The 57,671-nt window shown below is 34.2% G+C and carries 54 protein-coding genes, 1 riboswitch and 1 other annotated feature (2 of these 56 only partly in view); of the genes, 37 read left to right on the forward strand and 17 right to left on the reverse strand.

Annotated features, from left to right (window positions below; translation table 11 throughout):
- Nucleotides 1-121: the 5' portion of a hypothetical protein gene (locus tag RTP99_RS02290; protein WP_001022869.1), read on the reverse strand. 62 nt of this gene lie to the left of the window's left edge; only the first 121 of its 183 coding nucleotides appear in the window; its start codon is at nt 119-121; its stop codon lies beyond the left edge, outside the window.
- 224 nt (nt 122-345) lie between these two features.
- Between RTP99_RS02290 and RTP99_RS02295 the strand changes: the two genes are divergently transcribed.
- Entirely contained in the window at nt 346-1,110 is a 765-nt protein-coding gene (locus tag RTP99_RS02295) for a DUF2087 domain-containing protein (protein WP_001280298.1), read from the forward strand.
- A 99-nt stretch (nt 1,111-1,209) separates the two neighbouring features.
- On the forward strand, nt 1,210-2,619 hold the full coding sequence (locus RTP99_RS02300) for an MATE family efflux transporter (protein ID WP_000804155.1): 1,410 nt from the start codon (nt 1,210-1,212) through the stop codon (nt 2,617-2,619).
- A 56-nt stretch (nt 2,620-2,675) separates the two neighbouring features.
- On the opposite strand, the gene RTP99_RS02305 is transcribed toward RTP99_RS02300, so the two are convergent.
- Nucleotides 2,676-3,374, reverse strand: coding sequence for a peptidase E (locus RTP99_RS02305; protein ID WP_000762133.1), 699 nt, complete (start codon nt 3,372-3,374; stop codon nt 2,676-2,678).
- Nucleotides 3,375-3,870: 496 nt separating this feature from the next.
- Between RTP99_RS02305 and RTP99_RS02310 the strand changes: the two genes are divergently transcribed.
- The 5 genes from RTP99_RS02310 (at nt 3,871) to RTP99_RS02330 (ending at nt 6,902) form a co-directional block, all read left to right on the forward strand.
- Complete coding sequence (locus tag RTP99_RS02310; RefSeq protein ID WP_011040201.1) at nt 3,871-4,269, forward strand: DUF3942 family protein; 399 nt, start codon at nt 3,871-3,873, stop codon at nt 4,267-4,269.
- Nucleotides 4,270-4,362: 93 nt separating this feature from the next.
- The gene (locus tag RTP99_RS02315; RefSeq protein ID WP_000495064.1) at nt 4,363-4,776 is read left to right on the forward strand and encodes a BlaI/MecI/CopY family transcriptional regulator; all 414 of its coding nucleotides are present in this window, start codon (nt 4,363-4,365) and stop codon (nt 4,774-4,776) included.
- Nucleotides 4,777-4,780: 4 nt separating this feature from the next.
- Complete coding sequence (locus tag RTP99_RS02320; RefSeq protein ID WP_000871914.1) at nt 4,781-5,593, forward strand: M56 family metallopeptidase; 813 nt, start codon at nt 4,781-4,783, stop codon at nt 5,591-5,593.
- 55 nt (nt 5,594-5,648) lie between these two features.
- The gene (locus RTP99_RS02325) at nt 5,649-6,203 is read left to right on the forward strand and encodes a TlpA family protein disulfide reductase (protein WP_000734018.1); all 555 of its coding nucleotides are present in this window, start codon (nt 5,649-5,651) and stop codon (nt 6,201-6,203) included.
- 18 nt (nt 6,204-6,221) lie between these two features.
- Entirely contained in the window at nt 6,222-6,902 is a 681-nt protein-coding gene (locus RTP99_RS02330) for a prolipoprotein diacylglyceryl transferase family protein (protein WP_000454859.1), read from the forward strand.
- Between the two features lie 50 nt (nt 6,903-6,952).
- On the opposite strand, the gene RTP99_RS02335 is transcribed toward RTP99_RS02330, so the two are convergent.
- The gene (locus RTP99_RS02335) at nt 6,953-7,498 is read right to left on the reverse strand and encodes a helix-turn-helix domain-containing protein (protein ID WP_000427640.1); all 546 of its coding nucleotides are present in this window, start codon (nt 7,496-7,498) and stop codon (nt 6,953-6,955) included.
- Nucleotides 7,499-7,648: 150 nt separating this feature from the next.
- Between RTP99_RS02335 and dsdA the strand changes: the two genes are divergently transcribed.
- Nucleotides 7,649-8,980, forward strand: a complete 1,332-nt coding sequence (gene dsdA, locus RTP99_RS02340; RefSeq protein WP_000658344.1) for a D-serine ammonia-lyase — start codon at nt 7,649-7,651, stop codon at nt 8,978-8,980.
- Between the two features lie 156 nt (nt 8,981-9,136).
- Nucleotides 9,137-10,384: a DUF445 domain-containing protein gene (locus RTP99_RS02345; RefSeq protein ID WP_000058334.1), complete on the forward strand. Its 1,248-nt coding sequence runs from the start codon at nt 9,137-9,139 to the stop codon at nt 10,382-10,384.
- Nucleotides 10,385-10,414: 30 nt separating this feature from the next.
- Here the strand turns inward: RTP99_RS02345 and exsE are convergent, their stop codons facing one another.
- The 4 genes from exsE to RTP99_RS02365 are packed head-to-tail and all read right to left on the reverse strand — an operon-like array spanning nt 10,415 to nt 13,353.
- A complete protein-coding gene (gene exsE, locus RTP99_RS02350; RefSeq protein WP_001261396.1) occupies nt 10,415-11,371 on the reverse strand; it encodes an exosporium protein ExsE in 957 nt (318 codons plus the stop codon).
- Nucleotides 11,368-12,438 carry a hypothetical protein gene (locus tag RTP99_RS02355; RefSeq protein ID WP_001039094.1) on the reverse strand — a complete coding sequence of 357 codons (1,071 nt, stop codon included), beginning with the start codon at nt 12,436-12,438 and terminating at the stop codon, nt 11,368-11,370. The genes exsE and RTP99_RS02355 overlap by 4 nt, the downstream gene beginning before the upstream one ends.
- On the reverse strand, nt 12,431-12,874 hold the full coding sequence (locus RTP99_RS02360) for a hypothetical protein (RefSeq protein WP_000972369.1): 444 nt from the start codon (nt 12,872-12,874) through the stop codon (nt 12,431-12,433). Before RTP99_RS02360 ends, RTP99_RS02355 begins: the two co-directional genes overlap by 8 nt.
- On the reverse strand, nt 12,871-13,353 hold the full coding sequence (locus tag RTP99_RS02365) for an RNA polymerase sigma factor (protein ID WP_001195477.1): 483 nt from the start codon (nt 13,351-13,353) through the stop codon (nt 12,871-12,873). The genes RTP99_RS02360 and RTP99_RS02365 overlap by 4 nt, the downstream gene beginning before the upstream one ends.
- A gap of 283 nt (nt 13,354-13,636) precedes the next feature.
- On the opposite strand from RTP99_RS02365, the gene RTP99_RS02370 reads away from it, so the two are divergent.
- From RTP99_RS02370 to RTP99_RS02390, 5 genes are all read left to right on the forward strand, one after another.
- Nucleotides 13,637-14,275, forward strand: coding sequence for a response regulator transcription factor (locus RTP99_RS02370; RefSeq protein ID WP_000694106.1), 639 nt, complete (start codon nt 13,637-13,639; stop codon nt 14,273-14,275).
- Between the two features lie 4 nt (nt 14,276-14,279).
- Nucleotides 14,280-15,380 carry a sensor histidine kinase gene (locus RTP99_RS02375; RefSeq protein WP_000397639.1) on the forward strand — a complete coding sequence of 367 codons (1,101 nt, stop codon included), beginning with the start codon at nt 14,280-14,282 and terminating at the stop codon, nt 15,378-15,380.
- 123 nt (nt 15,381-15,503) lie between these two features.
- Nucleotides 15,504-16,442: an ABC transporter ATP-binding protein gene (locus tag RTP99_RS02380; RefSeq protein ID WP_001093843.1), complete on the forward strand. Its 939-nt coding sequence runs from the start codon at nt 15,504-15,506 to the stop codon at nt 16,440-16,442.
- A 37-nt stretch (nt 16,443-16,479) separates the two neighbouring features.
- On the forward strand, nt 16,480-17,589 hold the full coding sequence (locus tag RTP99_RS02385; RefSeq protein WP_001020172.1) for an ABC transporter permease: 1,110 nt from the start codon (nt 16,480-16,482) through the stop codon (nt 17,587-17,589).
- Nucleotide 17,590: 1 nt separating this feature from the next.
- Nucleotides 17,591-18,736, forward strand: coding sequence for an ABC transporter permease (locus RTP99_RS02390; protein WP_000651876.1), 1,146 nt, complete (start codon nt 17,591-17,593; stop codon nt 18,734-18,736).
- Between the two features lie 45 nt (nt 18,737-18,781).
- Here the strand turns inward: RTP99_RS02390 and RTP99_RS02395 are convergent, their stop codons facing one another.
- Entirely contained in the window at nt 18,782-19,720 is a 939-nt protein-coding gene (locus tag RTP99_RS02395) for an esterase/lipase family protein (protein WP_001225403.1), read from the reverse strand.
- 118 nt (nt 19,721-19,838) lie between these two features.
- Between RTP99_RS02395 and cls the strand changes: the two genes are divergently transcribed.
- Entirely contained in the window at nt 19,839-21,050 is a 1,212-nt protein-coding gene (gene cls / locus RTP99_RS02400; protein WP_000591937.1) for a cardiolipin synthase, read from the forward strand.
- A 51-nt stretch (nt 21,051-21,101) separates the two neighbouring features.
- Here cls and pyrH read toward each other — a convergent pair whose 3' ends face one another.
- Nucleotides 21,102-21,845: a UMP kinase gene (gene pyrH, locus RTP99_RS02405; protein ID WP_001248062.1), complete on the reverse strand. Its 744-nt coding sequence runs from the start codon at nt 21,843-21,845 to the stop codon at nt 21,102-21,104.
- A 376-nt stretch (nt 21,846-22,221) separates the two neighbouring features.
- Here pyrH and RTP99_RS02410 point away from each other — a divergent pair, with 376 nt between their 5' ends.
- From RTP99_RS02410 to RTP99_RS02435, 6 genes are all read left to right on the forward strand, one after another.
- Nucleotides 22,222-23,493, forward strand: coding sequence for a cation:dicarboxylate symporter family transporter (locus RTP99_RS02410; protein WP_000713289.1), 1,272 nt, complete (start codon nt 22,222-22,224; stop codon nt 23,491-23,493).
- A 24-nt stretch (nt 23,494-23,517) separates the two neighbouring features.
- Nucleotides 23,518-24,957 (forward strand): aspartate ammonia-lyase, encoded by a 1,440-nt coding sequence (aspA, locus tag RTP99_RS02415; protein ID WP_000224208.1) that lies wholly within the window; start codon nt 23,518-23,520, stop codon nt 24,955-24,957.
- 75 nt (nt 24,958-25,032) lie between these two features.
- Nucleotides 25,033-26,745: an oxaloacetate-decarboxylating malate dehydrogenase gene (gene malS, locus RTP99_RS02420; protein WP_041184746.1), complete on the forward strand. Its 1,713-nt coding sequence runs from the start codon at nt 25,033-25,035 to the stop codon at nt 26,743-26,745.
- Nucleotides 26,746-26,810: 65 nt separating this feature from the next.
- On the forward strand, nt 26,811-28,109 hold the full coding sequence (locus tag RTP99_RS02425) for a sensor histidine kinase (protein ID WP_312363838.1): 1,299 nt from the start codon (nt 26,811-26,813) through the stop codon (nt 28,107-28,109).
- Nucleotides 28,110-28,111: 2 nt separating this feature from the next.
- On the forward strand, nt 28,112-29,044 hold the full coding sequence (locus RTP99_RS02430; RefSeq protein WP_000500326.1) for a response regulator: 933 nt from the start codon (nt 28,112-28,114) through the stop codon (nt 29,042-29,044).
- 117 nt (nt 29,045-29,161) lie between these two features.
- Entirely contained in the window at nt 29,162-32,356 is a 3,195-nt protein-coding gene (locus tag RTP99_RS02435) for a DEAD/DEAH box helicase (protein WP_000011084.1), read from the forward strand.
- A gap of 100 nt (nt 32,357-32,456) precedes the next feature.
- Here the strand turns inward: RTP99_RS02435 and RTP99_RS02440 are convergent, their stop codons facing one another.
- Nucleotides 32,457-32,591, reverse strand: coding sequence for a DUF3934 domain-containing protein (locus RTP99_RS02440; RefSeq protein ID WP_000047591.1), 135 nt, complete (start codon nt 32,589-32,591; stop codon nt 32,457-32,459).
- A 406-nt stretch (nt 32,592-32,997) separates the two neighbouring features.
- Nucleotides 32,998-33,256, forward strand: a binding site (T-box leader).
- Between the two features lie 70 nt (nt 33,257-33,326).
- On the opposite strand from RTP99_RS02440, the gene asnA reads away from it, so the two are divergent.
- On the forward strand, nt 33,327-34,310 hold the full coding sequence (gene asnA / locus RTP99_RS02445; RefSeq protein WP_000284918.1) for an aspartate--ammonia ligase: 984 nt from the start codon (nt 33,327-33,329) through the stop codon (nt 34,308-34,310).
- 136 nt (nt 34,311-34,446) lie between these two features.
- Nucleotides 34,447-34,875 carry a helix-turn-helix domain-containing protein gene (locus RTP99_RS02450; RefSeq protein WP_000051966.1) on the forward strand — a complete coding sequence of 143 codons (429 nt, stop codon included), beginning with the start codon at nt 34,447-34,449 and terminating at the stop codon, nt 34,873-34,875.
- Between the two features lie 232 nt (nt 34,876-35,107).
- Here the strand turns inward: RTP99_RS02450 and RTP99_RS02455 are convergent, their stop codons facing one another.
- Complete coding sequence (locus RTP99_RS02455; protein ID WP_000041941.1) at nt 35,108-35,563, reverse strand: VOC family protein; 456 nt, start codon at nt 35,561-35,563, stop codon at nt 35,108-35,110.
- Between the two features lie 353 nt (nt 35,564-35,916).
- Nucleotides 35,917-37,146: an aspartate kinase gene (locus RTP99_RS02460; RefSeq protein WP_000448052.1), complete on the reverse strand. Its 1,230-nt coding sequence runs from the start codon at nt 37,144-37,146 to the stop codon at nt 35,917-35,919.
- A 199-nt stretch (nt 37,147-37,345) separates the two neighbouring features.
- A riboswitch (Lysine riboswitch) is annotated at nt 37,346-37,532 on the reverse strand.
- Nucleotides 37,533-37,722: 190 nt separating this feature from the next.
- Here RTP99_RS02460 and RTP99_RS02465 point away from each other — a divergent pair.
- Genes RTP99_RS02465 through RTP99_RS02475 form a run of 3 tightly spaced genes read left to right on the forward strand, consistent with a single transcriptional unit; the run spans nt 37,723 to nt 40,871 of the window.
- Nucleotides 37,723-38,631, forward strand: coding sequence for a DoxX-like family protein (locus tag RTP99_RS02465; protein ID WP_000676646.1), 909 nt, complete (start codon nt 37,723-37,725; stop codon nt 38,629-38,631).
- 3 nt (nt 38,632-38,634) lie between these two features.
- The gene (locus tag RTP99_RS02470; protein ID WP_000002626.1) at nt 38,635-39,240 is read left to right on the forward strand and encodes a DUF4166 domain-containing protein; all 606 of its coding nucleotides are present in this window, start codon (nt 38,635-38,637) and stop codon (nt 39,238-39,240) included.
- Nucleotides 39,241-39,245: 5 nt separating this feature from the next.
- Entirely contained in the window at nt 39,246-40,871 is a 1,626-nt protein-coding gene (locus RTP99_RS02475; RefSeq protein ID WP_000789563.1) for a YndJ family protein, read from the forward strand.
- A 28-nt stretch (nt 40,872-40,899) separates the two neighbouring features.
- On the opposite strand, the gene RTP99_RS02480 is transcribed toward RTP99_RS02475, so the two are convergent.
- Nucleotides 40,900-41,385, reverse strand: coding sequence for an 8-oxo-dGTP diphosphatase (locus RTP99_RS02480; protein WP_000070005.1), 486 nt, complete (start codon nt 41,383-41,385; stop codon nt 40,900-40,902).
- A 170-nt stretch (nt 41,386-41,555) separates the two neighbouring features.
- On the opposite strand from RTP99_RS02480, the gene RTP99_RS02485 reads away from it, so the two are divergent.
- Both RTP99_RS02485 and RTP99_RS02490 read left to right on the forward strand, forming a co-directional pair.
- A complete protein-coding gene (locus RTP99_RS02485; RefSeq protein WP_000797220.1) occupies nt 41,556-42,800 on the forward strand; it encodes an N-acetylmuramoyl-L-alanine amidase in 1,245 nt (414 codons plus the stop codon).
- A gap of 255 nt (nt 42,801-43,055) precedes the next feature.
- Nucleotides 43,056-44,468 (forward strand): S-layer homology domain-containing protein, encoded by a 1,413-nt coding sequence (locus RTP99_RS02490; protein ID WP_000756005.1) that lies wholly within the window; start codon nt 43,056-43,058, stop codon nt 44,466-44,468.
- 34 nt (nt 44,469-44,502) lie between these two features.
- Here RTP99_RS02490 and RTP99_RS02495 read toward each other — a convergent pair whose 3' ends face one another.
- A complete protein-coding gene (locus RTP99_RS02495; protein WP_000848386.1) occupies nt 44,503-45,036 on the reverse strand; it encodes a GNAT family N-acetyltransferase in 534 nt (177 codons plus the stop codon).
- Nucleotides 45,037-45,166: 130 nt separating this feature from the next.
- Here RTP99_RS02495 and RTP99_RS02500 point away from each other — a divergent pair, with 130 nt between their 5' ends.
- Nucleotides 45,167-46,429: an MFS transporter gene (locus tag RTP99_RS02500; RefSeq protein ID WP_001161145.1), complete on the forward strand. Its 1,263-nt coding sequence runs from the start codon at nt 45,167-45,169 to the stop codon at nt 46,427-46,429.
- A 29-nt stretch (nt 46,430-46,458) separates the two neighbouring features.
- Nucleotides 46,459-46,737, forward strand: coding sequence for a hypothetical protein (locus tag RTP99_RS02505; protein WP_046646890.1), 279 nt, complete (start codon nt 46,459-46,461; stop codon nt 46,735-46,737).
- Nucleotides 46,738-46,756: 19 nt separating this feature from the next.
- Here the strand turns inward: RTP99_RS02505 and RTP99_RS02510 are convergent, their stop codons facing one another.
- The 3 genes from RTP99_RS02510 to RTP99_RS02520 form a co-directional block, all read right to left on the reverse strand.
- Nucleotides 46,757-47,221 carry a hypothetical protein gene (locus tag RTP99_RS02510; protein ID WP_000823326.1) on the reverse strand — a complete coding sequence of 155 codons (465 nt, stop codon included), beginning with the start codon at nt 47,219-47,221 and terminating at the stop codon, nt 46,757-46,759.
- A gap of 616 nt (nt 47,222-47,837) precedes the next feature.
- A complete protein-coding gene (locus RTP99_RS02515; RefSeq protein WP_000829438.1) occupies nt 47,838-48,941 on the reverse strand; it encodes an ABC transporter ATP-binding protein in 1,104 nt (367 codons plus the stop codon).
- A 102-nt stretch (nt 48,942-49,043) separates the two neighbouring features.
- On the reverse strand, nt 49,044-49,907 hold the full coding sequence (locus RTP99_RS02520; RefSeq protein ID WP_000615935.1) for a PucR family transcriptional regulator: 864 nt from the start codon (nt 49,905-49,907) through the stop codon (nt 49,044-49,046).
- A gap of 431 nt (nt 49,908-50,338) precedes the next feature.
- Here RTP99_RS02520 and RTP99_RS02525 point away from each other — a divergent pair, with 431 nt between their 5' ends.
- From RTP99_RS02525 to nagA, 7 genes are all read left to right on the forward strand, one after another.
- Nucleotides 50,339-51,589 carry an ABC transporter substrate-binding protein gene (locus tag RTP99_RS02525; RefSeq protein ID WP_000758670.1) on the forward strand — a complete coding sequence of 417 codons (1,251 nt, stop codon included), beginning with the start codon at nt 50,339-50,341 and terminating at the stop codon, nt 51,587-51,589.
- Nucleotides 51,590-51,642: 53 nt separating this feature from the next.
- A complete protein-coding gene (locus RTP99_RS02530) occupies nt 51,643-52,587 on the forward strand; it encodes a carbohydrate ABC transporter permease (RefSeq protein WP_000389887.1) in 945 nt (314 codons plus the stop codon).
- The gene (locus RTP99_RS02535) at nt 52,580-53,413 is read left to right on the forward strand and encodes a carbohydrate ABC transporter permease (protein ID WP_011040212.1); all 834 of its coding nucleotides are present in this window, start codon (nt 52,580-52,582) and stop codon (nt 53,411-53,413) included. The genes RTP99_RS02530 and RTP99_RS02535 overlap by 8 nt, the downstream gene beginning before the upstream one ends.
- Before the next feature lie 26 nt (nt 53,414-53,439).
- A complete protein-coding gene (locus RTP99_RS02540; RefSeq protein WP_042874859.1) occupies nt 53,440-54,705 on the forward strand; it encodes a Gfo/Idh/MocA family protein in 1,266 nt (421 codons plus the stop codon).
- 164 nt (nt 54,706-54,869) lie between these two features.
- Nucleotides 54,870-55,589 (forward strand): GntR family transcriptional regulator, encoded by a 720-nt coding sequence (locus RTP99_RS02545; protein WP_000560688.1) that lies wholly within the window; start codon nt 54,870-54,872, stop codon nt 55,587-55,589.
- A gap of 77 nt (nt 55,590-55,666) precedes the next feature.
- Nucleotides 55,667-56,854 carry an SIS domain-containing protein gene (locus RTP99_RS02550; protein WP_000924263.1) on the forward strand — a complete coding sequence of 396 codons (1,188 nt, stop codon included), beginning with the start codon at nt 55,667-55,669 and terminating at the stop codon, nt 56,852-56,854.
- A gap of 6 nt (nt 56,855-56,860) precedes the next feature.
- On the forward strand, nt 56,861-57,671 hold the 5' portion of the coding sequence (nagA, locus tag RTP99_RS02555) for an N-acetylglucosamine-6-phosphate deacetylase (protein ID WP_001110429.1). The gene runs 353 nt beyond the window's last position; 811 of the gene's 1,164 nt are visible here — the first part of the coding sequence; the start codon lies at nt 56,861-56,863; the stop codon falls past the right edge of the window.

Below are 57,671 nucleotides of genomic sequence, written 5' to 3' on the forward strand. Positions count from 1 at the left end.
TATCATTTAAATATTGAATAGCATATTTTACCTCTTTCAATATAACAGGTGAAAGGCCGAGGGTATGATGTGAACCAAAAATTTGTTTAACAGTAAACCAAGGGTCGTCCAGAATATTCATGTTTTGTTTCACATCCTATCGTAATTCATATATTAAATACATTCGCTTTTCGTTGCTTTATGTCCTTTTTAAAGAATATCCAATAGACGTTTTTATAAAAGTTTATAAAATAGGTAAACGAAATATTGAAAAGTTTGTTTTGGTTATGTTAAGATGATGAAGTGATAATAAACGTTATTAAGATTTGTCTATTTTAAAACAAACATTTTAAAGGAGTGTTTAGTATGAGTGATATTTCAGAGAAGTTTTGGGACGCTTCAGTTGAGGAGTTGAAGAAAGGGTATGTATTTGAAGCGGAAGCAGAGGAATATATTTGTTTAGCGTGTGGAGAAGCGTTTATTAAGGGTGTTATTTATCAAGATAATCAAGTTTTGTATGAAGCAGAGAAGTTTGTACAATTGCATGTGCAAAACGAACATACGTCGATGTTTGATTATTTATTAAATCTAGATAAGAAGTATACAGGTTTAACTGATTTGCAAAAGAAGATGGTTCAGTTTTTCCATATGGGGCTGAATGATAAAGAGATTGTGAAAGAGATGGATGGGGGAAGTACTTCAACCATCCGCAATCATCGGTTTACACTTCGAGAGAAAATGAAGCAAGCGAAAGTGTTTTTAGCGTTAATGGAACTGTCAGAAGAAAAATCAAAAGTACAAACGAAATTTGTACCCATTCATAGAACAGCAACGATGGTAGATGATCGTTACAATATTACAGAAGAAGAAAATGATGAAGTGTTAAAAACGCATTTTACAGAGGGATTAGATGGACCGCTTTCTAAATTTCCAAAAAAGCAAAAGCGTAAATTAATTATATTACGTCATTTAGTGACGAAGTTTGATAGTAATAAAAAGTACACTGAAAAAGAAGTAAATGCTATTATAGAAAGCGTATATCCGGATTTTGTAACTTTGAGAAGATATTTAATCGAATACGGGTTTTTAGATAGAACAACTGATGGAAGCCAATATTGGGTGAAGTTATAATAACATAGGAAAGAATATGAATAGAAGCACACCATTACAACAAATATACAAAAAGATGGAAGTTGAAAAACAGATTTTTAATAAAAGGAGAAATGAAATTTGAAACCACCTACAGATAACAATAAAGAAGGTGCGGAGTCACATAAGTTAGAAAGTGAGAGTAAACCGATTTGGAAATCGATGTCCATGTTTTTAGTACCTTTACTATTAAGTAATGTACTACAATCAGTTGGACAATTATTCGGTATGGTAGTAGTAGGAAGATGGCTTGGAGTGAATGATTTAGCGGCCATATCGGCATTCTTCCCATTATTTTTCTTACTTGTTTCATTCGTAATTGGTATTGGTTCAGGGAGTTCCATTTTAATTGGTCAGGCGTTTGGGGCAAAAAACGAAGATCGTTTAAAAGCGATTGTTGGTACGACGCTAACATTTACCTTTATTATTGGAGTTGTGTTAGCGATAGTAGGTAGTATTTTTGCAATGGATATTATGCGCCTTATGGGGACGCCAGAAAATATTATTGAAATAAGTGTACATTATGCACGTATTTTATTTATATCGATGCCAATCTTATTTTTATATTTCGCATACACAACGTTTATGAGAGGTACAGGAGATTCTAAAACGCCATTTTACTTTTTAATTGTAAGTACAGCGCTAAATATGATCTTATTACCAATCCTTATTTTTGGATGGTTAGGTGCTCCAAAATTAGATGTGTATGGAGCAGCCTATGCTTCTGTTATATCTACAGTTATTACGTTTATTGTCATGTTAGTGTATTTAAAGAAGAAAAATCACCCGCTACAATTAGATAGTACGGTAAGGAAATATCTTCGAATGGATTGGGGTTTATTAAAGTTATTACTACGACTCGGTATTCCAGCAAGTATTAATATGATATTAGTTTCATTATCAGAAATTGCGGTAATCGCGTTTGTAAATCGTTACGGTTCGGATGCAACAGCAGCTTATGGCGTTGTGAACCAAGTTGCAAGTTATGTACAAATGCCAGCCGTTAGTCTTGGTATTACAGTCTCCATTTTTGCTGCACAATCAATTGGTGCGAATCAATTTGATCGATTGCAGAAAGTTGTGAAGGCCGGAATTATTATGAACTACGTCATCGGTGGTGTGCTAATATCACTCATTTACTTGTTCTCAAGAGACATTCTAGCACTATTTTTAACGAGTCAAACTACAATTGAAATTGCTCATAGCCTAGTTATGATCACATTATGGAGTTATTTAATTTTCGGTCATGCGCAAATTATTAGTGCGACAATGCGAGCAAGCGGTACAGTATTATGGCCAACTGTTATTGGCGTCGTATCAATTTGGCTTGTTGAAGTACCTGTAGCGTATTACCTTTCTTACCATACAAGTCTTGGCATAGAAGGGATATGGATTGGATACCCAGCAGCATTTATTGTTAGCTTAATACTACAATATGCATATTATAAGCTTTCATGGCAGAAGAAACGAATTACACGATTAGTGAGTTAAACACTAAAAATGTCCCTAAGTTATTATACTTAGGGACATTTTTTATAAGTGCAGATTTACAAATAGCTTTTTAAAGTAATATCAAAATGTTGTCTAATGAGTTTATTATCACTCATATAAAATTCCCACGCTTTTTCTGGTTCACCGATAATTTCAAAAGATTCTTCTGTAATATATAAGGCGCAATTATCTTCTAGTGCAATGCCTTCTATATTACCTTGATGATTTTGTAAAAAGGAATGGAAGGCGTTCATTCTATTTAATTGATTATAATGTGGACAAAACCTTTTGTTCACAATGCCCCAGCCGTTACTCTCTATATAACCAGAACCTTCATAATCTGAGCGGATACTAGATGTGAACCAACACATAGCACCAGCGCTACACCCTGCAATGAGCGTTCCTTGCTGCAGAGCCAATAGTAATTTTTCATCTAGCTTATGTTCTTTCCATTCTGTAATCATTTGAATATAGTTCCCGCCACCGAGATAAATTAAATCAGCAGACTGAATCATTTCGTCTATTTCATATTTAGAAGGTGTATCGGCTATAATACGTAAAATTTGTACGTCACAGTGTAATTGTTTTTCGAATGTGTCTAAAAATAATTTTATATAGCTTTCATCATCATGACTAGCTGTAGGAATGAATAATACTTTCGGATACTGTTTATTTGTTAATTCTATAAGTCGCTCATTAATAGGCGAGTGATTTGAATCTTGTAAATCACCGCCACCAATGACAGCTAATTTCATAGTAAAGCACCACCTAATCATTTTCGTTATATAAAAATTCGATAGAAGAGAGTTACATTCCTTCTCTTACGTAATGAATAAGTAGAAAATGGGGTTTAAATATATTGGAATAATAAAGGTGATAGTGGCTATATAGGAAAATGAATTAGAAACAGTTTATCCCGCAATAACGGGCAGTAAGACCCGCATCTCAAAATTCAGCGGAAGCAAAGAAGTTAGGCGGGGGATGAACAAAACCCCTACTGATTAAAGTTTCACCTTATTGTTATATAATGCTTCTTACTATTGTTTCAAAATATGGAAACAATATGTTTAAATAGATATAACGAAGCATGAATTCATATTGAATGAGTGCCTATCCTTTAAAAAAGAACTGAAAATAATAGAGATTTTACAAATGAGTTTTTACTTTTAATAGGAAGTTGTATTACAATATGGTAAAATTATTTCAATATATTTATTTAATATAAAAATACAAAGAGGGAGCGTGAAAAAAGTGGATTTTCGATTTGAATTTACAACGAAGGTGAAAGAATACTTGGATGATGAGAAGGATGAAAAAATAATAAAAGATGGACATAGAGATATCATTTTTCAATATTTATATCCACTAGAGAGTGAAATTGGTATTTATAAAAATCCTAACTTTACTTTTTTTGCATCAGGAAGACGCTCGCATATCGTATTAGAAAACATTGAATTTAAAACAGAGGTAAATGTAAAAAGTAACATCATTGAAATTACAAAAATAGTGGATAATGTCGTTATCCCGTTAGATACTATCGTAGCGAAAGATCGGGAATTGTTTGCACTTGGGCGTAATGAGAATTTTAGTGTACAAATATTAGAGCAGTATCTGTTTGAAACATTTGGAGAAAAGTTAGGTTTACAGTAAATGGGATTTGGGAGTGGATTTTAGTGTATAGCATTCATAATTGACCTTTTATTTCATTTATACTACAATTCGTAGTGTGAAAGGAGCTATACGATGTTTACTCAAAACTATAAGCTAAATGAACAAGGGTTAAACCATTTCTTTGGACCGCTTGAAGCAAAGATTATGGAGATTGTTTGGTCTAGTGAGGGTATTACGATTAAAGAAGTACAGCAGAAATTAAGCGAAGAATCACCTGTGAATTTTAATACTGTTATGACAGTTATGAACAGGTTAGTAGAGAAATTACACTTAGAAAAACAGACTGTAAAAAGAAGTGGCATATATCGTGCTGTACAAACAAAAGATGAATTCTTATCCAATCAAACGAAGAAAATGACACAGGAATTGATGGGGGAATTTGGTGATTTAGTTGTAAATCATATGCTAGATGAATTAGAGCAAGTTGATCCGACTTTAATAAAAAAGTTAGAAGATAAATTGAGTCAGTTAAAAAAAGAGGATTAATGAAATGAAATGGCAAATGCGTAAAATCTTATTGTTAGCAGTCATTGTTAGTTCCCTCTTTTTTAGTATGTTAGTGTATTACGTTACATATCCATTTCTGTTTCAAAATAAGGCGTTCTTTCTTTCGAATTTTTGCTTGTTTCAGTTAGAAAAACATATGAAAGAATTATCATTCATTCGTATTATAATCGCTGGATTTCTACTACTTACTGTGTTTATTGTGTGCAAAAGAATGTGGCGACAATTTTTTGATACTAAAAGATTACAAAAAGTACTTATTCCCTTCGTTCGAAAAGGAAAACAAATATATATATTGCCGACTGCGGAAGTTGCGGCATTTACAATTGGGTTATTTCGTCCGAAAGTTGTCATGTCAGAAGGGATGCTTCAAACTTTTTCAGATGAAGAAATGGATGCGATTATTTTTCATGAAGAATATCATCAAAACAATCGAGACCCATTAAAATTATTTTGTTTTACGTTATTAGCAGAAGGAATGATATACATCCCGATATTAAAAGGGCTATTGCAGCGCTATCATGTGTATCAAGAGCTAGCTGCAGATAAGTATGCAATGCGGAAAATGAAATCTAAATTCGAGTTAGGAAGCGCATTATTAAAAATAATTAAAATAAAGACAATGGAAAATCGATGTGTTACAGCTTCATTTGCAAAAACAGCGATAAATTTACGAATTGAGCAAGTGTTACATGAAAAAGTTGTTAAGCTCAATACGCCGTTACATACGAATTCGGTATATGTAACAGTAGGTTTATTTTGTATGTCGGTTGTACTGATTGTCGGAGAGTGCATATAGCCTCTTTTTTTAAGTATTAACACTACTTGATGTAGTGTGTTTAGGAGGAAGAAAAGTGAAGAAACTAATTGTGATTATACTAGCTGGGGCACTAATTTGGGCCGGAGTTAATTTTTATAATTCAAAGAAAGAAGAAAAAGAAAGAAAAGCAAAACAAGCGGAGTTACAAAAAACAGAAGTATTACCACAAGTAGGATTTAAGGCACCAGACATAACATTAAAAGGACTAGACGGGAAGTTGTATTCGTTACATGATGCAAAGGGAAAACCGTATCTTATTAATTTTTGGGCATCATGGTGTGGTCCATGTGAAATGGAGGCACCTGACTTAGTTCGTATGTATGATAAATATAAAAAGGATGTTGAAATCTTTGCGGTAAATGCAACAATCGGAGATCCAGTGCAAGAAGCGAGCGCTTTTGCGGATCGTCACGGATTTAAGTTTCCTGTTTTACTAGATATGGACGGAGTAGCTGGATTAGACTATAAAGTATTTTCTTTACCAACGACGTTTTTTGTTAATAAAGATGGCATTATCGTAGAGCAAGTACGAGGCGTATTACCTCCAGATCAATTAGAAGAGAAATTTAAGAAATTAATTGAGAGTTAAAGAGGGGATTTTGTATTAATGGAGTGGATCGTGAGGTTACAACCTGTATCTCTTATAATTGGAAGTCTATTTGGATTTATGTTGATGAAACGAAAGATGAAGAAACAAAGTGTACCATATGAAAAAATGATGGATGCAGTAACAAATGCTTTTCTTATCATCGTATTTTTATGGAAATTTGCACCGGCAATTTTAAATCCAGTATGGGCTATTAGGTCGCCACTGCAAGCATTATTAGCTATAGGAAGTATGAAACATATTATAGTAGGATGCATAATTGCAAGTGTATACATTGTTTGGAAAAGTAAAAAGGAGCAATTTTCACTTCGCATTTTACTTGATACATTGCCTATTGGACTATGTATGAGTATTGTTTTCTATTTTCTATTCCACCACAAAATAGGAGTACAAACGACACTGCCTTGGGGTGTGAAAGTATATGAATCTAAATTTTTATATCACCCCGTTTTTGTATACGAGATTATCCTTGCCCTGTGTCTATTGGGCTTATTATGGATGAAAAATGAAAGGCTCGGAAATGGAAAGAACATAAGTGTTTTTCTAATAGTTGAGGGTGTTGCTCATATTATTCTTTCGCTTATTAGTGAACAGAATTCGATTTTATTTGGTTTATCGATGCAGCAAATACTCAGTTTTTGTGTTCTGAGTTTAGGGATTTTGTTCGTGCCGAAAAAATAAAAATAGCCATGTACGGAGGAATCCGCACGTGGCTATTTTTATTACATCTATTAAAAAATCGGTGGAGTAACAGAAAATAAAACAATCGCATTTTTCTCAAATTGATTTACCCATTTATGTTTTAAATAAGCGGGTATTTTTACACTATCACCCGTTTCTAATATGTATTCTTCTTCATTTAAATGTAATGTGATTTTCCCTTCTAATACAAATGCTAATTCTTCACCCTTATGTTCTAGTACATTTTCTGATGAAGCTGTATTCGGCGGGACAGTCATAATCGCTGTTGCTAAATTTCCTGTGAAATCAGGTGATAGCATTTCATATGATAAATTATCGATAATCATTTTTTTACGTTTATGAGAGCGTACAATTAAATCGTCTGTATTTGTATCTTCAAGTAAAAAGCTAAATGTTGGAACATCAAGCGCTTTAGCGAGAACTTTTAATGTTTGGATAGAAGGGTTAGCAGATCCGCGTTCAATTTGACTTAACATAGATGGTGTAATATCGGCCATCTTTGCTAGTTCTTTACTCGTTAAACCTTTTTCCTTTCTTTGTTTTTCAATTTTTTTACCAATATCTATATTTTCCATAATGAAAATCTCCTTGCTAATTATTAAATTATATTTAAATAAATTAAATTAAAATTAACTAAAGTGAATAATTTATGTTAAACTATATTAAAATTAATTTAATTATAATTTATTAAATTGTAAGCTACAAGGTGATAAGGAGGAAGAGGAATGAAGGAAATAGAGAAATTAAAAGAGGAATATCCACTCTTAAATAAATTAATCGCAACAGAAGAAGTGTTTTGGGTGAATCCGAACATGGAAAAGTATGAAACGGCAATAAAAGATTCGCCACTGAATGAAGAGAATGTAAAAGATGCGGAAGAGAGGTTAAAGCGTTTTGCACCATATATTGCGAAAGTTTTTCCTGAAACGAAAGAGACTAACGGCATAATTGAATCACCTTTAGTGAAAATCCCTTCAATGAAACAAGCTTTAGAGAAAAATTATGAGCAACCTATTTTAGGAGAATTATTATTAAAATGTGATAGTCATCTTCCGATATCAGGGTCAATTAAAGCTAGGGGCGGCATTTATGAAGTGTTGAAGCATGCTGAGCAATTAGCGTTGCAGTATGGTATGTTAACAGAAGAAGATGATTATTCCATTTTAGATAGTGATACATGTAGAGAGTTTTTTGCCACGTATTCTATCGCAGTCGGTTCAACAGGAAATTTAGGGCTAAGCATTGGGATTATGAGTGCGAAACTAGGTTTTAACGTAACGGTTCATATGTCAGCAGATGCGAAACAATGGAAAAAAGATTTATTAAGAAGTAAAGGTGTAAATGTTATTGAATATGAAGCTGATTACAGTAAAGCTGTAGAAGAAGGAAGAAGGCAAGCAGATGCAGATCCTAGCTGTTATTTTGTAGATGATGAAAACTCACATGATTTATTTTTAGGATACGCAGTAGCAGCCTCGCGTTTACAAAAACAATTAGAAGAGTTAGAGATTGTAGTGGATGAAGAACATCCTTTATTCGTTTATCTACCATGCGGAGTAGGGGGCGGACCTGGCGGAGTCGCATTTGGTTTAAAGTTATTGTATAAAGACAACGTACACTGTTTCTTTGCCGAGCCTACGCATTCTCCATGCATGTTACTCGGTTTAATGACAGGACTTCATGATAAAATTGCCGTTCAAGATATCGGGATTGATAATGTAACAGACGCGGACGGACTAGCGGTAGGAAGACCGTCTGGATTTGTCGGTAAAACGATAGAACCATTTTTGAGTGGAAATTACACAGTAAGTGATGAAGAGTTATATAGATTATTAAAAGAACTAGCTGATACGGAAAAGATTTATTTAGAGCCTTCTGCATTAGCCGGTATGATAGGACCAGTGAAAGTATGTGCAGAAGATGAGTATTTACAAAAACAACAGTTAACAGAGAAGATGAAGAAAGGTACTCATATTGTGTGGGGAACTGGCGGTAGTATGGTTCCAGAAGATGTGATGAATGGGTATTATAAGAAAGGTTTAGAATTAATACTGTAAGGAAAATGAGGCTAGTTATAGTCTCATTTTTTCATGTACATAAAAATCTTTGTTATTTTCACATATGTTCTTTATAGTATAGATATAAAGGATTACTAAGATCGAATAAATATAACAAAAAAGCTTTATTTTACATAATAAGAGGATGTGTATACGATGTCATTACAGACTAAATATATAGCGGGTATTTCGCTTGGGGTTATGGGGGTAGGTTTTGCGGCTTCTATTCCTTTTCAAGGGACGGTAGCTGGTGAGATTATTCAAGGTGGATTTGAAGCTGGGTTAGTTGGTGGACTTGCGGATTGGTTCGCAGTTACAGCTTTATTCCGTCATCCGATGGGAATTCCAATTCCGCATACAGCTTTGTTACCTAAAAACCGTAAACGAGTAACGAAAGGGCTCATCAATACGTTAGAAAATGAGTGGCTAACGAAAGAAAGTATTACGAATAAAGTAAAAGAAATGCAACTAGCACAAATGGTGCTGCAAATTGCAGAGAGAGAAATGCAGTCTAATGCTGTGAAAAAAGGGATTGTAACGATTGCTGAGAAGGCGATTGTTTCAATAGATACGGAAAAATTAGCGGTTATTATTGAAAAAGAATTAAAAACATATTTGCATACAATGAATACAAGTAACATCTTACAAGTGCTTGTTGATCAATTAGTTGTGCAAGAATATGATGAGAAGACACTGGATTATATTTTAGTAAAAGTAAAAGATTGGACAGCGCAAGATGAAGCACGCTACCAGCTCGGAAGTTTAGGGATGAAGGCGATGGAAAATATAAAAGTAGATGGATTTTTACAGTTTACATTGAAGTCGTTTATGAATATTGTAGATGAAGATAAAATTGGCGGCATTTTGCAGAAATTCATTATTAGCAATATTAACAGCTTACAAGATGCGGATAATAGCACGAGACAGCTTATATTAGCAAAAATTCGTCAAGAAATTATAAATGTAAAAGAAAATGAAGCGTTACTACAAGAATTAGAAAATTGGAAAGAAAAATGGATTTCAAATTGGAATGCTACTGACAAAATTAAAGAGATGTTGGAACAAGCGCAGCAAAAAGCAGTTGCCTTTGTAAACAATGAAGAATTTGCGGATAAGTATGTTATTCCATTTTTGCAAAAACAAATGAATAAAATAAAAGATGACGAAGTGACTGTTCAAAAAATAGAAGATTGGTTACAAAAACAAGTTGTGAAGCTTGTTGAGAATAACCATTCGAAAATCGGAAAGCTTGTGCAAGAAAATCTTGATAAGTTAGATGATAAAACGTTAATTGAAATGATTGAAAATAACGTCGGTAAAGATTTACAATGGATCCGAGTAAACGGAGCTGTTTGCGGATTTATGATTGGCTTAGTGTTAGAGGGAATTAAAGCGATTATATGAGAAAAACCTTCCACAATTGTGGAAGGTTTCTTATTTTTCAATAACACTCATATTTAAATTGTAAGCTTTCTCAATGCTTAATTTGTACGTTCCATTTCCAGTTTTAATCGAATTTTTATACCAATGTTCTTGTTCGTTTAATTCTGGATTTTCTTCTGAAGTATTCTCTTCTTTTTTCGTTAAATCTTCAACTTGTTCCCAAGGTGTGTTTCCGTGGGATTCTTTTTTGTTTGTTATGGCGATTAAAGATACATCGCTTTCTTTCGTTAAATGAACAGATACATTTGAACTTTCCTGTACAAACCAATTATTTTGTAATTGACCTGGATAAAGGGATAGTTCGTTATTTGAAGCACGAACTTCTACATTTTTATTTTGTGGAAGAACGAGTGTCGGTTTGACCTGTGGTGCGGAATTCCATAACGTATGTTGAACTGGTAATGATTTTAAAGTGATATACATCGTTTCCCCGGCTGTTTGAACGGAAAGAAAATCTTCTTGTTTTAAATTAAGTTTTTCATTAGCTTTCGTCGTCATTTCATATGTTCCAAGAAGATGAATTTGATTTGTATCATTTCCCTCTATTGTTAGAGGGTACTGTCCTGCATCCACTACAATTTTTTTGATAGATTCAGGTATATTAAGTTGTTCACTTGGAATATTACTCGTTTGGCGAGTGGTATGAATAGAATGACGAACCTCATCTAGTAATCCAGTTGATAATAAACAGTAAAAAGCAATTCCGACGCTTCCTAAAACACCGATAAAGAAAATACTAAAAATATCATATTTAATAAATGATTGTTCCTTCTTAGAAAATAGAAGGTAAAGTAAAATTTCCACGCCAAGTATAATAAGTAAAACAGGCCACCACGCTGTTAAGGAATCTAATACCTCAGTACCTTTTATAACTGAAAATAGTAAGAAGCAACCTAATGCAATAATAGAAAGCCCCATTGAAAATGTTCCAACGCGCCATGTTCTCATTCTTTCGTACCACCTTTATTTTCTTTATTTCCAAGTAACAATTTAAAGCCGCCACCAATTAAGAGGAGTGCAACGATAGATGTTTGGAAATAGCGATAATACAGCTCGCTAAGATGAATGTTAAATATAGTTGCGAAGTAATCATTCAAAATAGGAAGGACTGTTTGATCTAATAAATAATAACCCCCGAGTGTAATTAACCCGATACCGATCCATCTTTGATGATTGATAAAATAATCAATGATAGGTTCGTCATGTACACGTTCTTTTCCATACTTTGCAGTTTGCTGTAAAGCGTCAAAGAAGCTATAGAACCAAATGATTGGTACTAAAAATAAAAACGCTGAAAGTCTTAATAAGTCAAGTAAATAGATGGAAAGTAAAAAGGCTGCCATAAGCTGGAGGCCTCGTCGCTGTAAGCCTAAATACATATGTCCCGCTCCAGGAAACATCGCTAAAATAGAAGCGAATGTTTTACTTTTCTTTCCTTGTTCACGGTGCTCTTCAAAATCTTCAAAAATAGTGCGGTCAACTAATTGCTCACCACGTTCTTTTTTCTGGAGTTGCTGAACAACATCGAAGAAATTATAAATCCATAAAACAGGTAACGTCACGAGAAAGATAAGGAAACTTTCTTGAGATGTTAAAAGGGCAACGAAAATGATCATACTTCCGATTCCTGTACAAGCTACTAAAAATGTAAGTCCACGTTGCATAAGCCCTAATTGAAAATGACCAAGTCCAGGGATGATGGAAAGAAGAATGATATAAAATCGTTCGCTCTCTTTAGAGGACTCTGTTAATTCTCCGGTTGCTTGTTTTTTCGATTGGTTAATAATCGTGATAACTAAATCTAGTAAGTTGACCACCCATAACACGGCTAGTAAAAATAGAGAAAGAAAAGCAATATCACGCGCTCCCAATGCTATTGTACAAAATGCTGCAAAGATAAATAGAAATACAGCCCCTCCGCTATATAAAATAAACCGTCCAAATTTCTTTAAATATAAATGTCCAAGCCCAGGAATTAGCCCTAATACAAGTGCTAAAAAGGGGTTTTTATTCATGCTTTGAACCTCCGTCCTTTTTTGATGTGTCTACCGATTTGTTTACAATTTGTTGTGAGATAGAAGACTCGTTATGTTTTGAAGATTTCTCGAAATTTGATGTCGCTGTGAAAATATATTGGAATAAACCACTTACCATAAAAATAATTGTAGCTGCGGTTGCAATTATGTAGTGAATAATCGTTCGCTTTAATGAGTTTGTTTTTATATTTTCATTAGGTTGTAGCGTTTTAAAATTAATTTGCGTCATAACTTCGTTCGTAAATGAATCATCATTTATCATTGGAAGGTTTTCCTGTTGTTCATCAATACTTTCCATATAAAGCGCTAAACAATGATCACATTCATAAAGATGTTCTTCCATAGATTCACGTTCATTGCTTTCTATAACATTTAATGTATAATTGCGCCAATCTTCTTTTGAATAATGCATCATAGAAACTCTTCCTCCTTCCAATGTTTTTTAATCCATTTTCTTGCCCGATACAGTTTCATTTCGACTGTTTTCACTTCGATATTTTCCTGCAAAGCAATTTCGTGATAACTTTTTTCTTCTAAGTAATGTGCGAGAACGACATCACGGTAATTATGGGGAAGTTCTCTCAGTTTTTGAGCAATGAGTAATTTTTGTTCTTTCGTCAATAATAAATCCTCAATATTTTGAGAGGATTTTATATTTTCCTCAGTTTCTTTACATAAGGAGAGTTCTTCGTTTTCTCTAGCTTTTTTTCTCTTATAATCAATAGCGTGATTGGTGGCAATACGCGCCATCCACGTTTTTAATCCGCGAAATTGATAATTTGGGAGAGAGGCGTGAATTTTTACGAATACTTCTTGTGTAACATCTTTCGCATCTTCTTCATGTCTTAAAATAGAAAAGATAACTTGGAAAATATAGTGACGATATGTTTGCACAAGGATACGAAAAGCATGTTCGCTTCCTTGCTGTGCTTTTTCAATTAATTGTTTTTCCTCAATGGGTCTCTCCCTCCTTTTTGACGCATTCTATTATATAGACGTAAAGAATGATAAGTCACCCTACACATTTTGTAAAAAAAGAATAATATATTTTTTGCAGGTGAGCTAGATGAAAAAAGGTGTGAAAAAATGGTAAAGAGAAGTATATAATGAGCAAGTAGGAAATGTTACAGGGAGAAAGGATGTGAGTGTTAGTAGGGGAATGTCCATACTAACAAACATGAAAATTAAAATATTAATAGCAGATGATAATTCTTTTATTAGAGAAGGCATGAAAATTATTTTAAATACATATGAAGAGTTCGAAGTAGTAGATACAGTAAATGATGGGAAAGAAGCAGTGGAATATTGCAAAAAGAACGACGTTGATATCGCCCTTTTAGATGTTCGCATGCCAAATATGAACGGGGTAGAGGCGACGAAATTCATTTGCGAAGAGACGAAAACGAAACCGCTAATTTTAACGACGTTCGATGATGATGAATATATTTTGGACGCAGTGAAGAACGGGGCAAAAGGTTATTTATTAAAAAATAATGATCCAGAGCGTATTCGTGATGCGATAAAAGGAGTATATAACGGTCAAACAGTTATGCAAGATGTAGTTCTCGATAAAATTAAGTCTAATTTAATGGAAAGTAAAGAGGAAGAATGTAAAATAGATAAAAGTCTTTTTACTGAAAGAGAGCTGAGTATTATCGCATTAATTGCAAAAGGCTTTTCGAATAAAGAAATCTCGAAGCAACTTTTCATATCAGAAGGAACAATTGCAAATTATATTACGTCAGTTTTAGGGAAAACTGGACTGGAACATCGTACACAAATTGCGATTTATTATTTAACAGGGAAAGTAGATTAAAGATATGGAATTTTGGTTAATTGTAAGTAAATTAATTGTATTTATATATATTGTGTTTAGTTACATTTATTTAAATGTTGCAAACTTACCATGGATTATACTGACTTTGCTTTTATATCTTTCTGTAAACGTGCTAATTTCTATATGTAAAAAAAATACGAACAAAAACATATTAACTTCTGTATCGATTGGCTTAGTTATGTTATTTACATGGAAGATTCATCCGTTCTTTATTTTGTTTTTACCATTGAACTTATATGAAATTATATTCCGTTATATAGAGAAGAAATGGCAACTCTTTCTCATTATGATGATTCCTATTATCTTTACAAATGAAAGTATTAGAATGACATATGGATTAATTGTTGCATTTTCCTTTCTCGTATTAACGATGGCAGAACGGTATATATCACGCGTATTAAAGCTTGAATCACAAAATGATCAGATGCGAAAAGATATGCAACGGCTGACGAAAAGCTTAAATGAAAATAAAGAGTATATAAGGCAATCAGAGTACACATTTAAGTTAGAAGAGAGAAATCGACTTTCTCAAGAAATTCATGATAAAATTGGCCATTCGATGACAGGTGCACTTATTCAAATGGAAGCAGCAAAGAGATTAATGGCGATAGATAAAGAAAAATCTGCTGAGTTATTACAAAATGCAATTCATATTTCGAAAGATGGAATTGAAAGCATTCGGATTACATTAAAAAATATGAAGCCACCAACTGAGCAAATTGGTATTCATCGTATGAAATTATTCATAGAGGAATTTGCCGGTAAGCATGATGTGAATATTCCTTTCGTTTATAAAGGGAACTTAGATATGATTTCTCCTATACAGTGGAAGATTATCGGTGAAAATGTCACGGAAGCATTAACAAATGCGATGAAATATGCTGATGCGACAGTCATTTCAATCGATATTCATGTACTTAACAAGATGGTAAAGGTACAAGTGAAGGATAATGGAAAAGGTGCAATGCTTGTTAAAAAAGGTCTCGGTATTATGGGGATGGAGGAACGAACGGCATCTGTAAATGGTAAAATTATTGTAGATGGAACAAGTGGTTTTTCAGTAACAATGTTGCTGCCGATATGAGAATGAATCATCTCATATGAAAAAAGTGAATAATCTCATGTGAAAAGAATGAACTTCTGCACTGAGCAGGTTCATTCTTTTTGTTTATACTAAAAGCAGAGAAACCGAAATAGGGGTGAAACGATGAATACTTTAGAAATTAAAAATTTAACGAAAAAATTTGGTGATTTCATCGCAGTTGATAATATGTCTTTATCTATTAAAGAAGGAGAAATATTTGGCTTTTTAGGATCGAATGGTGCTGGTAAAAGTACAACGATAAATATGGTTGCTGGCTTGCTAAGAAGTAATGAAGGTGAAATTAGCATACTAGGAAAAAATATAAAGAAACATAATCGATTTGCGAAGATGAATATCGGTATCGTTCCGCAAGATATTGCGATTTATGAAGAGCTAACTGCCTATGAAAATGTGAAATTCTTTGCTGGATTGTATGGGTTAAGGGGTGCTGAGTTAAAAGCGAGAGTGGAGGAAGCGCTTCAATTTGTAGGGCTTAGCGATAAATATAAAAGTTATCCGAAAAACTTTTCAGGCGGGATGAAACGAAGGCTGAATATTGCTTGTGCGATTGCTCATAGACCGAAGTTAATTATTATGGATGAGCCGACAGTTGGAATTGATCCACAGTCAAGAAACTATATTCTCCAGTCTGTTCGGAAATTAAATGAAATGGGAAGCACGATTATTTACACGAGTCACTACATGGAAGAAGTAGAAGAGATTTGTACGAAAATCGCAATTGTTGATCACGGTAAAGTAATTGCAGAGGGCACGAAAGAACAGTTAAAAGCGATTATTACGGATACGAAAGACATTTGGATTGAAGTGAAGTCAGTAGAAAATTTAGATGTAGAACAGTTAAAAGAAATAAATGGAGTGAAAGCTGTTCAAATTGATGAGAATGTAATTAAAGTAAACTCGGATGCAGGGTTAAACAATTTAAATAAAATTATTCAGCACTTCATTAATCATGACATTGAAATTCGTTCGTTAGAGGAGCAGGCTCCAAACTTAGAAACAGTATTCCTTACGTTGACTGGAAGAAACTTACGAGATAAATAAAAGGTAAATGAAGAAAAGGTAAAGGGAGGTTCATCAATTGAACATCTTCAATATTGCAATTATGCATATGAAAAGAGATTTCAGAGACGTAAGAACTTTAGTTTTTATGTTAGCTTTTCCGATTGTGCTTATGCTTGTATTAGGTACAGCATTAACAAACGCATTTAATAGTGATAGTCATTCAATTAAAGATATACAGGTGCTATATAAAGATGAAGCGAGTAGCACGTTTTCTCAAGCATTTGAAGCATTTGCGAAAGAAGCTGATAAATCGGGTATTCATTTTAAAAAAGCTTCTGAAGGTATAGATGGGAAGGAAGCAGTGAAGCAAAATAAATATGCTGCTTATGTAGAATTAAATAAAGATGGCGCAAAATTGTACGGAAGTGACAAAAGTAGTATTGAGGGAAGTATTGTGGAAGGCATGCTTACAACGTTTGTTGATAAGTACAATGTAGCAGCCGAAGTTGCAAAAGTAGATCCTAGTAAGGTGAGCGCAGTTATTTCAAACGGAAATCATAATGATTATATAAAAGAAACATCTTTACAAGCAGCGAAAAAGCCAGGTTCTATGGATTACTATGCAGTTGTAATGACGACGATGATTGCACTATATGCAGCGATGGGAGCCAGTTCTTTAATTCGAGGAGAACGAATACGTAAAACAGGAGATCGTCTCATTGCTGCGCCTATAAGTAAGGCTGAAATATTCATTGGAAAAGTACTTGGGAGCCTAGTAGCAAATGCTCTGTGCATATTGCTTGTCATGTTATTTAGTAAATTTGTTTTTCAAGCGAATTGGGGCGACCATCTTGGAATTATATTTATTATTTTATTAACACAGGTTTTTCTAGCAATTAGCTTCGGTTTAGGGATCGGATATATTACGAAAACAGCTGAAGCATCGAGAGCAATTATTATGGTAGTCGTGCAATTAGCTTCTATTTTTGGTGGTGCATATTTCGTAGTAGAAGAAAATTTCGTTACGAATTTATCACCATTAACGTGGGCAAATACAGCTGTTATGAAAATTATCTACGCGAATGATGTTGGGGCAGCACTGCCGGTAATAGGTTTAAACCTTGGAATTTCGGCACTCTTTTTATTAATTGCAATTATTGCATTACGTAGACGGGAGGGGCTATAGTATGAAAGATATTTTATGGCTCATACAAAAAACGTTATCTGTACTTTTGAAAAATAAAAAAAGTTTATTTATTATTATTAGCTTGCCAATAATAGGAACGCTCATCGCCTTTTCGGAATACGGAAATGTAGGGCAAGGAACGTTAAATATCGGGGTTATAAATAAAGAAAATCAACCTATAGCAAATGATACAGTGAAATTTTTAGAAGGATTAAAGCATGTAAATGTAAGTAAGATTAAAGATTCTGAAGTAGAAGATAAACTCACTTCAAAAAAACTTGATGGTGTTATTACATTAGATTCTGGTTTTTCCGAAAGTGTTCGAGAAGGGAAACCTGATTATATTGAAATTTCATCGATTAAAGGCGATCAAGTAACAGGATTTATAAGGTCCTATTTATATAATTATATTGATAATATAGCAGCGATTAGTAAAGTTGCAGGAACAGATCAAAGTGCATTTGATACTATGTACGCAGGGTATCAAAAAAGTGCATTTAAAATGAAAACTGAAACATTAGAAGATACTTCGAAAAATAAAGATATGACAACCCAAACGATAGGTTACCTTATTATGTTTATGTTGTTTTCAGCAGCGAACTTATCGGGTCATATTTTAAAAGAAAAAGAGAATAGAACATATTTTAGACTCTTATCAACACCGATAGACGGAAAGAAGTTCATATTATCTAATGTTGGGGTAAATATGATGATACTAACAGTACAAATTCTAATTACAACTTTATTCCTAACGAATGTTTTTCATACGAATATCAATATGCCTTTCATAGTGATGTTGGGCGTACTCATGTTATTTGCTTTAATAGCAATTGGAATATCATTAGTCCTTGTCGCTTTTTCGAAAAACTCAGCGTCAGCAAATGCAATGCAAAATATGATTATTGTACCGACATGTTTACTGGCTGGATGCTATTTCCCGTATGACATTATGCCAAAAGCGGTACAAAAAGTAGCTAATTTCCTTCCGCAGCGCTGGTTATTAGACACGATAGCAAAACTACAGCAAGGAATTCCATTCGCTGAGTTGTATTTAAATATTTTCATTTTATTCGCTTTTGCAATTGCATTCTTCTTAATTGCGATTTATAAATTTGGAAGAAATAATGATGCGAGGAACTTTGTTTAACAAAAAAAGGTGTGGCGTAGTGCTACACCTTTTTTGTTTTGTAATTTAGAGTATCTTTTGTAATATAGGAATGCTTTTGTAGAGCACTTCGTTATGTGAAGCATGCACAACGCATTTATTTCCCTCTAGGAGAAAAACGCTATGTAAAATAGCGTTCCCGTCACCATGTTTTGTAAGCATATCACCGACGACTTTGCCGTCTGTCCATTTCAGACTAGAATATGAAGGAACGACTTGTAAATATTGAATGGTTTCCTCTCCATCTCCAGCAATGAGTGTAGTTTCAATATTTCTTTTTTGTATCATAAATCTATTTTTATTTAAATTATCGAGGAAAGGGTTTTTCGTTTTCATTTTACTATAAGGAATAAATGTAATTGAAGATCCAGATTTTATAAATAAATAATTCCCGTAATCTTTACACGGAATAACATCTTGTAATCCTGGAAAGTAAAGATGTATCGCCTCAACTGTATTCATTTTATATAAGGTGCTTAAGTAGTGAATGTATTGTTCCATATAAAAATGAACGATATTTATTTTAGAAGAGGCATGGACAGGGAGACTACCTCCAGTCCAATAACTATAATTTGCCGGAGATCCAGCGCTTGGTGTACAGAGTATGATAAGTTGATTTACATCATTTTTATATTCTTCACTTTGAACGTAAGAACGTCCAAGAAGTCCTCCCATACTATGACAGATTAGATTTAGTTTATCGCGCCCTGTAATTTTTTTAGCATAAGCAATCGTTTGTAATAAATATTTTTGTGTAGAAAAAATAATCCGCTGACGCCAGTCATAAAAACAAATAAATAGGTTTTTATTTCGTTCATAGCCCATACTTTCTAACATCAAAATAAATGGCTCATAAACAAATGCAGATAGTCCGAAGCTCCAATCACCAGTACCCGGAATAATAATATTATTCATTGAACCGAAAAGTCCAGGGACAAAAACAATAGGTGTTTTTCCTTTTCTCATATTCTTCGCTCCTTTACCTGTTTAACATCGATGAAAATGAAGAAATACATTCCGTATGAAAATATATTTAAATGAAACACTACAGAGTAGAATGTAATCTGAGCGGAAGGAAATTAAAATGATTAAAAAAATATTGCGAGTTACTTCTATTATTGTTGCTATTGTTGTTTTTATTTTAATTTGCATGCATATCGATGTTACCTTAGGTAGAAAAATGGAAGTCGGGAAAAACATGCCGACAGAGTATGCACCTCATTATAGTGACTTTCAATTATATGTAGAAGGGAAGTCATTTTATAAACAGTTATTTACTGATATAAGAGAGGCGAAGAGATCTATTTATACGTACTTTTTTATTTTGTCAGATGATAAAAGTAGCCATACTTTTTTAAACTTATTAAAAGAAAGGGCAAAAGAAGGAGTAAATGTCTATTTATCGGTTGATCGCATTAATGATTTATCATTTGAAAGAAAGAAGATAAATGAATTGCGGGAAAGTGGTGTACATTTTACATATAGTAGAAAACCTGAATTACCATTCGGGTTTTATTCACTTCACCATCGTAATCATCGCCGTATTACGACGATTGATGGAGTGATTGGTTATACGGGTGGTTTTAATATAGGGGATGAGTACTTAGGAAAAGATAAGCGATTTGGATATTGGCGTGACTATCATGTGCGACTTAAAGGAGAGGGCGCAAAAGATTTAGAAGAACAATTCGCTTTAGATTGGAAACGAGATACGAAAGAAAAGATAAAAAGAAGTACGAATAAAGCGAGTAAAGGGAATACATTACATACGATGGCTAGTTACAATGGACATCACGTCGCTGAAAAATATATAGAATTAATAAAAGAAGCAAAGCATTCAATTGTCATTACAACACCTTACTTTATAGCCAAAAATAAAGAAGTAATGAATGCTTTAATGGAAGCACAAAAACGTGGAGTTACTGTAAAAATACTTTGGTCATATAAACCAGATATTCCTCTTATTAAAGAGGCGGCGTATCCGTATATTCGCCAAGCTGTTAATAATGGAATTAAAGTATATGGTTATAAAAAAGGGATGTTTCATGGCAAATTAATGCTTATTGATAATGAACTAACTGTTATTGGTACGACAAATTTTACTTCGCGAAGTTTCAATATAAATGATGAAATGAATTTGTATATTCATGGTGGTTCAATTGTAGGACAAGTTAATGAGGCGTTAACGGAGGATTTTCATAATTCAAAAGAAATGACGAAAGAATTTTTTGAGAAGTTATCGTTTTGGGAGCGTTGTAAGGAAAAGTTGGGGGGATTGGCTGATTTTTATTTCTAAAGTTTAAAGAAAGGGAGTCTTTTATAGACACCCCTTTTTTATGATTAATAATTATTTTTCATGCACGAGCAATGAGGCATCATCATTAATCAACGTCCCCACATGTTCACCTAAGCAAATTCTTTTCATTACTCCAGGCTCATCAAAGTTAAAGACGTGTGCTGGTAAATTATAATCACGGGCAAGCAATAAAGCGGCTTGATCCATTACTTGTATGTTTTGCCTAACAATATCGTTATAGTTTAGTTTTTTGTACATTTTTGCTGCTTTATTATGTTTTGGATCACTAGTAAAGACGCCATCTACTCCTTGTTTTGCGACTAATATAGCATCACTATTCATTTCAATAGCCCTTTGAACACTTGGGTAATCTGTCGTAACGAACGGTTGCCCGTTACCACCTCCAAAAATAACGATATACCCGTTATCTAAATGGTGGATTGCACGTAGGCGAATGTATGGTTCAGCTACAGCATTAAACGGGATGGAAGTCATAACGCGCACTTCTGTATTTGTTTTACTTGTTAAAACACCGCGTAGCATTAAGCTGTTAATGATTGTACCTAACGTACCGATATTGTCAGCTTCTACACGATCGATTCCCCATTCTTCCGCTAGATGACCTCTAAAAATGTTCCCGCCTCCAATGACGATAGATACCTCAATACCTAAATCAACGATGGATAAAATTTCGTTTGCGATATGTTCTAATCGTTTGGAGTTAAAGCTATTTCCGGTTTGATCGGCAAGTGCACCGCCGCTTAATTTAATTAAGACACGTTTATATGGCCTCATAACAATTCCCCCTATATAGATCGCAATAAAAAAGGAACAAAGGCGAATGCCTTTGTTCCTTTTTAAGAAAATGAAAAAGAAAAGAAGAAGATAGAACGAATTTTTGCACATAATTTTTCATATCATCCACTCCTTTTCATTTTGATTTGTTGTAAGTATATATCTTTTTGATTATACGAAACAATCTGATTACTTATCAAGTATATTTTATAGTTTTTTAACAAAATGGTGTCAATGAAAAAAAGAAGAAAAATATTTGAATTTTTTGTGACGAACTTGTAGGTTTTTGTATGATTTTGTAGGTTTGCTTATAAGATGTGTGAGTAGCGTTTATAAATTCAAATTGAAAGCGTTCGCATGAAGGGGATGAACATAAATGAAAAAATTCGGATTGGCAACACAAATTTTTGTCGCGCTTGTTTTAGGGATTGTAGTAGGGGCAGTCTTTTATGGCAATAAAACGGCGATTTCTTATATTACACCAATTGGGGATATATTTATTCACTTAATTAAGATGATTGTAGTACCAATTGTTATTTCAGCATTAATTGTTGCAGTAGCTGGTGTAGGCGATATGAAGAAGCTTGGGAAACTAGGCGGGAAGACAATTCTTTATTTCGAAATCATTACGACAATCGCTATTTTAATGGGGTTACTTGCGGCGAATATATTCCAGCCGGGTACTGGCGTTGATATGAATAACTTACAGCAAAGTGATATTTCTTCTTATAAACAAACAGCAGATGCTACAGAGAAGCAAGGATTCGCTGAGACGATTGTTCATATCGTACCGAAAAACGTATTTGAATCGATTGCACAAGGTGACTTATTACCGATTATTTTCTTCTCAGTATTATTTGGTTTAGGAGTCGCAGCAATTGGGGAAAAAGGAAAGCCTGTTTTTAACTTCTTTGAAGGTGTACTCGAAGCGATGTTTTGGGTTACAAATCAAGTTATGAAATTTGCACCATTTGGTGTATTCGCATTAATTGCTGTTACGGTTGCAAAATTTGGTGTAGCAACACTACTTCCTTTAGGAAAACTAGTGCTAGCTGTATACGTAACTGTTATACTATTCGTTGTGATTGTATTAGGTATAAATGCAAGAATGGTTGGCGTAAACATTTTTACGTTAATGAAAATTTTAAAAGAAGAACTTATTCTTTCATTTACGACAGCAAGTTCAGAAGCTGTTTTACCTAATATAATGAGAAAAATGGAAGAGTTCGGTTGTCCAAAGGCAGTTGCCTCTTTCGTAATTCCGACAGGTTATACATTTAACTTGACTGGATCGGCTATTTATCAAGCGTTAGCGGCATTATTTGTTGCACAAATGTACGGTGTGCACATGTCACTGACAGAGCAAATAACGTTATTATTCGTTCTCATGTTAACATCCAAAGGTATGGCGGGAGTTCCAGGTGCATCGTTCGTTGTTGTATTAGCAACGTTAGGTTCAATGGGGTTACCACTAGAAGGTATCGCGTTAATTGCGGGGATTGACCGCATTTTAGATATGATTCGCTCATCTGTCAATGTATTAGGGAATGCATTAGCGGCCATTGTTATGTCGAAGTGGGAAGGCGAATTCGATAATGAGAAAGCAAAACAATATGTAGAAACAGTCAAAGAAACAAAAGCAGCATAAGAAATCGTTAAGGAGTGAATAAGTATGGCAACATTAACTGAAGTTAAAAATGGTGTTCGAATTGAAAAAGATTTTTTAGGTGAAAAAGAAGTACCAAACTATGCATACTACGGTGTACAAACAATGCGTGCAGTTGAAAACTTCCCAATTACAGGATACAAAATTCATGAAGGTTTAATTAGAGCGTTCGCAGTTGTAAAAAAAGCTGCAGCGCTTGCGAATACAGATGTAGGAAGATTGGAATTGAACAAGGGCGGCGCAATCGCAGAAGCTGCTCAAGAAATTCTTGACGGGAAATGGCATGATCATTTCATCGTAGACCCAATCCAAGGCGGAGCAGGTACTTCAATGAACATGAATGCAAATGAAGTCATTGCCAATCGTGCTCTTGAATTATTAGGAATGGAAAAGGGAGACTATCATTATATTAGTCCAAATAGTCATGTAAACATGGCGCAATCCACAAACGATGCATTCCCAACGGCGATTCATATCGCTACATTAAACGCATTAGAAGGTTTATTACAAACGATGGGCTATATGCACGATGTATTTGAATTAAAAGCAGAACAGTTCGATCATGTGATTAAAATGGGTCGTACACATTTACAAGACGCTGTTCCAATTCGTCTTGGACAAGAATTTAAAGCATACTCTCGCGTACTTGAACGTGATATGAAACGAATTCAGCAGTCACGTCAACACTTATATGAAGTGAACATGGGAGCAACTGCAGTTGGTACAGGCTTAAATGCAGATCCAGAATATATTCAAGCTGTTGTAAAACATTTAGCTGCAATTAGTGAACTACCACTTGTTGGTGCGGAAGACTTAGTAGATGCAACGCAAAATACGGATGCATATACAGAAGTATCAGCAGCACTGAAAGTATGTATGATGAATATGTCTAAAATTGCCAATGACCTTCGCTTAATGGCATCAGGTCCACGTGTTGGTTTAGCAGAAATTATGTTACCGGCTCGTCAACCAGGTTCATCTATTATGCCAGGGAAAGTAAACCCTGTTATGCCAGAGGTAATTAATCAAATTGCGTTCCAAGTAATTGGTAATGACCATACAATTTGTCTTGCTTCAGAAGCAGGTCAATTAGAATTGAACGTTATGGAACCAGTACTAGTTTTCAACTTACTTCAATCAATTAGCATTATGAATAACGGTTTCCGTGCCTTTACAGATAATTGCTTAAAAGGAATTGAAGCGAATGAAGATCGCTTAAAAGAGTATGTTGAGAAGAGTGTAGGAATTATTACAGCCGTGAACCCTCATATCGGTTATGAAGCAGCAGCTCGCGTTGCGAAAGAAGCAATCGCGACAGGGCAATCCGTTCGAGAACTTTGTGTGAAAAATGGTGTACTGTCACAAGAAGACTTAGAATTAATTCTAGATCCATTCGAAATGACGCACCCAGGGATTGCAGGAGCAACTCTTTTAAAGAAAAATTAAAAGAAGAGGGGGGACAAGCCCCTCTTTTTTGTTTACAATATAGAAATGCTATATATGAATAGAGGTAGGGATGTTATGAGTAAGTTTACAGTAGCTTCTAATGGTTCATTAGAAACGACATTAAGAGGAGTAGAAGTATTATCAACACCACTTTTAAATAAAGGGGTTGCTTTCACGCAAGAAGAAAGAGAAGAATTAGGTTTAAAAGGGTTATTACCGCCAGCAGTTTTAACATTGGAAGAACAAGCACGCCGAGCATACGAACAATTTTGTTCTCAGCCGGATGATTTATTAAAGAATGTATACTTAACAGCGTTACATGATCGAAATGAAGTATTATTTTATCGTATTTTAACAGATCATTTACGCGAAATGTTACCAATCGTATATACACCAACTGTTGGTGTAGCGATTCAAAGATATAGTCATGAATATCGTAAACCACGTGGTGTGTATTTATCAATTAACGATCCGTCAGGTATTGAAGAAGCGTTCGCCAATATTGGTGCAACAGCAGAAAATATTGATTTAGTCGTTGTAACAGATGGAGAAGGTATACTTGGAATTGGTGACTGGGGCGTTGGTGGTATTAACATCGCAATCGGAAAATTAGCTGTTTATACAGCCGCAGTTGGAATCGATCCTAGCCGCGTATTACCGGTAATTTTAGATGTAGGTACAAACCGTGAGGAACTATTAAACAATCCATTTTATATTGGAAATCGTCACCCTCGTATAACAGGTGAAGCATACGATGAATTTATTGATACATTTGTACGAGCGGTAAATAAACAATTCCCGAAAGCACTTTTACATTGGGAAGACTTTAGCTCTCGAAATGCACGAAAAATTTTAGATAAATATCGTCATGATATTTGTACGTTTAATGATGATATTCAAGGTACAGGTGCAGTTTCACTTGCTGCTGTGCTATCGGCAGTGAAAGCTTCGGGTGTACCACTAAGTGAACACCGCGTTGTTGTATTTGGTGCTGGTACGGCTGGAATCGGTATCGCAGATCAAGTTAGAGATGCAATGGTCCGCGTAGGTGTATCAGAAGAAGAATCGTATAAGCGTTTCTGGTGCATTGATCGTAACGGATTAGTTACAGATAATATGAAAGATCTTCTTGATTTCCAAATGCCGTATGCAAGAAAAGAAGCGGAAGTAAGTGAGTGGAAGCAAAATGGTGTAATCGGACTTGCTGAAGTTGTGAAACATGTGAAACCAACAATTTTAATCGGTACATCAACTGTTGCAGGCGCATTTAAAGAAGAGATTGTTAAAGAAATGGCTTCTCACGTAGAAAGACCAATCATTTTACCGATGTCGAACCCGACGCCACTTGCTGAAGCAAAACCAGCAGATTTAATCAAGTGGACAGAAGGAAGAGCATTAGTTGCAACAGGAAGTCCATTTGAACCAGTTACATACAACGGTGTAACGTATGTGATTGGACAATCAAATAATGCACTTATTTTCCCAGGACTTGGTCTTGGAACAATTGTCGTACGTGCAAGCGTTATGACGGACGGAATGTTCGCAGCAGCAGCTGAAGCAGTTGCGAGCATGGTAGATACAAGTCAGCCAGGAGCACCTATTTTACCAGAAGTTGAAGAGTTACGTAATATCTCGGAAATGGTAGCAATTGAAGTAGCGAAAGTTGCTGTTGCAGAAGGTGTTGCTAGAGAGAACTTAAGTGATAACGATATCAAGATTGCAGTGAAAGAAGCAATCTGGGAGCCTGAGTATCGCCAAATAAAAGCGGTAGAAAAGGTTAGAATATAGAAATAAAGCCCGTTTATAAATATAAGCGGGCTTTCACTTTTATTATTGAAAAAAGAATATAGGAAGTGGCACCTTTGAATTGGAATCAATTATGGAAGAAAGACATATCCCTTTTAATTATATTAATGGTTGTTGTTCCGATTGCTGGAGAGCTTAATTTTCATCCTTTTAATGATACGTTTCGCGTTAGCTTTGGTACGCCGTTATTCTTCTTTTTATTACTATTTTTAAGAAGAATACCAGCAGGAGTTGCAGGTATTGTTGTTGGTATATGTGTAGTCTTATTCCGCGTATGTCTTGACTGGGTCATGCAAGGTTCATTTCATATGACAGAATCATTTTATTTGCGCTATCCTGTGTTTTTTTATTATTTTATTTATGGAAGTCTTTTTTCACTCTGTAGGGTGAATAAGTTTCATCAGAGACCAATTATTATTGGATGTCTTGGAATTTCAATTGAAATTGTTGCAAGTATGTCGGAACTTGCGTTTTATCACATGTTAGTACTAGGTACAACAATAACAATTTCTGAAGTAAATAAACTCATCATTATTGCTATTTTTCGTAGCTTTTTTGCACTTTGCTTTTTAAATATGATGAATTTATATGAAACGAAATTAAAAGAATCACAAGTGCGAAAAGAAAATGAAAAAATGTTAATGCACTTATCCAATTTATATGTAGAATCTGTTCATTTGAAAAAAACGTTACAAAATGCAGAATTAATTACACAAGAAGCGTATCAATTATATCGGAATTTACAAGTAAGCGATCATTCGAATGGTAAAACAGCATTGAAAATAGCAGGAGAAGTGCATGAAATAAAAAAAGATAATCAAAGGATTTTTGCAGGATTATCTAAACTGTTATTAGATAAAAATGTGGTTGAGTACGTAGAAGGACATGAGCTTACAGAAATGATTGTAAGAATAAATGAAAAGTATGCTGAAATGCTAGGGAAAGATATACGTTTCTCTAAACATATAGAAGGCGAGCATGCTGCATATCACGTGTATACAGTGCTATCAATTTTTAATAATTTAGTTGCGAATGCAGTTGAAGCAATTGAAGATAGAGGCCTCATTCGTATTAAGTTATATAAACGAGAGCAACATGTAATCTTTGAAGTAATTGACGATGGCCCTGGTATTGCGCAAAAGTATAAGAAATTAGTATTTAAGCCCGGGTTTACTTCAAAGTATGATCAAACAGGAACACCGTCCACAGGTATTGGACTTTCTTACATAGATGAAATGGTAACAGAGCTCGGCGGAGAAGTAAGGTTAGAAGACAATGAAAATGGGAACGGGTGTAAGTTTATCGTTTGTTTACCGGAGTGCAGTTTAAAGCGGGAAGGGGAATAGGTTTGTTTTATTATATTGTAGATGATGATGAAGTTTTCCGTTCGATGCTTTCGCAAATTATTGAGGATGGCGATCTTGGGGAAGTAATTGGAGAATCGGAAGATGGAGCTTTTGTTGAGGCAGAACAGCTAAATTATAAAAAAGTGGATATTTTATTTATTGATTTACTCATGCCGATGAGAGACGGTATTGAAACAGTTCGTCATATAGCGTCTTCATTTACTGGGAAAATTATTATGATTTCTCAAGTTGAATCGAAACAGCTCATTGGTGAGGCATATACACTTGGTGTAGAATATTATATTACAAAACCATTAAACAAAATAGAAGTAGTATCTGTTGTACGAAAAGTGATAGAGCGTATTCGTTTGGAGCGCTCTATATATGACATTCAAAAATCATTAAATAATGTATTTCAGTGGGAAAAGCCGCAAATGCGTAGTGAAACAGTGCAAGAAGAGAAAAAGATATCAGATTCAGGACGCTTCTTACTAGCAGAACTCGGTATTGCGGGAGAGAACGGAAGTAAAGATTTACTTAGTATGCTGGAATATTTATATGGACAAGAAAAGGCGCAAACATTTGAATTTGGATTTCCTGCGTTAAAAGATATTTTCCACCAAATTACACTGAAAAAATTAGGGGAAATAGCTTCAGATGCAGATATAGAGAAGGAGAAAAAAGCATCTGAACAACGTGTAAGAAGAGCGATTTATCAATCATTGAATCATTTAGCTTCCCTTGGATTAACAGACTTTTCAAATCCGAAATTTGAAAGTTATGCTCCGAAGTTTTTTGATTTCACTGTAGTTAGAAAACGGATGACAGAAATGACAAAGGATGGGGTAGCGACTTCTGGACATATACGAATTAATACGAAAAAATTTATTCAAGTGTTGTACTTTGAGGCGAAACGACTGATGGAGATAGAGTGAAAAGGTGCTTATAAATAAGCATCTTTTTTTGTTAAATCAACATTTTATATTTTCTCGTGAAGCATGTAAAATGTTAAGTAAGAGAAAATGGTTTTACATTAAGGAAGTGTTAAAACAATGAGTTTTACATTAAATAAATCGATTATTAAAGAAGTATGTGGAGAAACCTCATATAAAAGAGGCGAAGCTTATTATAAATCAAATAAAGTAATCGTGAATTACTATGATGAAACGAAAGAAATTTGTGAGGCGACAGTAAAAGGGAACGAGGATTTTCGTGTTACAGTAGAAAAAGCTAAAAAAGGTGATGTTGTTGCGAGATGTAGTTGTCCTTCATTAGCGTCTTTTCAAACGTACTGTCAACATGTTGCAGCCGTACTAATACAAATAAATTATAACCAACAAACGGGTGGAATGGGCTCTGTTAGTAGCAGAAATGATCAATTAACAAACGGGATGTTTCAGTTATTTGCAGACAAACCACTGAGGCCAAAAAGTAAACAACATCGGTTTGATACACGTGAAATATTAGATGTTGCGTTTATATGTTCACCAGTAGCGAAGAAAAGCGGTGGGGCTCTTCTTGGAATTCAGTTAAAACTTGCGAAAACATATTTTATAAATCATATTAGAGAATTTCTTTCTAAAGTGGAGAAGAGAGAGGCTTTTCATTGTTCCAATGAATTTACATATACGCCAGATGTACACAGTTTTAAACAAGAAACAGACGCGATTATACAACAATTTATTAAAATATATCATAACGAAAAAATGTATGAAGATGCACTAGAAGTACATGCGAAACAAGATGAAAGTATGATATTTATACCGCCAGCTTCATGGAATGATATGCTCTCTGCACTTTCTAGAGCCGAGTATGTACAGTTGAAACAAAATGAGCAACTGTTCCAGGGATTACACATTTCAAAAGGGTTATTGCCATTACATTTTGAGTTTACGAAAGGGAATAATGGCGGGTTTACCCTTCATATAGACGGTCTAAATCGTGTTCGAGTTATGGAGATGTATAACAACGCTCTTTACGATGGGAAATTATATCATTTACCTATGGAAGATTGTATGCGACTTATTGAATTGCAAAAGATGATGAGTCGCTCAAATAGCAATCAGTTTTATATTCCTGAAAATAAGATGGAACATTTCGTAGCGAAAGTTGTGCCTGGATTAATGAAACTTGGAACAGTGCGCATTGATGAAGTCATATCCGATCGTGTTGAAACGCCGTCGTTAAAAGCAAAGCTATATTTAGATCGAGTGAAAAATCGTTTGCTAGCAGGTCTTGAATTTCATTATGGAAACGTCGTGATTAATCCGCTAGAAGAAGACGGGCAACCTTCTGTTTTTAATCGTGATGAGAAAAAGGAAAAAGAGATTTTAGACATTATGAGTGAAAGTGCCTTTGCGAAAACAGAAGGCGGTTACTTTATGCATAATGAAGAAGCTGAGTATAACTTTTTATATCACATTGTTCCAACGTTAAAAGGTTTAGTTGATATTTACGCGACAACAGCAATTAAATTACGCATTCATAAAGGGGATACAGCGCCACTTATTAGAGTGAGAAGGAAAGAAAGAATTGATTGGTTGTCATTTCGTTTTGATATAAAAGGAATACCGGAAGCTGAAATTAAAGGTGTATTAGCGGCTCTTGAAGAAAAACGGAAATATTATCGGCTTGCGAATGGTTCTTTATTATCACTAGAGAGCAAAGAGTTTAATGAAATTAATCAGTTTGTAAAAGAATCAGGTATTCGAAAAGAATTTTTACATGGGGAAGAAGTGAATGTTCCGCTTATTCGGAGTGTAAAATGGATGAATGGACTACATGAAGGTAATGTTTTAAGTTTAGATGAGTCTGTTCAAGATTTAGTTGAAAGCATTCAAAATCCGAAAAAGTTAAAGTTTACAGTACCGCCAACTTTACATGCTGTAATGAGAGAGTATCAAGTATACGGGTTCGAATGGATGAAAACACTCGCCTATTACCGTTTTGGCGGTATTTTAGCAGACGATATGGGACTTGGAAAAACGCTGCAAAGTATTGCTTATATAGATTCTGTTTTGCCTGAAATTCGGGAGAAGAAGCTGCCTATATTAGTCGTTTCACCGTCCTCGCTCGTTTATAATTGGTTTAGTGAATTGAAAAAATTCGCCCCACATATTAGAGCGGTTATTGCAGATGGAAATCAAACAGAACGACGAAAAATCTTAAAAGACGTAGCGGAATTTGATGTCGTCATTACGTCATATCCATTACTGAGAAGAGATGTAAGGTCGTATGCGAGGCCATTTCATACACTATTTCTTGACGAAGCACAGGCGTTTAAAAATCCTACAACACAAACTGCAAGAGCAGTGAAAACAATTCAAGCTGAATATCGTTTTGGACTAACGGGAACGCCTGTCGAAAATTCATTAGAAGAGCTATGGTCTATCTTTCATGTCGTATTTCCAGAATTATTACCAGGAAGAAAAGAATTCGGTGATTTAAGGCGTGAAGATATTGCGAAGCGCGTAAAACCGTTCGTATTAAGACGATTAAAAGAAGATGTATTACAAGAGCTTCCAGATAAAATAGAGCACTTACAGTCATCGGAGTTATTACCGGATCAAAAGAGACTATATGCTGCTTACTTAGCGAAATTAAGGGAAGAAACATTAAAGCATTTAGACAAAGATACGTTACGTAAAAATAAAATTAGAATTTTAGCTGGCTTAACGAGATTAAGACAAATATGTAATCATCCTGCTTTATTCGTTGATGATTACAAAGGGAGTTCAGCTAAATTGGAGCAACTGTTAGACATACTAGAGGAATGTAGAAGCACTGGTAAGAGAATTTTAATCTTTTCTCAATTTACGAAGATGCTGTCCATTATTGGTCGTGAATTAAATCGTCAAGCAATTCCATACTTTTATTTAGACGGGAATACACCTTCGCAAGAACGTGTAGAACTATGCAATCGGTTTAACGAAGGAGAAGGAGACCTATTCCTCATTTCTTTAAAAGCTGGTGGTACAGGTCTTAACTTAACAGGCGCTGATACGGTTATATTATACGATTTATGGTGGAATCCAGCTGTTGAACAACAAGCAGCAGATCGGGCATATCGAATGGGGCAAAAAAATACAGTACAAGTTATTAAATTAGTAGCACATGGAACCATTGAGGAAAAAATGCATGAACTACAAGAGAGTAAGAAACATTTAATCGCTGAAGTGATTGAGCCAGGAGAAGAGAAATTATCATCAATCACGGAGGAAGAAATTCGAGATATTTTAATGATCTAATAAAAAAAGCTATGCCTTCAAATGTATGAGGGTATAGCTTTTTTGTTGTAATAATTATATTTTGTTTTGTACAAAGTAAAGAAATCAAATGTTATTTCAATTATTTCTTTGTACCTTTACTTTTGTATGGCTTTGCTGCTTTCTTTTTCTTTGCGCTTGATTGCCAACGGTTCCATCCTTTACTTCCTGTACCTTGTCCTACACCTTTTTTCGGTTTTGCTTTCGTTTTACTCATATAATCACTCCGTTATATAAAAATCTTATTTGATAATAGTCAATGATTTAGAAAATACTCTTTATAAATGACTATGTTTGTTTTAAGTAAAAACAAACTGCTTGAATGCTATAGTATATCATGAATTTGCAAGTAAACTGAAAGGAATTACAAAGAAAATGAAAATAATACGAAATACTGCGGATTCTATATTTCGGACGATTACATTAATTGTTGTATATATGTTAGTTTCTGTTAGTGAAACGTTTTTTGGAATGCCCAGACAAAAGAAGTAAAGAAGGTATATTGGAAACAATCAATAAAGCCGTAAAATAAAGAATTGAAAAATATTTTAAAACTTTTTGTTGACTTTATTTATTTTTTGTATAGAATAATCATTAATAAAATGTTTCAGAGATGTGACAACAAAACGACTATGAAAGGACGAGTAGTAGTAGGACGTAGTCTAAGCGAGTCAGGGGTGGTGTGAGCCTGATACGAAGCCTATTATGAAGAACCTCCTGGAGTTGCTAACCGAAATCTTTGACAGGAAAGTAGACTTAGCCGGGAACTTCGCCGTTACAAGAAGAACAGTATCGAGATACTTCATCTCCGTATTGTATAAGTGAGCAACCTCTGTTGCTAATTTGGGTGGTACCGCGGAACCAAAGCCTTTCGTCCCAGTTTTTTGGGAAAGAAGGGCTTTTTTTGTTGGCTTCTTTTCACAACATCCAAACATTTTAGGAGGAAACCACCATGTATCAATCATTAATGACAGTAAGAGAGACTCAAATCGCAATTAAGGAAGTTAAAACATTTTTCGAGGATCAATTAGCAAAACGACTTGAACTATTCCGTGTATCTGCACCATTATTCGTAACGAAAAGATCAGGACTAAACGATCATCTAAACGGTGTAGAACGTCCAATTGAATTTGATATGTTACACTCAGGAGAAGAATTAGAAATTGTACACTCACTAGCGAAGTGGAAACGATTTGCACTGCATGAATATGGATATGAAGCTGGTGAAGGGTTATATACAAACATGAACGCGATCCGTCGTGATGAAGAACTTGATGCAACACATTCTATTTACGTTGACCAATGGGATTGGGAAAAAATCGTTCAAAAAGAATGGCGTACTGTAGATTACTTACAAAAAACAGTATTAACAATTTATGGAATATTCAAAGATTTAGAAGACCACTTATTTGAAAAATATCCGTTCCTTGGGAAGTATTTACCAGAAGAAATTGTGTTCGTTACTTCTCAAGAACTAGAAGATAAATATCCAGAATTAACACCGAAAGATCGTGAACATGCAATTGCAAAAGAGCACGGTGCAGTCTTCATTATCGGAATTGGTGATGCACTTCGTTCAGGTGAAAAGCATGATGGACGCGCAGCTGATTATGATGATTGGAAATTAAACGGTGACATCTTATTCTGGCACCCAGTACTACAATCTTCATTTGAATTATCATCAATGGGAATTCGTGTTGATAGTAAATCACTTGATGAGCAGTTAACGAAAACAGGTGAAGACTTCAAACGTGAGTACGATTTCCATAAAGGTATTTTAGAAGACGTACTCCCATTAACAATTGGCGGTGGTATCGGACAATCAAGAATGTGCATGTACTTCTTACGTAAAGCACATATCGGTGAAGTTCAATCTTCTGTATGGCCTGATGATTTACGTGAAGCTTGCAAGAAAGAAAACATTCATCTGTTTTAATAGAAGAGAGAGAATAACTCAAAGAGTTATTCTCTCTTTTTTATTGTGTAAACGAGTGGTTTACAGCGGATTTTACTAATAGTTTCTTTCTTTTTCATCTCCTATTATGTCATAATTTTTTAAAAGAGGGGACGTTATGAGCTTAGGAGAGCAGTTAAAAAAACTACGAGAGTCAAAGGGATTTTCACAAGAGGATGTTGCTAAAAAGATTGGTGTGACAAGGCAAGCAATATATAGATGGGAAAATAATAAAAGTTATCCTGATATTGATAATTTAATTTTGCTTAGCGAAATGTATAATGTTACGCTCGATGCGTTAATAAAAGGGAATCAAAACATGAAAGAAAAAATACATATTGATGAAGATGATGAGGATTTTGAGAAAGAGAACGAATTTGGTTTTTATATTGGATTTGGTTTGTTAATTATGAGTGCTTTCGTTGAATATGAAAAAATACAGGTGGTTGTATTAGGCGTTGCATTATTCATGATGGTATTTTACTCGGATGTGAAGAAAGTTATTTTGAATGAATATAGATCGTTTTTTCATAGGAAAGAGCGATAAGTTATAAAATGAGAAGAGTCAGTTATATTTCCTTGGAAAAGGTAAAGCGAATAATTAAATTATTTCATAATGATTTTTTGGATGTTAGTGATATGTTAAAGAACTGTTTGGATAGAGTCTTGAAATCTATGTGTAAAATGAAAATATATTTTTAAAAACTCAAACAAGCATAACCACGTTCTGGAGTGAGGACGTGGTTAAAAATATAGTAGTTTCCTTTATAATACATCACTTACTTGTTACCGAGTTCTTCCGCTAAACCGATTAAAATCCCTTCGGTTCCACGAATGTAGCAGAGACGGTAAGAGTTCTCGTATTGAACTACTTCACCAACGAGTTGAGCACCATGCTTAGTAGTAAGCCTAGATACCATTTCATCAATGTCTTCAACGGTGAACATGACGCGCAAATAACCGAGGGCATTGACAGGAGCTGTCCGGTGATCTCCTATAGCGGGCGGGGTAAGAAATCGCGAAAGTTCAATTCGGCTATGGCCATCTGGAGTCACCATCATAGCAATCTCTACGCACTGCGAACCGAGTCCGGTTACGCGACCAGCCCATTCCCCCTCTACAGTGGCGCGCCCTTCGAGTTTTAACCCAATCTCCTCGAAGAAAGAGATTGCATGATCAAGGGATTCTACAACGATGCTAACATTGTCCATTCTGAGTAATTTATTTTTTGACATTGTCTTTATCTCCTTATATGTAAAAGTGTATTATCTAATCATCATCTTCATTATACTATTAAAAAGTTACAAATTCCTTTCAAACAAAAACACCTTGTCACAGTTTAGGAAAATGTGACAAGGTGTTTTTAAGTATGTCATATAGTATCTTGTTAACAAACAATACCGAGACTTCCTTGCAAAAATATTTCTATCCTGTACGGCATTAAATGATCCGATTGTTGTATAGAATTAATTGTATTTTTTTAATGACACATAAATTTCTTGTCACTCTATATAATGCAAACAGCTTTCTATTTTTAATAGGAAGGAAATAGATTCATATAATTTGTTTTAAGTAGTACCGCTGGAAATTAACTCATTTGTACTAAAGGCACAATTTTCGCCATAAATGATTGATGCAGTGCCTCAACACCTGTCACTAAATGAAGGCGGTCAATAACGACAGACACTTTAATTTCTGATGTACTTACCATTTTAATATGAATATTTTCTTCTTTTAAAGTAGTGAACATATTCGCAGCAACACCTGGATTAGAGACCATACCAGATCCTACAATTGATACTTTTGCTAAATGATTTTCATATTCTACTGCTTCATAGTGAAGTGCCTCTTGATTTTGTTCCAATACTTCTAATGTTTCTCTTAAATCATTAGAATGGATGGAGAAGGAGAGATGAACAGTTCCTTCATTAGTAATACTTTGAATGATGATATCTACATTAATATGTGCCGCTGCTAATGTAGAGAAAACAGTTGAAAGTGAACCTTGTTCTAATCCTTTCACTGTGATGCGTGTAATATTATCTTCAAATGCAATACCTTTAACGATTGATTGTTGTTCCATGTTACATTCTCCTTTTACAATTGTTCCGTTTTCTTGTTCCATACTTGAGCGAACTTCTAAAATGACATTATGATTTTTAGCAAACTCAACAGCACGCGGGTGTAATACACCAGCACCGAGGTTTGCAAGTTCTAACATTTCGTCATAAGAAATTTCATCTAATTTATAAGCATCTTTTACAACTCGTGGATCCGTCGTATACACGCCAGTCACATCTGTGTAAATATCACATTTTTTTGCGTTTAGTGCAGCAGCTAATGCGACAGCAGTTGTATCAGAACCGCCTCGTCCAAGCGTTGTAATTTCAAAATCTTCACTGACTCCTTGGAAACCAGCTACAATAACAATCGTGCCTTTAGTAAGATAAGATTGAATTCGATCTGTATTAATTTCAGTAATCCGTGCACTACTATGTACAGATTCTGTCGTAATACCAGCTTGCCATCCTGTTAATGAAATCGCGTTATACCCTTTTGCTTGTAGTGCCATCGTTAATAATGAAATAGTTACTTGCTCTCCTGTCGATAGAAGCATATCCATTTCGCGTTTACTTGGATTTTCTGTAATTGCGTTAGCAAGTGCTACAAGTTCATCAGTACTTTTTCCCATTGCTGAAACGACAGAGACGATACTATGCCCTCGCTCATATTCTTCAATAATTAAATTTGCTACATGTTGAATACGCTCAACACTTCCGACAGAAGTGCCACCAAATTTTTGTACAATCGTTTCCATTACGAATTCCTTCTTTCATCCATTTTTAAGAATAGATTAGGACATATATAAATCCCAATATTCCTGTAGTTACCAGAGAAAAACAAAAAACACCATCTCAAATAAGTGAGGATGGTGCTGTTACAGGAAAAGGGAAACAGAAAACGGAGCTAATAAAAAAACCGCCAAAAAAGGAATACCATGAAAATGATATCTCTTTTTTGTAGATAGCTCTTCATACATACGCGTCTGTACATATGACAGTTCTGTTTCTATTCGAAAACAGCCCCAATCGATACATACAGAGAAATATATCGATTTCGGCAATACTTCCTTTCATCTAATTTCATAGACCTCTCTGTGTCTCCATTAGAATACTCATAAGTATCGCAACCTCTATCTCACGTTTTAGGCGAGAGTGTTTGATTTATGAAGTTGTTGGTAACATTTGTTTTATAATAATTTAAATTTTTCGAGGAATCAAGTGTTTTGTATATATTTTAAAAATTCTATTTTTTACAAGGGAGTTTGTGAAAAATGTAGCAAAATAAATTTATTACATGTACATTAAAATTATAGTTCATTGGAGGTGGAAGAATGAAAGGGAAAAAGCCTATTTATGTTTCAGCAGAAATGAACACAACGATGGAGAAATTATGGGAATATACGCAAGAACCACATATACATACAGAATGGGATGCTCGCTTTACTGAAATTTCATATTTAGAGAAAAAAGAAGGAGAACCACAGAAATTTTTATATAAAACAAAAATCGGATTTGGACTTGAAATAGCTGGGGAAGGGGAATCGATAGGTGAAATAAGAAAAGAAACGGGTGAAAGAATTTCTTCTTTAAAGTTTTGGACGGATAATACATTATCTCTTATTCAAATAGGGCGTGGTTATTGGAAGTATACACCGTGTAAAGAACACATTCATTTTGAGACACAATATGATTATGATACGAGGTTTGGTCGTATAGGGAATGTAATAGATTTCTATATGTTTCGGCCGTTATTAGGCTGGGCGACTGCTTGGAGTTTTGATGCTTTAAAATTATGGTTAGAAAAGGGACTTCATCCTAGATTGCTCATTAGAAGAACAGTGACGTATTGGCTCGTATGTTTTTTATTTGCTTTCGTATGGATGTATCAAGGAATAGTACCGAAACTAGTGTTTACTCATTCAGAAGAAGTAAAAATGCTATCGGTGATGGTTGGTTCAACTGAACATAGTGTTTTTATACTTAAAATAATTGGATTACTAGAAATTATTTTTGGTGTCCTATGGCTGTTACCATTTCCAAAACGAAAAGTATTTGTCGTACATATTTTTATGTTAATAGCCTTAACGATAGCAGCAGGATTTACGAATATCGCAAGCTTTACAGAGCCGTTTAATCCAATTACGTTAAATCTACTTCTAATTGGATTATCGATTGTCGGTTATATAAATAGTACGAATTTGCCAAGTGCAAAAAATTGCAAGAGGAAGAGAAAGGGGTAATGTATGGCTAATATGTATGAAAGATTATTAGGGGATTCTTATAAAAAACTTCATCCGAAATTACAGAAACGTTATGAGATTACAGAAGAAAATAGCTTTATTGGAGAAGGGAAGATGGATGAAATTTACGGTGGTTCTTTTTTCGTAAAATTCATATTAAAAATTGCATCGAAATTTCGAATGTTTTTCTCTGAGAGAGGTAAGGGAGTGCCATTTACAATACATAATACCGCTGAGCGTGATGAACATGGACATGAACTTGTGCGGTGGAATCGTACTTTTTATTTTCATAATAAGAAAAGGTATTTTAATGCGGTAATGAAACTTGATGAAAATGAAATTGTAGATTATTTTGGTGAACCACATTTACTCGTCTCTACATTGAATTTTCATATTGATGAGTTAGGGGCAATGCATATTTCTTCAAAGAAACAATGGTTTTACATGTTTGGAAGGAAAGTCCCGTTACCTAGATTTTTATACGGGGAGGCCAACATTGTAGAAAATTATGATGAAACACAACAATGCTTTCGAATTCATGTTCAAGTACGCAATCCGTTAATTGGTTCATTATTTTCATATAAGGGAACGTTTGTGGAGAGGAAATAAATAATATGAAAAATATAATAGTTGGACTTGTTTGTTATATTATTTTTCTAATATGTGAGTGGTCAAATATAAAACCAGTGGAAGCAATTATTTTATTATCTATGTTGTTATTTATACCGATGTCATTTAGCATCATTGATAAGAAAACAAGAAATGGATCATATGTATTCTTTTATGAATTTGTATCGTTTTTATATCCAATCGCAGCAATTAGTGCAATGCTAGCTTTCGTAACAAGTCACTATTTCTTTGCGCTATTTTGGTTTGTATATACAGGAATTGTCGCGTTATTTGGTGTGAGTAGATTACTAGAAAGAGGATGGAAACCGTTAGAAGAAACGGCAATCGATAGTGCGTTTATTTATTTGTTTTTAGGTGGCTTCTGGTTTTTCGCCTCAGTAGCAAAGCTTTCCATTATGCACTTTAGTTCTGACATTGTTTTACTCACAGCTGCACACTTTCATTATTCGGCGTTTCTATTGCCGTTATCGGCTGGTTTAATTGGGAGAAAAAGAGAAAAGAGAAGTAAAGTATATGATGTTATTATGTTTGTCATCGTTATTTCACCTCTGACAGTCGCAGTAGGAATTACGTATTCAAGGGTATTTGAATTTTTTGCAGTGTTCCTATATTTATGCGCTATTTATGGTTATGGAATTTATGTTTGGCGTACGAAATTTAATGCTATCAACGCAAAGATTCTTCTGATCATATCGTCTAGTACACTTATGGTAACAATTATGTTTTCACTTATATACTCGTATGGGAATTTGAAACATGTAATGACGATTACAATTGCTCAAATGGTTTGGATTCACGGTGTTGTGAATGGAATTGGAGTAGCGTTACCGGCATTTGTCGGCTGGATGATTGAAAAGAGTGTTCCGAACTATAAATATTACGGGAAACCAATGAGCAGATTAAGAGGAAAGGCGACAGTTGGTGAAGTGTTTTTACATAACAGAAATGTAATAGATAGTAAGGGATACAACGGTTTAGTTGATAAAATGAATGATTTTCATAGTGAGGCATTTGACGTGACGAAGATACCTTTAAGCATTATTCGGTTTTATGAAAATACAAAAGAGTATGAGTTACAATCGCATATTAAATGGACTCGTTCGTTCCGCCTGTTAGCATTTTGTTATGAGAAAATGAGTAAGCGTGTAGGACAAATACATTTAGGAATGGGCGGCAAGTGGGAAACAATGCACGGCTCTATCATAGGGGTAATGGATGAGAAGGATGGAAGGGAGAATGTAAGAGCTTGGTTAAGAAAAAATGAAGCAGGAGCATCTATTTTTGTAGCTCTTTACTCAAAACATACGTATAAGAATGAGACATATATGAATATCGCATTGCCTCTACCATATTCGAATATGACGGGGATTTTAAAATTACGTAATGATAATAATAATTTAATTATTACTAGTAAGCTGAGAAGAAATGGTAAGGGAGATGAGGGGATTTATTTACATACTCGTTTCTTTACAGTACGGTTACCGTTAGCTGAGACGTTTATTATTAAAGAGGGCACCAATCAAATGTTAGAAGCTAACCATAAAATGTGGATATTTGGAGTTAAGTTTTTAGAAATTGATTATGAGATTAAGAAAATAGAGGAGAAGTAAGAAAAGCTTGGAGAGATTCCAAGCTTTTTTACGTATGGGTAATTGTCATAGCGACTTGTTTATCTAAGTCTTTGTCCCAAACACGTTGAATTTCAAATGTACCTTTTTCAAAAAATAATGGAAATCTTTCTTTAAACCAATCTTGCATAGGAAGATTTAGTGCTGTATCGATTGGTACCCATAATAATTCGCCTTCAGGAGGATTCGAAAGGAGTTCACCTTCAAATGAATCTGTCCAATAGTTAAATACCATATATCGAACATTTTCTTTCGGATTTACGTATTCATCTAATCCTTTAAAAGTTAAATTTGAAACAAGTAATCCAGTTTCTTCTTTTACTTCCCGTTTAGCAGCTTGAACGATACTTTCTGGAAAATCTACTTTTCCGCCGGGAGCGATGTAACCAGGGAAGCCAAGGTGATTGGGGCGCTGTATTAACAATACTTTGTTATTCCGCTGAATCATACACATTGTATACATACGGTGCTCTATATCTTTCCAATTGTTGCTCATATGAATCTCTCCTCTTAATAAAATCTTATAGTTTTTAACTATAGTTATGTATGACAAAAAATACAATAATAATACAATATTATACAATTTTCAATTGACTATTACTAATTTTCAGAACTATAATGAGTCTGTTACATAAATACATCGTACTTGAGAGGGGAATATATTCTATGAAAAATAGAATAATCGCAGCAGGAATAATTGCAGCTAGTATATTATCGTATTCATCTAGTAGTTTCGCGCAAACGAAAAAATTTCCAGATGTCCCAGCTAAACATTGGGCAGAAGACTCTATTTACTATTTAGTAGAGAAAGGTGCAGTTACAGGTAACGAAAAAGGAATGTTTGAGCCAGGAAAAGAAATCACTCGTGCAGAAGCAGCTACAATGATGGCTCAAATCTTAAACTTACCAATCGATAAAAATGCTAAACCATCTTTCGGTGATTCTCAAAACCAATGGTATACCCCATTCATCGCAGCTGTAGAAAAAGCTGGCGTTGTAAAAGGGAAAGGAGCGGGCGTATTCGATCCAACTGGGAAAATTGACCGAGTTTCAATGGCCTCTCTTATTGTAGAAGCTTACAAATTAGATTCTAAAGTAAATGGTACTCCAGCAACTAAATTCAGTGATCTAGAAAAAAGTTGGGGTAAAGCAAAAGCTAACATTCTAGTTGAATTAGGGATTTCTATTGGAACTGGTGAAAAATGGGAGCCTGAAAAAATTCTAACTAAAGCAGAGGCAGCTCAATTTATTAAAAAGGCAGATTCTCTTAAAATAGGTAACCCTTTAGTAGAAAAGGTAGTTATTATTGATCCTGGTCATGGAGGATTTGATCCGGGGAATCCAGGACAAGGCGTAGAGGAAAGTAAAATTGTATTTGATACATCTTTAAGATTACAGAAGTTGTTAGAAAAAAATACACCTTTAAAAGCTTTGTTAACACGTGAAGAAAATGGAAATCCAGGAAGTAACAAAAATGAATCTCTTGCGAATCGAGTAAAATTTGGTCAAGAGAACAATGCAGATATATTTGTAAGCATTCATGCAAATTCTTCTGAAAAACATGATGGTCATGGAACGGAAACATATTATTATAAAAAATCCAAGCGTGGAGAAGAGACACAGATTGAAAAGGATAGTGAAGTATTAGCGAATAAAATTCAAAATAGAGTAGTAGAAGCACTACATACAAGAGATAGAAAGATAAAAGACAATCACTCACTTTATGTAGTAAATAATAATACAGTACCAGCAGTTTTAACAGAGCTTGCCTTTATTGATAATGATATAGATAATGGTAAATTAGCTACTGAATCAGGAAGACAAATTGCTGCTGAGGCAGTTTATGCTGGTATTTTAGATTATTATGAATGGAAAGGTTTCGATGTTGCAAAATATCGTTTAGCTAAATAACAATGTTGATTGCTAAGCCCATCGCCTTTATATAGATGGGCTTTTTATGTGATTTTATGTAATTTTGTATCGGAATAAAAAGATATATCGTATTATATTGATTATAAATAAAATAATGGTAGATTAGTTGATTTTTATCACGTATACTTTTACTGTTGACTATTTAAGAGTTTGTTAGTTTAATAGGGAAAATTATACGATAAAGGGAGGCAAGTTAACACGGGACAAGCATATAAAAAACGTGTTAAAAAATTTATGAAAAAAGTTATTTCTAATGTGTTAGCAGTGACAGTCGCGCTTCAAGTAGTGATGGCTCCAGCAACTTCGTTTGCATCTACAAAAGAATTTCCAGACGTTCCAAAAAATCATTGGGCACTTGAAGCAATTACTGATTTAACGTCAAAAGGGATTATTGCAGGTTACGATAATGGTAAATTCGGCTTCGGAGATGTTGTAACTCGTGAGCAAGTAGCAGCATTAATGTATCGCGCATTAAAACCAGAAGCAAAAAGTGATTATAAAAATCCATACTCTGATATTAGTGCAGGAACGACAATGTTCCCAAAGGAAATTTTAGCATTAACAGATATGGGGATTTTCGTAGGTGATGATAAAGGAACGTTTAGACCGAAAGAATCATTAACTCGTGCTGAAATGTCTGTTATTTTGCAAAGAGCATTTAAATTAGAAGTAAAAGCACCACATACATTTAATGATATAGATGCATCATATTGGTGGGCAAAAGAAGCAATTAGTGCATTGCAATCTAATGGTGTATCAATAGGGAATGGACTTGGAGGATTTGATCCATCAGGTGTATTAACACGTGAAAGCTATGCACAATTGTTATATAGAGCGATGCAAATTAAAAAGGATGTTCCTGCTGAACAGCCTTCATATATTAATCTAGATGTGACATTACCATCTAACGTAACAGCGCAAGAGATTGATAATTATATTCAAAGATTCCATCCAGATAGCCCGTTAGTTGGAATTGGACAAGACTTTATTAAAGCGCAAAATGAGTATGGTGTGAATGCACTATACTTAGCTGCACATGCAATCTTAGAATCTGGTTACGGTAAATCAGAAATTGCATATCGTAAACATAATTTATTTGGTTTAAGAGCATATGATCGTGATCCATTTGCATATGCAAAATATTTGCCGTCATACGGACTAAGTATTTCATATAACGCTGATTATGTAAAAAAGAACTACTTAGAAGAGGGTGCAAGATATTTCAAAGGTTACACATTGCCAGCAATGAATGTTATGTATTCAACAGATACAGCATGGGCTGGAAAAATCGCTAATATCATGGAACGCATTAAGCCTTTTAATAAAGCAGATTACCAAAATGCAAAACGACTACCGAAAAACCCTAATACATTAAATGTAGAAGTATTAAGTGAAGCGATTCCTTATACAGATTATGCAAAAGATGCAAAAGCTACTGTCCAATCGGTAGGATCTTACTATCAAGTTCCATTCCCGTTTAACAATCCAATTAAGAGTGTACCAAATGTGACACAAAATGAAGTTGGAAAATTAGAAAATGGTACAAAAGTAAATGTATATCGTGAAGATCCAAATGGCTGGGTAGAATTTTCATTTGAAAATGCGCAAGAAAAATATTGGACATTGAAGAAGAACTTAAAATTATAAATAAAAAGGTGTTTTCATTTATGAAAACACCTTTTTATTTATATTCATCAAGTAATATTCCATAGTATGTAATATCCATAGGTTCACCAGATTTTACAACATGCTGTTTAAACGTTCCTTCATGTTTCATTCCGATTTTCTCCATAATTCGCCATGAACCAGGATTATTTGTAAAAGCTGCAGCGAATATTTTATTTAAATGCAGCTCGTTGAATCCATAGTGTAGTAGTGTTTTCGCTGCTTCGGTACCAAATCCATTTCCCCAATAAGGCTTTCCAACCCAATAGGCCAGTTCCCCACGTTTATGAATATGATTTAAATTTAAATTAATTACACCTATTAATTCTTTATTATTCTTATCTATTATAGAAAAAATCACAACTTTTTTATCGATCTCTGCTTGTATCATATGTGTAATGAAATCTTTTGCAGAGCCTTTTGGATATGGGTGTGGAATAGATAGGGTTGTTTTAGCAACATCATAATCGCTAGCTAATTTTTCGATTACTAGAGCGTCATATAATTGTAATGAGCGTAGTATGAGTCTTTCTGTCTCAATTGTTTTCATATATTATCTCCTTTATGTTCTTGATAATATTACCATAAATTTAATAATTTCATATATAATTAGATTGAATATTATTAAAAATAAAACATTTTATTAGGAGGATTTAATCCTTCGAAAAGAGGAGAGAGGTATGCAAGGAGAAATACCAACAGAGAAAAAATTAAGCTATATCGGTAAATTGCTATTGCCAGTTAAAGCGTCACCACATTTTAAATTTTTATGGATTGGGCAATTGCTTTCGACTTTAGGTAGTTCGATAACGATGGTTATTTTGCCAGTCGTTGTGTATTCATTAACTGGTTCAACAGTTGTAATGGGAATGACTATGGCAATGTACATGCTCCCTAATATTCTTGCGTTACCGTTTGCTGGATTAGTCGTAGATCGAATGGATCGGGTGAAAGTAATGTTATTTACAGATATAATTCGCTGCATATTAATGCTATTACTTGCAACACTTATATTTATGGATGTATTAACAATTCCACTTCTATATGTACTTGTAGCATTATATGGACTTATGGAAGGCATATTTCAGCCAGCGTATGCGGCTGTAAGAGCGAAAGTATTTGTACCAGAAATTCGCAATGCAGCTAATGCATTAACGCAAATGAGTAATCAAGGTATACGACTAATTGGACCAGCTCTTGGAGGATTAATCGTTTCAGTTGCATCTGCTGGAATAGGGTTTGGACTAGATGCAGTAACGTATTTGTTATCATTTTTTTGTTTATTATTTTTAAGAGAAATAAAGTTTAAAAAAGTAAAATCTATTGAAAAGAAAAAAGTCGATTATAAACAAGAATTTATGGAAGGTGTTTTTGTTTTAAAAAGTCATCCGTGGCTATGGATTACAATTTTAGTCTTTTCTTTCATCAATATTTGTTATGCAGGAATTATCGTCGTATTAATTCCATGGTTATTTAATGTTCATCATCATTTTGAAGCATATGTGTATGGATTAGGCATGGCATCCTCTGGTGTTGGAGCTGTAGTTGCTGCGCTAATATTTGGCGGGAGAGAACGGTGGTATAAGCGGGGAGTACTTGCCTATGGTGGTGTTTTAATAAGTGGTTGTGCGCTTTTAATAATGCCGTTCATTACTTGGGCACCTGTTTTAATTATATTAATGGCAATTGAAGGGTTCGGTATGATGATATTTGGACTCATTTGGGAGACGAGTTTACAAGAGCTTGTGCCAGAAGAAGCATTTGGAAGAGTGGCAAGCCTTGATATGTTAGGTTCATTTGCTTTATTGCCACTAGGTTATGTAGTTGTAGGGTGGTTAGCTACTGTCATAGGTGGCGAGATAACGATTATAACACTAGCTATTTTAGTACTTGTAACAATTGGAGTAGCATTATGTGTGCCGAGTATTCGAAGATTTGATTGATGATATAAGGGAAGGTGGGAACGACTTATATGCTTATAGAAAATTTGAACGATATAGTCGCAAAGGAATGGGACAACCAATATACTTTGCAGGAAAAGGTCTTTGAAGCAAAAAATTTCACAGTCTATATTGCTACCCAAAGAGAAAATAAGCTAGCATATAATCAACTAGTATTAATAAAACATTTTTGTAACGAAAAGCCTTCCGTGCATATTTGGTATAAGAAAATTAGCACCGATGCAACAAAACTGGACATCACAAAAGAAGTGACAGAAGCCATTCAAACTGGTTTTGTAAATGAAGAGTAAGCCCTAATTAAATTAGGGCTTACTCTTCATTAAATACAAATGTTTGTTTCATTTTTTTACTTTCATTTACTGGATGGCCGTTGTAAGAAAAGTTCTTTTCTTCCCAAGTAATCACAACTTTAAAATTATGGCTATTAAAGTCTAATGGGAATACCATGTAGTCAAAGCTTGTATGACTTTTAGAAATATTTTCATTAGGTGTAGTAGGTTTAAAGGTAGCTTTAGAGGTAGGATTGTTATCAAGTATTTCCACGGATACGTTTGATACATCATGACCGATGTTTTTTACGAGTAAACTATATGTATCAAATACACCTTGTTTTGGCTGGATTGCTTGCTTGTTTACGTTATGAGATTTATCAATTTCGATATACCATTGTTTAGACTTTGATGCAATTGGTAGTGATTGAAATGTGTATGCACTAGCTTGTATTGGTAGTGCTAAGCATATAAGCGTAAAGAGAGTTAATATTTTTCGTTTCATTTTTTGAGAGCTCCCATTCTGTAACGGATTTATTTATTATTATCTTCTCTTTATGTTAAGATATACTATATAATATAAGGGGTTCGTTTTATGAATATTGGGTTAGGAGTTATTATATTATTTGCTATGCTTGTATTTAGTTTTATTACAGCTTTTTCTAAACAAGAAAGCCGATCCGCCTTTAGGCATGGAATGAAATGAAAGGGAAGTTGGATCCGGAATACTACTAAAAACCGTAAGGATCGTGGTTCTTTAAGTATCCGAAGTTTAGATAGTGTCTTCAGATTTTTTGTTTTAATTTTTCGGAAATAAATGATAATAGAAGAATGTTTTAAAGTGTTGGTTGAAGGGATATGTAACGAGCTTGATATGGTTAATATGGCAATGGTATGTGATACTAACAGCGTTCATTTGTTTTTAATTAAACGGACGGTCATCCCCTTAGCCCTACAAATAAAATGATTAATATCAAAATGTTTAAGAGAAGAATTCCCTCATCATAACGTTAAATGTAATAGGATGTTTATGTTTAGGGGATTAAAGAAGGAAGCTGTGTAAAGGTCATACTACACAGCTTTTTTGTACGTCTAATTTTAGAATAATCGATTAAGCGTATTTAATTGTTACGTATACGTAGTTCTGTCTCACTATCAAAAAAATGTGCTTTTGTTAAACTAAAGGCTACTGAAAGCTTATCGCCAGCTTTCAGTTCTGATCGAGCATTAATTCGTGCGACAAAACTTTGATTTTCAAGTTTTCCATGTATCATAGTCTCAGCGCCTAATAGTTCAGCAACTTCAACATTAATTTCGACAGTTGAATCGGGAGAAGATTGAAGGACAATTGGTTCATCGTGAATGTCTTCTGGACGAATACCGAGTATAAGTGTTTTTTTGTTATATCCCTTTTTCTGCAATTTTTTTAATTGCCCTTCTGGTACTTTAAAACGAATATTTTCTATATGAAAATAGTTATCTTTTAATGTTCCAGTAAAAAAATTCATGGCCGGAGAACCAATGAATCCGCCAACAAAAACATTTTCAGGAGTATCATAGACTTCTTTTGGTGTACCAACTTGTTGTATGATACCATCTTTCATCACAACAAGGCGTGATGCCATTGTCATTGCTTCCGTTTGGTCATGTGTTACATATATAGTAGTTGTGTTTAAGCGGCGATGAAGCTTAGAAATTTCTGAACGCATACTTACACGTAATTTAGCATCTAAATTGGATAGAGGCTCGTCCATTAAGAATACTTTTGCATCACGAACGATAGCTCTTCCTAATGCAACACGCTGGCGCTGTCCACCCGATAATGCTTTTGGTTTTCGCTTTAAATAATCTTCAAGACCTAATATTTTTGCTGCCTCAGTTACACGACGATTAATTTCATCTTTTGGTAGTTTTCGTAATTTTAAACCAAACGCCATATTATCGTAAACAGACATATGTGGGTATAGTGCGTAATTTTGAAATACCATTGCAATGTCACGATCTTTTGGAGCGACGTCATTCATAAGTTTACCATCAATATAAAATGAGCCGTCAGAAATGTCTTCTAAACCTGCAATCATACGTAGAGTAGTTGATTTTCCACAACCAGAAGGACCAACAAATACAATAAACTCTTTATCTTGAATATGTAAATTGAAATCAGAAACAGCAGTTGTTTTATTATCGTATAATTTGAAAATATGATTTAATACGAGTTCAGCCATTATACATCGCCCCTATTTTTATAATTAACTGAATTATAAGTTTTATTTAATGTAAGGTGAATTGGTAAGTTGCACAAAAAATGTTAATTTTTTTATGCAAAATTACGAGATGTTCAAAGAAAGAAAAGCCAAATAAACAGCCACAGCACCTTCAAATGTTTTTATATTCAATCCTGTTTTTTCAATAAATTTGTCAATTCTATACTGTAAAGTATTTCGGTGTAAATATAATTGTTTAGCCGCAAGTGATACATTTAAATTACATTGGAAGAATACTTTAATACTCTCTATTAGTTCTTTATCATTGGAAACATTTTCTAATAAACGGTTTGTATATTTTTCTCTCTTTTCTTTTGGTAATAAGGTCATTAATTGATAAGGGAGAAGTTGTTCAATGTATGTAATTTTCTTTGATAAATAGGGAGAAAGATAAGAAAATAAATTTCGTTCCCATTGATACAAGTGAGAAACTTGATTGGTTTGGGTGTAGTGTCTGCCGACAAAAAAGGATAAGGATATAAAAAAATCTGTTTCTAGCGTATCAAGGGCTGTTTGCAATCTATATTCAGATGTATTTTCTGTTAAGATGAGGACTCCAGTTTGTGAAGTTTCCCATATTGTAGGAGTATCAAAACCAAGTATTGAATGTAAAGCATTATGAAATTCTTCTCGTTCCGTTATAGGATGTGTTGTGAAGAAATGTAAAAAGCGTACAGATGTTATTTGAATATCTTTACTCTGATATAACGCTTCGTACCAATACTTTTCTATTTTTGTTTCGTAGCATGTGTCAGTATGGATGGGAGTTAAGAGGGATGAAAGCAATTGCCCCTCCCGTTTATGTAAGCGAGATTTACGAATTCCTACTCTATTCCCGTCAATCAAAAACCAACTGTAATCTTCAGAAAGTATTGCTTCATTAATTTTTATATCTTTAGCGTAATATTTTTTTAATTGTTGAATCATATGAACACTCCTTATCTTTATATTATTTATTAATAACAAATTATATAGGGATAATGGATTAAGATGGTTTGTTATAAAATTAAAAAAATTCAGAAAATATATTGCGGAGGAAAAAGTGATAGTGTTATACTTCATAACAACTGGTAATGACAACATCATGTCGTGATTAAATTGGTATATGTATAAATAATATATCAATGATAGTTTATTCCTTCAACTGGTAATGACATAAGTCTACTAAATTTGATAGGGAAGGGAGAGAAGAGCATTGTTTTTTATCAATGAATATTTTTTGTAAACGTTTTCTTTAAGGGGAGCTCCAAACCTTTTGTAAAGTTGATTATATTAGTTTAATTTGTCATCAGTGAGTTAAAAGAAACATAAGTAAAGATTTTGTTATATAGATGATTATTTTCAGGGGAGGAACAGGGATGAAAAAGTGGTTTATTTTCTTTTTGTCAACATTGTTATTGACAATAGTAGGCTGTTCTAACAGTGGCGAAAAAGTTAACACGTCATCTAAAGATGAAAAAATAGAATTACGATATGCACTTTGGGATAAGAAACAGCTACCAGCAGTGGAGAAAGTGGTCCAACAGTTTAATGAAAAACATCCGAATATTAAGGTGAAAATAGAATTAACAGCGTACGGGCAGTATTTTCAGAAGCTTGAAACGGCAGCAACAGGAAATGCATTGCCGGATGTATTTTGGATGAATGGTCCAAATGTTGTGAAATACGCTTCGGGGAAAGTATTGATGCCTTTGGATGATAAAGCGAAAAAGGATAAGTATAAATTGGAAAATTATCCGAAATCTTTAGTTGATTTATATACAGTAGATAATAAAACTTACGGTATTCCAAAAGATTTTGATACAACGGCACTTTGGTATAATAAAAAATTATTTGATGAAGCTGGAGTAGCATATCCAGATGATTCATGGGATTGGGAGAAAATGAAAGAAGCTGCAAAAAAATTGACGAAAAAGGAAAAAGATGTTTGGGGATTTGCAGCAGCAATGGGAAATCAAGGTGGCTATTATGATCTCATTTACCAAAATAAAGGGTATGTTCTTTCTAAAGATAAAAAAACAGTAGGATTTAATAAACCACAAGCAATTGAAGCGTTTAATTATAACATTAGTTTTATTAAAGAAGGATTATCACCAACATTTGCTCAAATGACAGAGACAACAGCATCTGATTTGTTTTTATCAGGTAAAGTAGCGATGATTTTTGATGGGCCTTGGATGGTACCAGAATATAAGAAAAATCCTGATTTAAATATTGCTGTTATGCCAAAAGGGAAAGAAAGAGCTGTTATGATTCATGGTCTAGCAAATGTCATCTCAGCGAAAACAAAATATCCGGATGCAGCTTGGGAATTTGTGAAATATTTAGGTTCTAAAGAGGCAGCAGATGTGTTTGCAGAAACTGGAACAGTTATTCCTGCTTTTAATGGAACACAAGAAGCATGGGTTAAATCCGTTCCAAACTTGAATTTACAAGCGTATATCACTGGTCTTGAATATTCTTACCCATTACCGAGTGTGAAAAATACAGGAGCTTTATGGGAGCAAGAAACAAAAGTATTAAAAAGGGTATGGGGAGGAGAATTGAATGTTGAAGATGCAACAAAAGAATTAACAGAGAAAGCAAATGAAGTTCTTTCTAAAAAATAAGGAGAGGGATCCTCTCCTTGCTTTAAATCAAAAATTATGGGAGGAGTGAAGAGATGGAGGATCTATCAATAAAGGTAGTGGAGCAAAAAAACACACATATACAAAAAAAATATAAAAAGAAAAAGAAATTAGATTATATATGGGCATATGTCATGATTGCCCCAACTATGCTAGGATTATTCATTTTTTATATGTGGCCAATTTTGCAAAATATTTATTTTAGTTTTACAGCGTGGGATGCGTTTGGTAGCTATGAATGGATTGGATTAGAAAACTATAAAAAGATGTTTACTGATCAAGATTTAGGAAAGGCTTTTCAAAATACATTTATTTATATCGTGCTTACTGTTCCAATCAGTATATTTTTATCCATCATATTAGCGGTGCTATTAAATCAAAACATTAAAGGGAAATCCCTGTATAGAACATTATATTTTTTACCTGTTATTACAATGCCTGCTGCAATCGCGATGGTATGGAAATGGATCTATAATTCTGACTATGGGTTACTCAATTACATGTTATCATGCTTTGGAATTGATGGTCCTAATTGGCTTACCAACCCTAACATTGCATTATATTCAATTATTATAGTTGCGATTTGGGGTGGGATAGGATATAACATGGTTATTTTTCTATCTGGTCTCCAAAACATCCCTAAAACATACTATGAAGCAGCAATTATGGATGGAGCCCGGCCAATTACAATTTTCTTTAAGATTACATTGCCACTTTTATCGCCAGTTATTTTCTTTGTAACGATTATGTCTTTAATTGGGGCATTTCAAGTATTCGATCTCATCTTTATGATGATTGGTAGAACAAGTAATGTAATTGAAAATACACAATCTATTGTTTATTTATTTTATCAAAATGCCTTTATTTTGAATGAAAAAGGATATTCGGCAGCCATAGCAGTTGTATTATTAATTATTATATTAATCATTACAGCGATTCAAATGATATTACAGAAAAAGTGGGTGCATTATGATGAATAAAAGAGTAGGTGCAGTCAATAAAAATAAAATTATGATTCATGCAATGCTTATCATAGGTGCCTTATTAACCATGGGTCCTTTTATTTGGATGATATTAACGTCTCTAAAGACTTATGCAGAATCTGTTCAAGTTTCACCAGTTATTATCCCATCTCAATTTATGTGGAGTAACTATACGGAAATATTCAACTTATTACCATTTTTAAAATTTATGATGAATACTGTAATTGTTACAATAGCTAGAACGATTGGGCAGTTGTTTTTATGCTCATTAGCAGCTTATGCTTTTGCTAGAATACAATTTCCAGGTAGAAGTGTACTGTTTTTACTTACTCTTTCCGTCCTAATGGTTCCAGCTCAAGTGTTTTTGCTTCCACAATATTTAATTATGGTAAAACTGGATTGGTTGAATACATTACAAGCGGTAATTGTACCTGGGTTATTTAGTGCATTTGGTACCTTTTTATTGCGTCAGTTTTTTATGGGCGTTCCAAAGGAACTAGAAGAAGCAGCGAGATTAGATGGTTGCAATCACTTCCAAATTTATTGGTATGTTATGCTGCCACTTGCGAAACCAGGTTTAATTGCACTTGGTATATTTACAACATTCTGGTCTTGGAATGAATTGATGTGGCCGATGATTGTAAATAATTCACCAGATATGATGACATTATCAGTTGGCTTATCTTCACTACAAGGGCAATATGCAACAAACTATCCTGTACTAATGGCGGGATCATTTTTAGCGATTTTACCAATGTTGTTATTGTTTATTTTTTTACAAAAACAATTTATTGAAGGAATTACAATTACAGGTGGAAAATAAGAATAATAGAATAGGAGAGGATATGTATGATTACGGCGGCATTAATTGGGGCAGGAAGTCGTGGAATGTACGCTTATGCTTCTTACGCGTTAGAACATCCAACAGAGATAACTTTTGTTGCGGTTGCAGAATTGGATAATGCAAAAAGACAGAAATTCTCTGAAATGCATAACGTTTCGGAAGATATGCAATTTGAAACATGGGAAGAGTTATTAGCGAAAGAAAAGCTTTGTGATGTATTGCTTATTTGTTCGCCCGACCGGTTTCATTATAAACCTGTAATGCAAGCGATTGAGAAGGGATACAAAATTTTATTAGAAAAACCAATGTCACCAAGTCCTACAGAGACATTGGAAATTGCAGAGGCTGCCACGAGATATAACGTGTTATTAACGGTATGTCACGTGTTAAGGTATGCACCATTCTATAGGACTTTAAAAGAAATTGTTGATCAAAAGAAGATAGGGGATATCGTTTCAATTCAATGGAATGAAAATGTCGGTCATTGGCATCAAGCACATAGTTTTGTAAGAGGGAATTGGCGTAATAAGTCTGAATCAAGTTCAATGATTTTGCAAAAATGTTGTCATGATATGGATGTGCTACAATGGCTTGTGGGTGCAGAGTGTGAAAAGATTTCATCTTTTGGAAGTTTGACTCATTTTAAATCTGAACATGCACCTAAGGGTTCGACGTTACGTTGTACAGATGGTTGTGAAGTTGAGGGAAACTGCCAATATTCTGCTTTAAAATGGTATTTACATGAGAGAGATGAATGGCCAGCGAATGTAGTTTCTATTGATACAAGCATTGAAAATAGACTGGAGGCACTAAAAAAGGGACCTTATGGGCGTTGTGTGTACCATTGTGACAATGATGTTGTGGATCATCAAGTAGTAAATTTGCTGTTTGATAATGATGTAACAGTTGCTTTTACAATGTCTGCATTTACAAAAGAGTGTTGCCGTACGTTTAAAATTATGGGAACACATGGTGAAATTCATGGTCATGATGTATTAAATGAATTGAAGGTCAAATATTTTTCAGGTGAAGTTGAAACGATTTACCCAAAAACAATAGAAGGTGGACATATGGGAGCAGATAATGCAATTATGACTGATTTTATCGAAAAGGTAAAAAGCAATAAAACAGAAAGTTTAACGTCTGCAATGATTTCGGCAAATAGTCATTTGATTGCATTTGCTGCTGAAAGATCAAGAATAACGGGTGAAACAGTAAATCTTAAGCAATATGTGAAAGAGTTACAACAATCGATGAATCTAGCAAAGTAAGAAGAGTGCATATAAAGAAACAAATTAAATATACGATTCAAGTAAATTTTAACAGATAGAATAAGCTTATCTTTCTCTGTGAGAAAGTAATGGTAATTCCTATTTTCATTCGATATAATAGCCATAAACTGGTCATAACAACTTTATAGATGAGGGAGTAAAACATGATTGCAAAAGATAATCGAACACCATTATACTACCAACTAATGGATATTATTGTGGAGCAAATTGAAACTGGGAATTTACAAGAACATGATAAGCTTCCATCAGAACGTGAACTATGCGAGATTCATGATGTAAGTAGAACAACAGTAAGGCAGACGATGCAAGAATTAGAAAAAGAAGGATATATTTATAAAAAACATGGTAAAGGGAGTTTTGTCTCACCTCGTGTATTTAATCAAAGTCTTGTCCGTTTTTATAGTTTCACAGAAGAAATGAAAAAATTTGGAAAGGTTCCATCATCAACAGTCGTATCATTTTCCATAATTCATTGCGATAAAAAAATATCGAAAATTATGAATCTTAACAATGGAGAAGAGGTGTATCAAATTACGAGATTAAGGTTAGCTGATAAAGAACCCATGCTATTTGAAACATCTTATATTCCTGTAAAGTTCTTTCCATATTTAACGAAGAAAGAATTAGAAGAAACACCAATGTACGAGATTTTCCGTAAAAAATACCAAGTTCATATCACACGTGCGGTGGAAAGTTTCAAAGCGATTGCAGCAGAAAAAGAGCATGCAACATGGCTACAAGTTGAAAAGAATGAACCATCTTTATCTCTAGAACGTATTGCATATGCGAAAGAAAATATAATTGAATACACACAGACCATTGCAAGAGGAGATAAATTTACTTACACAGTTGAATTACAATAAGTATAGTTATACTTATTGTAATTCAACTGGTAATGATGACGTGATAAGATGTGGACTAATATTAAGGGGGTTCTGAAATGTTATTACATGCAAATGATGAAATAAGAGAAACATATGGAGCGTGTTTTACAGCGAAAGAAATTGCACAACAGCCAGATCTTTGGGAGCAAGTATATTTGAATTTTCAAAGCAAACATCATGAAATTATAGACTTCTTTTCACGTATTTCAAGAGATCATGAACAAGTGAGGGTGATTTTCACTGGTGCAGGGACATCCGCTTTTGTTGGAGACACAATTGTTCCATATGTAAAAAGGATTACGGATTTAAAGAAAATGCATATTGAAAGCATTCCAACAACAAATATAGTCTCAAGTCCTTATTACTATCTTCAGCCAGACATCCCAACAATTTTAGTGTCCTTTGCTCGCTCAGGCAATAGTCCAGAAAGTGTAGCGGCAGTGCAATTAGGAGAACAAATTATTCATTCAGTTTATCATATTATTTTAACATGTAATGAAGAAGGAAATTTAGCGAAGCAATTTCAGCATAAAGAGAACGCCTTTGTTATGTATATGCCACAGGAGGCAAACGATCAAGGGTTTGCAATGACAGGAAGTTTTACTTCTATGATGTTAACTGCACTTATGTTATGTAACTATAATCAGACCCATCTTTTAGAACCTAGCATTATGGATATTGTAAGATTAGGAAAAGATGTAATCAAAAAACAAGAACAGGAAATTCAACGAATTGCAGAAAAAGAATTTCGTAAAATTGTATTTTTAGGATCAGGCGTATTCGAGGGACTTTCTCGAGAGGCTGCTTTAAAATTTTTAGAGTTAACTGCTGGTCGTATCCCAGTTACGTTTGACACAACACTTGGGTTTAGGCATGGACCGAAATCAATTTTAGATAAGGGTACAGTTGTTCTATTATTTTTATCTAATGATGAGTATACGAAAAAATATGATCTTGATTTATTAAAAGAGCTTTTTCAAGAGAAAGAAAGAAGCGAGATTATTGTTATAGCACATCAAGATAATCAGGAAGCAAGGCGAAATTCAAATACGTTTTTATGCAATGACGGACGCAATCTGAAAGATGACATGTATATTACGTTTATTTATATATTATACGGACAAATTTTAGCGTTATATAAATCTATTGCATTAGGGATTACTCCAGATAACCCTTGTCCAAGTGGAAGTGTAAATCGTATCGTTCGAGGGGTAACAGTACATCCTTATAAAGGAAAGGAATAGCAATTTATGAACTACTATGTCAAAGCATCTATGTATCTACTAGAAGATGGTGTTCGTGAGGGTGGATATTTACATATTGTAAATGGCTACTTTCTAAAACATGTTGAAGAAATAGTAGACGGAGCGTTAGTAATGGATTTTGAAGGAAGTATTATTTCTCCAGGATTTGTGGATACACATATTCACGGTGTAGCGGGACATGATGTAATGGATAGCACATATGAATCGTTAAACAATATTTCTATTATGTTATTGGAAAATGGTGTTACGAGTTTTTTACCCACAACATTAACTGATTCTTCGGAAAATATAATGAAAGCTTTAAAAAATATAGCTCATGCAAAAAAAAGAGGAGTGGAAGGGGCCAATATTATTGGAGCTTTTCTTGAGGGACCTTGTTTTACGGAGGTCTATAAAGGTGCACAAAACTCTAAATATTTTATTGATCCAACCATTGAAATGTTAGAGGAGTGGATTGTTGCATCAGAAGGGACAATTAAAAAAATTGCCATGGCACCAGAGAGGAAAGGTGCTATTGCGTGTATACATCATGCTGTGAAAAAGAATATTCATGTAGCAATTGGGCATACGAATGCAAACTATGAGATATGCCAGAATGCGATTCAAGCAGGAGCGACGATTTTTGTGCATACGTTTAATGGAATGAAAGGATTACATCACCGTGAACCTGGCGTTGTTGGAGCGGTACTCTCAACTGAGCATGTGTATGGTGAAATCATTGTAGATGGACATCATGTACATCCAAGCGTAGTGAATATTTTATATAAATGTAAAGGATACGACAAAACTTGTTTAG

This window comes from Bacillus sp. (in: firmicutes) (assembly GCF_031983925.1).
Classification (GTDB): Bacteria; Bacillota; Bacilli; order Bacillales; family Bacillaceae_G; genus Bacillus_A; species Bacillus_A pacificus.

Coding starts and splice junctions, on each gene's coding strand:
- RTP99_RS02295 (WP_001280298.1), top strand. CDS start 346: ATGAGTGATATTTCAGAGAAGTTTTGGGACGCTTCAGTTGAGGAGTTG.
- RTP99_RS02305 (WP_000762133.1), bottom strand. CDS start 3,374: ATGAAATTAGCTGTCATTGGTGGCGGTGATTTACAAGATTCAAATCAC.
- RTP99_RS02315 (WP_000495064.1), top strand. CDS start 4,363: ATGTTTACTCAAAACTATAAGCTAAATGAACAAGGGTTAAACCATTTC.
- RTP99_RS02320 (WP_000871914.1), top strand. CDS start 4,781: ATGAAATGGCAAATGCGTAAAATCTTATTGTTAGCAGTCATTGTTAGT.
- RTP99_RS02330 (WP_000454859.1), top strand. CDS start 6,222: ATGGAGTGGATCGTGAGGTTACAACCTGTATCTCTTATAATTGGAAGT.
- RTP99_RS02335 (WP_000427640.1), bottom strand. CDS start 7,498: ATGGAAAATATAGATATTGGTAAAAAAATTGAAAAACAAAGAAAGGAA.
- dsdA (WP_000658344.1), top strand. CDS start 7,649: ATGAAGGAAATAGAGAAATTAAAAGAGGAATATCCACTCTTAAATAAA.
- RTP99_RS02345 (WP_000058334.1), top strand. CDS start 9,137: ATGTCATTACAGACTAAATATATAGCGGGTATTTCGCTTGGGGTTATG.
- exsE (WP_001261396.1), bottom strand. CDS start 11,371: ATGAGAACATGGCGCGTTGGAACATTTTCAATGGGGCTTTCTATTATT.
- RTP99_RS02355 (WP_001039094.1), bottom strand. CDS start 12,438: ATGAATAAAAACCCCTTTTTAGCACTTGTATTAGGGCTAATTCCTGGG.
- RTP99_RS02360 (WP_000972369.1), bottom strand. CDS start 12,874: ATGATGCATTATTCAAAAGAAGATTGGCGCAATTATACATTAAATGTT.
- RTP99_RS02370 (WP_000694106.1), top strand. CDS start 13,637: ATGAAAATTAAAATATTAATAGCAGATGATAATTCTTTTATTAGAGAA.
- RTP99_RS02375 (WP_000397639.1), top strand. CDS start 14,280: ATGGAATTTTGGTTAATTGTAAGTAAATTAATTGTATTTATATATATT.
- RTP99_RS02380 (WP_001093843.1), top strand. CDS start 15,504: ATGAATACTTTAGAAATTAAAAATTTAACGAAAAAATTTGGTGATTTC.
- RTP99_RS02390 (WP_000651876.1), top strand. CDS start 17,591: ATGAAAGATATTTTATGGCTCATACAAAAAACGTTATCTGTACTTTTG.
- RTP99_RS02395 (WP_001225403.1), bottom strand. CDS start 19,720: ATGAGAAAAGGAAAAACACCTATTGTTTTTGTCCCTGGACTTTTCGGT.
- cls (WP_000591937.1), top strand. CDS start 19,839: ATGATTAAAAAAATATTGCGAGTTACTTCTATTATTGTTGCTATTGTT.
- pyrH (WP_001248062.1), bottom strand. CDS start 21,845: ATGAGGCCATATAAACGTGTCTTAATTAAATTAAGCGGCGGTGCACTT.
- RTP99_RS02410 (WP_000713289.1), top strand. CDS start 22,222: ATGAAAAAATTCGGATTGGCAACACAAATTTTTGTCGCGCTTGTTTTA.
- aspA (WP_000224208.1), top strand. CDS start 23,518: ATGGCAACATTAACTGAAGTTAAAAATGGTGTTCGAATTGAAAAAGAT.
- malS (WP_041184746.1), top strand. CDS start 25,033: ATGAGTAAGTTTACAGTAGCTTCTAATGGTTCATTAGAAACGACATTA.
- RTP99_RS02435 (WP_000011084.1), top strand. CDS start 29,162: ATGAGTTTTACATTAAATAAATCGATTATTAAAGAAGTATGTGGAGAA.
- RTP99_RS02440 (WP_000047591.1), bottom strand. CDS start 32,591: ATGAGTAAAACGAAAGCAAAACCGAAAAAAGGTGTAGGACAAGGTACA.
- asnA (WP_000284918.1), top strand. CDS start 33,327: ATGTATCAATCATTAATGACAGTAAGAGAGACTCAAATCGCAATTAAG.
- RTP99_RS02450 (WP_000051966.1), top strand. CDS start 34,447: ATGAGCTTAGGAGAGCAGTTAAAAAAACTACGAGAGTCAAAGGGATTT.
- RTP99_RS02455 (WP_000041941.1), bottom strand. CDS start 35,563: ATGTCAAAAAATAAATTACTCAGAATGGACAATGTTAGCATCGTTGTA.
- RTP99_RS02460 (WP_000448052.1), bottom strand. CDS start 37,146: ATGGAAACGATTGTACAAAAATTTGGTGGCACTTCTGTCGGAAGTGTT.
- RTP99_RS02465 (WP_000676646.1), top strand. CDS start 37,723: ATGAAAGGGAAAAAGCCTATTTATGTTTCAGCAGAAATGAACACAACG.
- RTP99_RS02470 (WP_000002626.1), top strand. CDS start 38,635: ATGGCTAATATGTATGAAAGATTATTAGGGGATTCTTATAAAAAACTT.
- RTP99_RS02475 (WP_000789563.1), top strand. CDS start 39,246: ATGAAAAATATAATAGTTGGACTTGTTTGTTATATTATTTTTCTAATA.
- RTP99_RS02480 (WP_000070005.1), bottom strand. CDS start 41,385: ATGAGCAACAATTGGAAAGATATAGAGCACCGTATGTATACAATGTGT.
- RTP99_RS02485 (WP_000797220.1), top strand. CDS start 41,556: ATGAAAAATAGAATAATCGCAGCAGGAATAATTGCAGCTAGTATATTA.
- RTP99_RS02490 (WP_000756005.1), top strand. CDS start 43,056: ATGAAAAAAGTTATTTCTAATGTGTTAGCAGTGACAGTCGCGCTTCAA.
- RTP99_RS02495 (WP_000848386.1), bottom strand. CDS start 45,036: ATGAAAACAATTGAGACAGAAAGACTCATACTACGCTCATTACAATTA.
- RTP99_RS02500 (WP_001161145.1), top strand. CDS start 45,167: ATGCAAGGAGAAATACCAACAGAGAAAAAATTAAGCTATATCGGTAAA.
- RTP99_RS02505 (WP_046646890.1), top strand. CDS start 46,459: ATGCTTATAGAAAATTTGAACGATATAGTCGCAAAGGAATGGGACAAC.
- RTP99_RS02510 (WP_000823326.1), bottom strand. CDS start 47,221: ATGAAACGAAAAATATTAACTCTCTTTACGCTTATATGCTTAGCACTA.
- RTP99_RS02515 (WP_000829438.1), bottom strand. CDS start 48,941: ATGGCTGAACTCGTATTAAATCATATTTTCAAATTATACGATAATAAA.
- RTP99_RS02520 (WP_000615935.1), bottom strand. CDS start 49,907: ATGATTCAACAATTAAAAAAATATTACGCTAAAGATATAAAAATTAAT.
- RTP99_RS02525 (WP_000758670.1), top strand. CDS start 50,339: ATGAAAAAGTGGTTTATTTTCTTTTTGTCAACATTGTTATTGACAATA.
- RTP99_RS02530 (WP_000389887.1), top strand. CDS start 51,643: ATGGAGGATCTATCAATAAAGGTAGTGGAGCAAAAAAACACACATATA.
- RTP99_RS02535 (WP_011040212.1), top strand. CDS start 52,580: ATGAATAAAAGAGTAGGTGCAGTCAATAAAAATAAAATTATGATTCAT.
- RTP99_RS02540 (WP_042874859.1), top strand. CDS start 53,440: ATGATTACGGCGGCATTAATTGGGGCAGGAAGTCGTGGAATGTACGCT.
- RTP99_RS02545 (WP_000560688.1), top strand. CDS start 54,870: ATGATTGCAAAAGATAATCGAACACCATTATACTACCAACTAATGGAT.
- RTP99_RS02550 (WP_000924263.1), top strand. CDS start 55,667: ATGTTATTACATGCAAATGATGAAATAAGAGAAACATATGGAGCGTGT.